Here is a 57,671-nt window from a genome sequence, read left to right on the forward strand (position 1 = left end):
GACCTGCGCCTTGACGACGACCTTCCGGCCGATCCGGCCCGCCGCCAGGCGGACCTGCTCCGGGGTGTTGGCGACCTCGCCCTCGACGAGGGGGACACCGTACTCACCGAAGATCTGTTTGGCCTCGTACTCGTAGAGATCCACCACTCCTCCTCATCCTGCTTCGCTCGCCCCTTTCCAGTGATACGCCATACTGTATGCAGTATGCAATACCCGCTCCTTCGGTCGCTTGTGCCCGCACACCCCTTCACAAGGCGAGGCGCGCTTTGCATACTGCATACAAGGAGGTGTCGCCATGCCCCAGGAGCCAACACGACACCACACCCCCACAGACGTCCGTGACTGGCGGGGCCGGAGGTACACCGTCGGCCCCACCGCCCGGGAACTGACCGGGCTGCCCCGGTCCGTCCTCCTCATCCGCGCCCTCGTCGCCGTCGCGGCGGTCGGCGTGCTCCAGTTCGGCTACGGAGCCGCCGTACCCGCCCTGGTCGGGGCGCACGGCTGGTCTCCCGCCCAGGCGCTCGCGCCGTTCCTCGTCTGGGCCCTGGTCCAGGGCTCCCTCGCGCCCGCGCCGCGCTGGCTCCGGGCCCGGGGGCTGCTGGGGCCGGGCCCCGCGATCTGCGCGGGAGCCCTCCTGTGCGGCGCCGCCCTGTTCTCACTCGGCCACCTGGCGAGCCCGGTCGCCGCGGTACTGGGCTACGGCGTCCTCGGCGGCGCGGGGGCCGGGCTGGTCTACCACTCCTGCGCCGACCTGGTCGGCGGCTGGTTCCCGGACCGGCACACCGTACGCCTCGGCGTCGTGGGCGGCGCCTTCGCCCTGGGCGCGGTCCCCCTGCTGCCCGCCGCCGCGCTGGGGCTCTCCCCCGACGTGCTCCCGTCGGCCTCCACCGCCCTCGCCGCGGTGGTGGCCGCCCTGGGCGTGGCGGGCGGCGCGGGCCAGCGCGGAGCCCCGGAGCGGTGGTGGCCGCCGGGCAGCGACCCGTGCGCGAGCGCGCTGCGCAGGCGCGCCGATCCTCCGGCCGCAGGGGACTTCAGCATGGGCCAGGCCTGGGCGAGCGGACGCTCGCTGCCCGCCCTGCACGCGGTGGTGGCGCTGTCCGGCACAAGTGCCCTGTTCACGCTCGCCGCCCTGCCGACGGTCCTGCTCGGCCTCGGCCGATCCCCCTCGGAGGTCGCCGCCGCGGTCACGGCCCTCGCCCTGGCCAGCGGCCTGGGGAGACTGGCCGCGAGCGCCGCCGCCGAGCGGACGGGGAGGCGGCGGACCCTCGCGCTGCTGATGGCCGCGACCGCCCTCGGGCTGGCCGCGCTGGCCGCCGCGGCCCCCGCCGGCCCGGTGCAGCTGCTCGTCCTCCTGTCCCTGGTGGTCGGCGCGGGCACCGGCTCCTGCTATCCGCTCACCCGGGCGATCACCGAGGGGCACTTCGGGTCGCAGAGCGCCCCGGGCCTCCAGAGCCTCGTCCACGGGTCCAAGGCGGTCGGCGGGCTGCTGGGGGTGGGCGGGGCCGCGGCGGTCCTGTCCCTGGCCCCCGTCGGCACCCATGCCGCCTTCCTGGCCGCGGCGGGCGTCCTGCCCGCGGTGGCGTCCGTCCTGGCGGCCCGGCTGCGCCGCCCCCTGCCGGTCCGGACCCTTCCCCGGCGAACGAGGGTCTGGACAGCGGCACCGCGCCGTGCTCCAATGTGACGTACACGGTATACAGTATCCCACCAACAAAGACCCACCGTATCCCGGAACCCGCACGAAAGGGGTCGTCGCACCGATGGCCGAGAAGGCAAGCACCGAACCCAGCAGCGACACGACCACGATCTCCGGCGGCCACCTGGTGGCCAAGGCGCTCAAGGCCGAAGGCGTCGACACCATCTTCACGCTCTGCGGCGGACACATCATCGACATCTACGACGGCTGCGCGGACGAGGGCATCGACGTGATCGACGTCCGCCACGAGCAGGTCGCCGCACACGCCGCGGACGGCTACGCCCGGATCACCGGCAAACCCGGATGCGCCGTGGTGACCGCGGGCCCCGGGACCACGGACGCGGTCACCGGCATCGCCAACGCCTACCGCGCGGAGAGCCCGATGCTGGTCATCGGGGGCCAGGGCGCCCTCAGCCAGCACAAGATGGGCTCCCTCCAGGACCTGCCGCACGTCGACATGATCAACCCGATCTCCAAGTTCGCGGCCACCGTGCCGCACACCGAGCGGGTGGCCGACCTGGTCTCGATGGCCTTCCGCGAGGCCAACAGCGGCGCGCCCGGCCCGTCCTTCCTGGAGATCCCGCGCGACGTGCTGGACGCCTCGGTACCGCTGGAGAAGGCGCGCATCCCGGCCGCGGGCCGCTACCGCGCCAGCACCCGCCAGGCGGGCGACCCCGCCGACATCGAGCGGCTGGCCGAGCTGATCGTGCGCTCGGAGCGGCCCAGCATCCTGCTCGGCAACCAGGTGTGGACGACCCGGGCCACCGAGTCGGCCACGGACCTGGTCCGCTCCCTCACCATCCCCGCCTACATGAACGGCGCGGGCCGGGGCACCCTGCCTCCGGGCGACCCCCACCACTTCCAGCTCTCCCGGCGCTACGCCTTCACCAACTCCGACCTGATCATCATCGTCGGCACGCCCTTCGACTTCCGGATGGGCTACGGCAAGCGCCTCTCCCCCACGGCCACCGTGGTGCAGATCGACCTCAACTACGCCACCGTCGGCAAGAACCGGGACATCGACCTGGGGATCGTCGGCGACGCCGACGTGGTCCTGTCCTCGGTCCTGCAGGCCGTCTCGGGCTACGGCGACACAGGGGCGCAGGGCCGCAAGGCCTGGCTGGAGGAGCTGCGCAACCAGGAGCAGGCGGCGCTCGACAAGCGCGCCCACCTGCTCACCTCCGACTCCACGCCGATCCACCCCTACCGCCTGGTCAACGAGATCAACCAGTTCCTCACCGAGGACTCCATCTACGTCGGCGACGGCGGCGACGTCGTCACCTTCTCCGGCCAGGTGGTCCAGCCCAAGGCGCCGGGCCACTGGATGGACCCGGGGCCGCTCGGCACGCTCGGCGTCGGCGTCCCGTTCGTGATGGCCGCCAAGCACGCACGGCCCGACAAGGAGGTCGTCGCCCTGTTCGGCGACGGCGCGTTCAGCCTGACCGGCTGGGACTTCGAGACCCTCGTCCGGTTCGACCTGCCCTTCGTCGGGATCATCGGCAACAACTCCTCGATGAACCAGATCCGCTACGGCCAGATCGCCAAGTACGGCGCCGACCGCGGAGAGATCGGCAACACCCTCGGGGACGTGCGCTACTCGGAGTTCGCCCGGATGCTCGGCGGCTACGGGGAGGAGGTCCGGGACCCGGCCGGGATCGCCCCGGCCCTGCGCCGCGCCCGCGAGTCCGGAAAGCCCTCACTGATCAACGTCTGGATCGACCCCGAGGTGTACGCCCCGGGGACCATGAACCAGACGATGTACAAGTAGCCCGGAAGGAGAGTCATGGGCAAGGCACTCGACGGAATCCGCGTCCTGGACATGACCCACGTCCAGTCCGGACCGTCCGCGACACAGATCCTCGCGTGGATGGGCGCGGACGTCGTCAAGCTGGAGGCTCCCTCCGGGGACATCACCCGGCGCCAGCTCCGGGACAAGCCGGACGTGGACAGCCTCTACTTCACGATGCTCAACTCCAACAAGCGCAGCATCACCCTGAACACCAAGAGCCCCGAGGGCAAGCGGATCTTCCTGGACCTGGTGCGCCGCAGCGACGTGCTGGTGGAGAACTTCGCACCCGGGGCGCTGGACCGGATGGGCTTCACCTGGGAGGTGCTGTCCGAGACCAACCCCCGCCTCGTCTACGCCTCGATCAAGGGCTTCGGGCCGGGCGCCTACGCCGACTTCAAGGCCTACGAGGTGATCGCCCAGGCCATGGGCGGCTCGATGAGCACCACCGGGTTCGAGGACGGCCCCCCGCTGGCCACGGGGGCGCAGATCGGCGACTCGGGCACCGGGATACACACGGTGGCCGGCATCCTCGCCGCCCTGTACCAGCGCGTCGGCACCGGCCGCGGCCAGCGGGTCCAGGTCGCCATGCAGGACTCGGTGCTCAACCTGTGCCGCGTCAAGCTGCGCGACCAGCAGCGGCTGGCGCACGGCCCCCTCTCGGAGTACCCCAACGACGAGTTCGGCGACGAGGTCCCCCGCTCGGGCAACGCCTCCGGCGGCGGCCAGCCCGGCTGGGCCGTGCGCACGGCCCCCGGTGGCCCGAACGACTACGTCTACGTCATCATCCAGCCCGCCGGCTGGGCCCCCATCGCCCGGCTGATCGGCCATCCCGAACTGGCCGACGACCCCGAGTGGGCGACCCCCGAGGCCCGGCTGGACAAGCTCGACAAGGCCTTCTCCCTGATCGAGGAGTGGTCACAGGAACTGCCCAAGTGGGACGTCCTGGCCGCGCTGAACGAGCACAACATCCCCTGCGGGCCGATCATGTCCACCCGGGAGATCATCGAGGACTCCACCCTGCGCGAGAACGGGGTCGTCACCGCGGTCGAGCACCCCGAGCGCGGCACCTACCACACCGTGGCCTCCCCCATCCGGCTCTCGGACTCGGCGGTGGAGGTCGTGCGCTCCCCGCTGCTCGGTGAGCACAACGCCGACGTCTACGGCTCCGAGCTGGGCCTGTCCCCCGAGGAACTGGCCGAACTCGCATCGAACGGAGTGATCTGAAGGTATGGCCGTCTACACCCCCGAACGTTCCGACCGCGACCGTGCCTCGGTCCGCGAGGTACTCGACCGCGCCAGGGCCGAGGGCCGGACCGCGCTCACCGCCCCCGAGGGCCGCGTCCTCGCCGAGGCCTACGGCATCCCCGTGCCCGGCGAGGCGCTGGCCCACAGCGCCGAGGAGGCCGCCGCCCTCGCGGCGGAGCTGGGCCTGCCCGTGGCGGCCAAGATCGTCTCCCCCGACATCCTGCACAAGACCGACGCCGGAGGCGTGGAGATCGGCCTGGACAGCGCCGACGCGGTCGCCGCCGCCTTCGAGCGCATCACCGCCAACGCCCGCGCCCACGACCCGGACGCCCGGATCGACGGCGTCCAGATCCAGCAGATGGTCGGCGGCGGAGTGGAGGTGCTCGTCGGTGCCACGACCGATCCCACGTTCGGCAAGGTGGTGGTGTTCGGTCTCGGCGGGATCCTCGTGGAGGTCCTCAAGGACGTCGCCTTCCGGCTCGCGCCGCTCACCCGCGAGGAGGCCCTCGCCCAGGTCGACGACATCCGGGCGGCCGAGGTGCTGTCCGGGGTGCGCGGGAGCGAGGCCGTGGACAAGGGCGCCCTGGCCGACCTCCTGGTCCGCCTGTCCGACCTGGTCTCGGACTTCCCCGAGATCGCCGAGGCGGACCTGAACCCGGTGTTCGCCTCCGCCTCCGGGGCGATCGCCGCGGACCTGCGCTTCGTCCTCGACTTCTCGCCGGCCGAGGGGCCCCGCACGTTCTCCCGGGAGGAGATCCTGGCCTCCATGGAGCGCATCTTCAAGCCGCGCTCCATCGCGATCATCGGCGCCTCCAACGAGGCGGGCAAGATCGGCAACTCCGTCATCAAGAACATCGTGGACGGCGGGTACGAGGGCGAGGTCCACCCGGTCAACCCCAAGGCCGCGGAGGTCTACGGGCGCGCCTCCCACGCCTCGATCACCGACGTGCCCGGCGACGTGGACGTCGCGGTCTTCGCCATCCCCGCCAAGTTCGTGGCGGGCGCGCTGGAGGAGGCCGGGCGCAAGGGCGTGGCGGGCGCGATCCTCATCCCCTCCGGCTTCGCCGAGACCGGCGAGCAGGAGCTCCAGGACGAGGTGCTCGCCGTGGCCCGGCGGCACGGCGTCCGCCTGCTCGGCCCCAACATCTACGGCTACTACTACACGCCGCGGAAACTGTCGGCGACCTTCTGCACGCCCTACGACGTGGCGGGCGGGACCGCCCTCACGTCCCAGTCCGGCGGTATCGGCATGGCGATCCTGGGATACAGCCGCAGCACCCGCACGGGTGTGTCGGCGATCGTGGGAGTGGGCAACAAGGCCGACATCGACGAGGACGACCTGCTCACCTTCTTCGGGCAGGACGAGAACACCAACGCGATCGCGATGCACCTGGAGGACCTCAAGGACGGCCGCGCGTTCGTCGCCGCCGCCCGCGAGGTCGTTCCCAAGAAGCCCGTGGTGGTGCTCAAGGCCGGGCGTACCTCGGCCGGGGCGCGTGCGGCCGGGTCGCACACCGGCGCGCTCGCGGGCGACGACAAGGTCTACGACGACGTCCTGCGCCAGGCGGGCGTGGTCCGCGCGCCCGGCCTGACCGAACTGCTGGAGTACGGCCGCGCCCTGCCGGTCCTGCCCGCACCGACCGGTGAGAACGTCGTCATCATCACCGGCGCCGGCGGGTCCGGAGTGCTGCTGTCGGACGCCGTGGTGGACAACGGCATGTCGCTGTACGAGATCCCGCCGGACCTCGACGAGGCCTTCCGCGCCTTCATCCCGCCCTTCGGCGCCGCCGGGAACCCGGTGGACATCACCGGGGGCGAGCCGCCCTCCACCTACGAGAAGACCATCCGGCTGGGTCTGGAGGACCCCCGGGTCCACTCCCTGGTCCTGGGCTACTGGCACACGATCGTCACCCCGCCGCTGGTCTTCGCCGACGTGGTGATCGACGTGGTGAGCAAGGCCAGGGCCGCCGGGATCGACAAGCCGGTCGTCGCCTCGCTCTCGGGCGACACCGAGGTCGAGGCCGCCAGCCAGAGGCTCTTCGACCACGGGATCGTCGCCTATCCCTACACCACCGAGATGCCCGTGAAGGTCCTGGGCGCCAAGTACCGCTGGGCCCGCTCCGCCGGAGTACTCTGACCGGGCGCCTGGTCGGAGCACGGGCTCCGGCCAGGCCGTTCCCCTTTTCCCGCACACCACGAACCCGACGGCCCGGAGCCGCCGCCACAGGGCCGTCGGGGGCAGCCACCGCGACGGCAGCCACGCGCCGCGCCGCAGTGACCCCTCGTCCGCGCCGAGCAGAGAGGAAGGTGCCAGCACCACCCGGGGGCGCCATGCGAACAACCGATCTCGCATCCGCACATCCCACACAGGGAGTTCCACCCATGGATTCCTCGCACCCCGAAAGCGGTGACACCGCGGCCTCGACCGGCTCCGGCACCCGACGTCCCCACATCCCCGCACAACGGCAGGCGCCTCCCCCCGAGGCGGACACGAATCCCCCGAACCCCCCGACCTCCGCGGCGGACACCGCCGGGAGCGCGCCCCATGAGGAGGAGCGCTTCTGGAAGGCGGGCCGGCTGGAGCCGATGCCCATCCGGCGCCTGCCCAAGGCGCCCCCCTCGATCCACATCCTCGGCCCCACCGTGTTCCTCGTCGCCCTCGGAGTGGGCATGGGCGAGTCCTACATGTGGCCGAGGCTGGTGCTGGTGTTCGGCCCCGAGATCCGGTGGCTCTTCCTGGTCGGCGTCACCCTGCAGGCCGTGGTCATGCTGGAGATGTCCCGCTACGCGATGGCCACCGGGGAGAGCATCTTCTACGGGGCGGCCCGCGTCTTCAAGCCGCTCATGTGGTTCTTCTTCGTCACGGCGATGCTGGTCTACATCTGGCCGGGCCACCTGTCGGCGGGCGCCTCGGCGTTCGAGAGGGTGACCGGGATCCCCTGGCAGTTGACGGCGGTGACGGGGATGCTCCTCGTCGGCGTGGTCTTCACGTTCGCGAAGGTCATCTACAACCTGCTCGAGAACGTGCTGTCGATCTGTATCGGCCTGCTGGTGGTCGGCAGCGCGGTGATCGCGGCGATCGTGGGCAACCTGTCCGACCTGACCTCCACCCTCACCGGGATGTTCGCGTTCGGCTACCTCCCGGCCGAGGCCACGACGGCGCTCTGGTTCCCCGTGATCGTCGGGTCCATCGCCTTCGCCGGACCATCCGGCATGCAGCAGATGTGGTACACCCTGCACCTGCGCGACAAGGGCGCGGGCATGGGCTCGCACATCCCCAAGATCCGCGGTCTGAGGCACGCCGACGAGCAGGAGACCATGCCCTCGCGCGGCTTCATGTTCGACACCTCCGACGCCGAGGAGATGGAGAAGTGGAGGGGCTGGCGGCGCTGGGTCTCCTTCGACGCCCTGGTCCTGTTCTGGGGCATCACGATGCTGGTGACGATCTCCTTCACCGTGCTGGCCCAGTCCGCGGCACGCTTCGACCCGAACGTGACCCAGCTGCTCCGCGAGGGCGACCGCAACGCCGCCCTGGACGCCATGGCGGCCTCCTTCTCGGCGGCCGGCAGCCCGGTCCTGGGCACGGTGTTCTTCTGCTTCATCGCGCTCATCGGGCTCAACGCCACGCTGGGGCTGTTCGACTCCTTCTCACGCGGCCAGGCCGACATGACCTTCAACTTCGTGCCGGGCGCCAAGAAGGTCGGCATGTCGAAGCTGTACGCCATGTTCCTCTGGGGCCTGATCATCTTCGGCATCTGCATCCTGCTCTTCGGCCCGGCCGACGGACCGGCGGCGATCCTGGACGTGCTGGCCTTCCTGTCGGCGTTCGCGATGGGCGCCTACTGCGTGGTGCTGCTGCTGGTCAACAACATCACGCTGCCCAAGCCGATCCGGCCGGGGATCCTCTCCAACCTCATCATCGGCTTCGCCGCGGTGTTCTACCTCGGCGCCCTGTTCTACTCGCTGTTCGCCTTCGGGGTCGTGATCGACTGATGGGAGCCCCGGACACCCTCCCCGCGGGGAGGCCCCTCCTCGACCACGTGGAGGTCGCCGTACCAGGCGCGGCGATCGGTCCGGTGGCGGGACTGTTCGCCGCGGGCGTCGGCGTGCTGGCGGGGCTCCCCCTGGGGGTCACCCTCACCCTCGCGGTCGCGCTGGGAGGACCCGTCGCACTCCTGGGCGGCGGATACTGTGTGCTGCTGGCACGCGGCGTCTTCTCCATCGGCGCGGTGGCCCCCCTGGCCCTGTACTGGCTCGTGGGGTTCCCCCTCGTCCGCCTCCTCGACTCCTACGCCGTGGCGCAGGCGGTCGGAAGCGACACCGTGCTGGGTGAGCCGCTACTGTCCTTTCTTGCGCTGCAAGCCATGCTGAGCTTCGGGTTCACCATCGGGTTCCTGTGGTTGCACGAGCGGATCGCACCGCGCTGGCTGCTGCGCATCCGCGGTCACAACCCCGTGGCCGCGGCACTCGTCGAGCGCTACATGGAACACGCGGACCACCTCAACCGGCGGCGCGGGCCCCAGCATCCCCGCCGCAAGTCCCCCCACACCTCCCCCTGACCACCGCGGTGACGCCTGCGGAGCGGCCCGACCGCCGCTCCGCGGGCACCACCGTGCCCGAACGAGCACCTGGAGCAAGAGAACGTGGACATTCACCCCTGGGTCTGGGCCGTCACCATCACGACCCTGCTGGCCGTGATCGCGGTCGACTTCGTCATCATCGCTCGAAGACCCCATGAGCCGTCGATGCGGGAGGCCGCGGCCTGGATCGGCGTCTACGTCTCCCTCGCCGTCGTCTTCGGTGTCGGGCTCGGCTTCCTCAGCACCCCGGCCCAGAGCCTGGACTTCTTCACCGGCTGGATCGTCGAGTACTCGATGAGCGTCGACAACCTGTTCGTCTTCATCCTGATCCTGGGGTCGTTCGCGGTCCCGCCCAAGCACCGCCAGAGGGTCCTCCTGGTGGGGATCGCGCTCGCGCTGCTGTTCCGCGGCCTCTTCATCGCCCTGGGCGCCGCGGTGGTGAACGCCTTCGCCGGCGTCTTCTTCCTGTTCGGTGCGTTCCTGCTGTTCACGGCGTGGAAGCTGATCGCCGACTCGGGCGACGACGACGAGGAGTACAAGGAGAACGCGGCGGTGCGGCTGGTGCGGCGCCTGCTGCCGACCACCGACAAGTACCACGAGGCGAAGCTGACCGTGCGGCTGGACGGCAGGCGCGTGGTCACGCCGATGCTGCTGGTGATGATCGCCGTCGGGCTCACCGACATCCTGTTCGCCCTCGACTCCATCCCCGCCATCTTCGGCATCACGCAGGAGCCCTACCTGGTCTTCACGGCCAACGCCTTCGCCCTGATGGGCCTGCGCCAGCTCTACTTCCTCATCGGCGGCCTGCTGACGAAGCTCGTCCACCTCAACAAGGGCCTGGCCGTGATCCTGGGCTTCATCGGCCTGAAGCTGGTCCTGCACGCCCTGCACGAGACCACCGACTGGCACGTGCCGGAGATCGGCACCCTGACCTCGCTGCTCGTCATCATCGCCACGCTCGCCATCACGACGGTGACCAGCCTGGTCAGCAGCCGCAGGACCGCGGCCGTCAAGGCCGCCGAGGCCGCCGGGGTCGCCGGGGTCGCCGCCGAGCCCTCCGGCGGGGCCGAGGACGCCGCCGGGGCGCAGCCCGATGACGACGACGAGCTGAGGACACGAGTACACAGATGACCTCGGGCTCCGGCGGAGCACCCCCGCGCCGAGGCGGAGGGAATCCGCGTCGCGGCCCCGGCGGAACCCCCTCCGCCGGGGCCGCCCGCCGTCGGCTCCCGGTCCGGGGCCCGGGGCCGTCCCCGGCCCGGCCGCGGGGTCAGTGCAGGAGCTTGAGCCCGACGACGCCCGCGACGATGAGCAGCAGGCACAGCGCCTTGGGCACGCTGAACCCCTCACCGAGGAAGAACATGCCCACCAGGGCGGTGCCGACGGCGCCGATCGCCACCCAGACCGCGTAGCCGGTCCCGACGGGGATGGTGCGCAGCGCGTAGGCCAAGCCGGCCATGCTCATCACCAGGGTGGCCCCGAAGGCCACCGACGGCCACAGGCGTGTGAAGCCCTGGGACGCGCTGAGCGCGGTCGCCCACGCGGTCTCCAGGAACCCCGAGATCACCAGGACGATCCAGGCCATGATCCGTACCTCCACATGACGTGTGTGCGACAACGCGCCGTCTTGTCGTCACCGGGTACGGCGCACCTCGTCCGGGGTCTCACGGATCGCGCCCGCGCGGCCCGGCCGCGCGGGCGGTGATGCTGCGCAAGGTACAACGGCCCGCGGCGGCCGTGCCTTCCGGGGTGGCGTGAGGCCCTCCCCACCGGCCGTCGGCGGTACGGACCTGTGCCCCGGCGGCGGGCCCGGGCACCAGCGGGGGAACCGCTCGGCGACCGTTCACCGCTCCGTCCGACCGCTCACCGAGCGCTGGGCGACCGTTTGACGCTCCTCCTCCGCGTTCGGCGCGCGTGGACACGCACCCCCTCCTGTGACGGAGTGCCCCTCCTTACAGTGCCGAGTAACGCACGTCACACCGGCGAAACATCGTCTTCACCGGCTGCCCGCCGATCCCCCCGGAGGTTTCCATGTCACCAGACAGACCCACGAAGGACCCGACACCACCCCCCGGTGGCAACGGAGGAGATGAGACGCCCATCGCGCGTGAGGACTACGTCGCGATGCACAGCGACCCGCGCTTCGTCGAGCTCAAGAAGCGCCTCTACGCCTTCGTCTTCCCCATGAGCATCGCCTTCATGGCGTGGTACCTGCTCTACGTGCTGATGTCCGCGTTCGGCCGCGACCTCATGGGCGTCGTGCTCTTCGGCAGCGTCAACGTCGCGCTGCTCTTCGGCATCCTGCAGTTCGTCTCCACCTTCGGGATCGCCGTCGTGTACACGAACTACGCCCGCCGCAAGCTCGACTCGCAGGCGGTCGAGCTGCGCGACGAGCTCCACCACGGAGCGACGGACAAGGAGGGCGGCCGATGATGCTCGCACAGGAAGCGGTCGGGACGGTCAGCGACAGCAGCCGTATCGTCACCATCGTCCTCTTCGTCCTCATGATCGCGGCCACGCTCGGCGTCACCGTCTGGGCCAGCCGCAACACCCGCTCCGCGACCGACTTCCACTCGGGCGGCCGCGGCTTCTCCCCGCTCCAGAACGGCCTGGCCATCGGCAGCGACTACATGTCGGCCGCGTCCTTCCTGGGCATCGCCGGCATGATCTCCCTGTTCGGCTACGACGGCTTCCTGTACTCCATCGGGTTCCTCGTCGCCTGGTTGGTCGCCCTCCTGCTCGTCGCGGAGCTGCTGCGCAACTCCGGCCGCTACACCATGGGCGACGTGCTGTCCTACCGGATGCAGCAGCGCCCGGTCCGGACCGCGGCCTCGGTCTCCACGCTCGTGGTGTCGATCTTCTACCTGCTGGCGCAGATGGTCGGCGCGGGCGCGCTCATCGCCCTGCTGCTGGGCATCCAGCCCGGCCAGACCTTCCTCGGCATGGACGCCCCCACCGCCAAGATCGTCGGTATCGTGGTCATCGGCCTGCTGATGACGGTCTACGTGACCTTCGGCGGCATGAAGGGCACCACCTGGGTGCAGATCATCAAGGCCGTCATCCTCATGGCCGGCGCCGCGCTGCTCACGCTGCTGACCCTGTCGCTGTACGGGTTCAACCTCGGCGCCCTGATGAGCGACGCCGCCAGCGCCAGCGGCCAGGAGGGCTTCCTGGAGCCCGGCCTGCGCTACGGCGTGGAGGTCGCGGGCGACCCGGTGCAGACCATGTGGAACAAGCTGGACCTCATCAGCTTGGGCATGGCCCTGGTGCTGGGCACGGCCGGCCTGCCCCACATCCTCATCCGCTTCTACACCGTCCCCGACTCCCAGAGCGCCCGTAAGTCGGTCAACTGGGGCATCGGCCTCATCGGCACCTTCTACCTGATGACCCTGGTGCTGGGCTTCGGCGCGGCGGCCATCGTCGGCCACGAGGCCATCACGGCCCAGAACGCGGCGGGCAACACGGCCGCCCCGCAGCTGGCCCAGGCCGTCGGCGAGACCATCGGCGGCGAACTGGCGGGCTCGGTCCTGCTCGCGCTCATCGCCTCCGCGGCCTTCGCGGCCATCCTGTCCACCGTGGCGGGCCTGGTCATCGCCTCCTCGTCCTCCATCGCGCACGACTTCTACAACTCGGTCCTGCGCAAGGGCAGGGCCACGGGCGCCGAGGAGGTCAAGGTCGCACGGCTCGCCGCCCTGGGCGTGGGCGTGGTCGCGATCGTCCTGGCCGTGTTCGCCCAGAACCTCAACGTGGCCTTCCTGGTCGCGCTGGCGTTCGCGATCGCCGCCTCGGCCAACCTGCCGACCCTGCTGCTCAGCCTGTTCTGGAAGAGGTTCAACACCGCCGGCGCCCTCGCCGGCATCTACGGCGGCCTGATCAGCGCCGTGGGCCTGGTGTTCTTCTCGCCGGTGGTCTCCGGCAGGGAGACCGCGCTCATCCCGAACGCGGACTTCGCCTGGTTCCCGCTGCCCAACCCGGCCCTGGTGTCGGTGCCGATCAGCCTCCTGTGCGCGGTCGTCGGCACGCTGATGTCCAAGGAGCGCGACTTCGACAAGTTCGCGATGCTCCAGGTCCGCGCCCTGACCGGTGCCGGCGCAGAGAAGGCGGCCAAGCACTAGGCGGTGTTCTTCAGGACCTCCGCTTCGCTTCGGTCCGTGTTCGGGCGCCCGAAGAGCGGGAACCCTCGGTGCCCACGGCAGCCCCGCGGGCGCCCGAACACCCCTCATGGGCTGAGATCCGGTTCGAAGAACAGGCCCCAGGCACCATGAGCTCGGGGCGGCCATCGGTGGCCCACTCACCCGGGAGGGCACTTCCGCTCCCGGCGCGGCCACCGCCCCGAGCCCCTCACCGGGCCCGTCATCCCTCCCGGCTGACGGGCCCGGCCCCTTTGCGCCCCGGCCGGGGAGCGGACACTCCCCCGCATCACGACTGGAAAGGTGACCCACACCACGTGAGCGTCGACACAGGCTGCTGGGATAGGGTCGTTCCGTGTCATATCGGTGGCTGTCGCGGATGTCCCCCTCCCGGCGCCGCCCAGCGTCGTCGGCGCAGCGGGCGAGCGTCGAGTTGATGCGCCAGGTCCACTCCCTGGGCATCGACCTCCAGGACGGGCTGCACGGCAGGAAGGTGCCCTCGGCCGCCCGGCGGCTGCGCCGGCTCCTGGCCGTGGACGGCGTCGTGCTCGCCGATCTGGACGGTCCGGTCGCCGTGGACGGCAGGCAGCCCGACCCGCAGGAGTCCGAGGGGCTGCTCGCCCAGGTCTTCGAGTACGGCAGCAACGCCCGCGCCCGCCTGGCCGACGGGACCTCGGTGTGCGCGGTCCCCCTGACCGTGGACGACGAGCTGGCCGGCGCGCTGGTGGCGTCGGGCGACCCCGTGGAGGCCGACGTGGAGGCGGCCGCCGCGCTGGTGTCGGACTGCCTGGACCACGCGGCGCTGCGCCGGGCACGCGCGCGCATCGCCGCCGCCGACCTGCGCACGCTCCGGGCGCAGATCTCCCCGCACTTCATGCACAACGCCCTGGCGGTGATCGCCGCGCTGGTGCGCACCGACCCCGACCGCGCCCGCCACCTGCTGTCGGACTTCGCCGACTACCTGCGCTACGGCTTCTCGGAGAAGGGCGACTACGCGACGCTCTCCGAGGAGCTGGAGGCCACGCAGACCTACCTCGAACTGCAAAGGGCCCGCTTCCACGACCGCCTGGACATCACCGTGCGGATGGCGCCGGAGGTACTGCCGGTGGCCATCCCCTTCCTGGTGGTGCAGCCGATCGTGGAGAACGCGATCCGGCACGGCCTGGAGCGCAAGGAGGGCCGCGGCCACATCAGCGTCTCGGGCTTCGGCGAGGGGCCGCTGTGCGTGATCGAGATCGAGGACGACGGGGTCGGCATGCACCCCGACCTGGCCCGCTCCCTGTTGGCCGGCACGGGGCCGGAGTCGCGCAGCGTCGGCCTGGCCAACGTGGACCAGAGGCTGCGCGCGGTCTACGGACCCGAGTACGGTCTGGTGATCGAGACCGCGCTCGGCGAGGGAACGAAGGTGACCGTGCGCGTACCCAGATTCACCAGGGGGGTGGTGGCGCAGTGAAACCCGAACTGCGGGTGCTGGTGGTCGAGGACGAGGCGTCCACCCGCCAGGAGATGGCGTCCCTGCTCGGAGACATGCCCGAGGTGGCGGAGGTCCTCGTGGCCGACAACGGCGCCACGGCGGTGCGGCTGCTGGGGACCACCACGATCGACGCGGCGTTCCTGGACATCCTCATGCCCGGCCTGGACGGCATGGACGTGGCCAGGGTGCTGAGCGTGCTGTCGGAGCCGCCGTCCATCGTGTTCGTGACCGCCTCCGAGACCCACGCCGTGGAGGCGTTCGGCATCGGCGCCGTGGACTACCTGCTCAAGCCCATCCGCCCCGAGCGCCTGGCCGAGGCCGTGGGCCGCATCGCCCAGCTGCGCCGCCCCAGCGGCGACGCCCCGCCCGCCGAGGACCTGCACGTGGTGCAGATCGACACGGGCAGGCGCACGGTGTTCGTCAAGCGCGACGACGTGCAGTTCGTGGAGGCCCAGGGCGACTACGTGCGGCTGCACACCGCCGACGGCAGCCACCTGATCCGCCTGTCGCTGTCGTACCTGGAGGAGGTGTGGGCCTCGGCGGGGTTCGTCCGGGTCCACCGGGGATACCTCATCGCGATCCCGTGGGTGCGGGACCTGCGGGTGACCTCCTCCTCCGGCCTGGTGGCGGGCACCCCGGCCGGGGACGTGCCGGTGAGCCGCCGCCACGGCCGCCACCTGCGCGCGCAGCTGCTGGAGGCGGCCCGCCGCGACCAGCTCGGCCGGTCCGCGAACGCGCAGGGTCCCCCCGCGTCCCGGCCCCGTGACGGTGAGGGAGAGCAGTCCTCCCGGCAGGCGCCATGAGTCCGCGCCGGGAGAAGCTGACCAGCCCGCAGACCCGGATCGCGCTGGCCCGGGGCAACCGGCCCGCGCAGCACCTGCTGCCGATACCGGAGCCGGTGGACACCGAGGCGGCGCGCAGGCTCTTCCGCGCCCAGCGACGGACGGCCGCGCGCACGGTGGCACTGCTGTCGGTGCTGCTGTTCGGGATGAGCGGCGCGTTCGCGGCCTTTCCCGTGCTCGGGCAGATCCGGGCGGGCGGGGTCCCCCTGTCGTGGCTGCTGCTGATGGTGGCGGCCTACCCCCTGCTGTTCGCGCTGGCCCTGTGGCACGTGCGCTCGGCCGAGCGCATCGAGGAGCGGGCCGAGCGGGAGCGCCCGGGCTCCGGGAGCGGGGAGCAGAAGCGGTGATCTCGGTCCTGGCGATCGGGCTGGTCGTGGTCACCAGCCTGGTCATCGGTGTCTACGGGGTACGCGCGGCCCGCTCGACCTCGGACTTCCTCGTGGCCTCGCGGCGGGTGTCCCCCACCTGGAACGCGATGGCGATCGCGGGGGAGTACCTGTCGGCCGCCTCCGTGCTGGGCCTGGCCGGGCTGGTGCTCAAGAACGGCCTGGGCACCATGTGGTACGCGGTGGGTTTCGCCGCGGGCTACGTGGCGGTGGTGGCGCTGGTGGCCGGGCCGATGCGCCGGTCGGGCGCTTTCACCGTGCCCGACTTCGCCGAGTACCGGCTGGGCGCGCCGCGCCTGCGCAAGCTGTGCGGATGCGTGGTGCTGGTGATCATGCTGCTGTACCTGGTGCCCCAGTTCAAGGGCGCCGGTGTGGTGCTGGCTCTGGTCAGCGGCACGCCGTACTGGGTGGGGGTGCTGCTCGCCGGGCTGGTGGTGAGCGGGTCGATCGCCGCGGGCGGCATGAGGTCGGCGACCTACGTGCAGGCCTTCCACTACGTCGTCAAGCTGGTCTTCCTCGCCGTCCCCGCGATCTACCTGGTGGTGCACTCCAGCCCGCACACCCGCTCGGAGGCGCTGACCCCGGAGCGGGGCACCCACTTTCCCGAGGCGACCCCGGTGGAGTTCACCGTGGGAACCCGGTTCAGCCTGGACGAGCCGGTGACGGTGACCGTCCCGGACGGCGGGGAGGTGGAACTCGCCGCCGGTGAGCACATCGCGGACGCGGGCACCGAGTACGTCTTCCCCGAGGGGGCGACCATCCCGCGGCCGGAGGGGCTGCCGGAGCTGGGCGGTGAGCGGTGGAGCACGCCGCTGCTGGACGTGGGCGGCTACCCGTTGTTCGAGACGTGGTCCGCCCTGCTGGCGATCACGCTCGGCTGCATGGGCCTGCCGCACGTCATCATGCGCTTCCACACGAGCCCCACGGCGCGGACCGCGCGCAGGGTGGCGGTGGGGGTGATCGCCCTGCTGGGGATGTTCTACCTCTTCCCGGCGGTGTACGGCCTGCTGGGCCGGGTGCTCACACCGCACCTGGTGCTGCTGCAGGGCACCGACACGGTGGCGGTGGTGCTGCCCGAGCAGGCGGTACCGGGAACGGTGGGCGCGGTGCTGGCGGCGCTGGTGGCGGCGGGCGCGTTCGGCGCGTTCCTGTCCACCTCCTCCGGACTGCTGCTGGCCCTGGCGGGCGGACTGTCGCACGACCTGTTCCAGGGAAGCGTGCCGCGGCTGCGCCTGGCGGTGGCCGTGGGGGCGTGCGTGGCCGTGCTGCTGGCGCTGCCCGCGCAGATGACCGACATCAACGTGCTGGTGGTGTGGGCGTTCACGGTGGCGGCCTCCACGTTCAGCCCGCTGCTGGTCCTGGGGATCTGGTGGCGGAGGCTGACGCTGCCCGGAGCGGCCTCGGGGCTGGTCGTGGGCACGGTGACCGCGACCGGCGCGGTGGGATGGTCGATGCTGCTCCCCACCGCGGGGGGATGGACGTCGGTACTGCTGGCCCAGCCCGCCGCCTGGACCATCCCGCTGGCCTTCGCGACGATGATGCTGGTCTCCCGGCTGACGCGTCCGCCGGACTGGGCCGAGCACGCGGTCCTGCGGCTGCACTCGCCCTGAGGACGTGGTCCCGGGGACGAGGGGCCCGCCCGGGGCCTTTCCGCACACGGCTCCGCGACCACACGGAATCACTCCGCGTACCGGCGTGGATACGATGGGCGACATGCTCCCCTCGCGTCGTGTCCCGCCCGTCCTGCTGGCCCTGAGCGCGCTCCTGCTCACCTCCGGCGCCCCGTCCGCGCTCGCCCTGGAGGGCGGTCCGCCGACCGCCCCGCCGGAGGTGGGCGCGGTTCCGTCCCCGGACGTACGCGGGGAGGGTGCGGGCCCGGACGTGGCCGTGGGCGGTACGGGACCGGGTGTCGGCGTGGACGGCGCGGCCCCGGACGTACGCGTGGACGGTACGGGTCCGGGCGTGGCCGTGGACGACGGGACCTCCAGTGTGGAGGTGGGCCCCGCCGGGGTCCGGGTGAGGATGTCCGGCGCGCTGGTCGAGGTCGTCCCGGAGTCCTACGTCCTGGTGTGCGCGAACGGTGTGCGGGTGGTGGTCCGCAGGGGCCAGGCGCCGCCGTGCGAGCCGCGGCCCGGGGCACCGGAGCAGCCCGCTCCCCCGTCGCCCGAGGTGCCCGCTCCCGCGGAACCGGTTCCGGAGGCCCCCGAGGAGCCCGGGGAGGCGCCGCCCGGGTCGGCGGCCCCGGGCCAGGAGCCCCCGGCCGTCCCGGCGGACCCCGGCCGGGAGCGCGCGACCGACCCCGTGGAACCCTCCCCGTCCCCGTCCGCCCCGCCCGTCGTGGAGGAGGCGGCCGGGGAGCAGGTGCTGGCGGACATGTCGTCGTCCTCGGCTCCGCGGGCGGCCGGATCCTTCACGCCGATGCGCACCATGGTGGTGCTCATGGTCGTCATCGCCGTGGCCGCCTCGGGCGCGGGCCGCGCCGCCGCGCGCTCCGCGAACTGACCGGCGCGGGGCCGGCCGTTCGCGAGCACGGGAAACGGCTTCTCCGGCCCGTCACCGGGAACCGAGCGCGGCGTCGGTCCGGTCGAACCCGGCCAGCACCTCCTGGATCGCGCCCGCGTCGTGGGCCAGGGCGCCGTTGAACGGGTTGCCCAGGTAGAACAGCAGCAGGATGGTGGCGAAGACGAACGCCAGGTTGGCCGAGGCCCAGAAGTAGGCCACGGACGAGCCCCGCCGGATCATGGCGAACGGCAGCACCGCCACGGCGATGGCGGACAGGGCCGCGATGGCGTTCAGGACGGAGGGGATCCCGTCCCCCGCGGCGTCGGCGCGCTCGATGCGCGCGTCGCTGAGCTCGGCGAGCTCCTGGCGCGCGGTCAGGCGGTCCAGGCCGTCACCGGTGTCGGACACCGACAGCTCCCGCACGGACGCGGCCAGGTCGGCGAGCTCCTCCTCGCCCTCGGAGCTCAGCTCGCCGCCGTCGCGCATCAGCGGCCAGTCCTCCTCCACGACGGTGGTCATGTACGTGCGCAGCTGCTCGCGCACGGCCTCCGCCTCGTCCTCGGGGAAGGCGGCGGTGCTCCAGTACAGCGACTCGGCCGCGCCCACCTCGGCGGTCAACCCGTCGCCGGCCCCGGTGAAGTCCTCCCAGCCGATGACCACCCCCATCGCCGCCGACGCGAGGTAGAGCGCGAGCACGCAGGGAGCGACGACGACGCTGACGGCTCCCCCCGAGGACTCGTCGTCGACGCGGAACCTGCCCACTGCCAGCAGAGCGCCGCCGACCATGGCGATCAGGACGGTGAGAACGAGGAGCAACGTCAGCATGTGGCTTCCAGGAGGAGAGGGCCGGTGGGGAACGGATCCATCCGTAACACGGCCCCGGCCGCCCTTCCGGCCGAAGGTCGGAACGCCCGCAAATGTTCCCTGAGGCCGTGACCAGCACCGGCCCGCGCGAACGGGGCTTCGGCCCGGGCCGGGGTCGCATCCCCCGGCCCGGGCCCGCGTCAGTCCTCCACGAACACCGCGACGGTGCGCGGCGGCACGGTCAGGGTGCCGGTGCCCGGGTCGAAGGAGGATCCGCGCACGGTCTCGTCGGTGGACTCCGCCTGCACCGGGTGCAGGGACACGTCACCGCCCGCCAGAGCCTCCACCCTCTGCCCGACGGTCTCGGGGGTCGCGTTGAACACCGCTGTCACCGACGACCACTCACCCTCCAGGCCGGTGGTGTCCACACGCATCGTGATGACGCCGGGCAGCTCGTCGGCGCCGCTGGTCGGGAAGGACACCCGGCCTTGGACCTCCTCGGCGGTGCCCAGCGAGAACGCCGGGGTGGACTCGCGGATGAGCATCATCTCGCCGAAGCGCTCCCGGGCCGCCTCGACGGCCGCGCAGTCCGCGACGAGCGCGGGATCGGCCAGGAGCGGCCGGGCGTAGTCCCACTTGTCCTGGTTGTCCCAGGCCGGGGGCAGGCCCGCGCCGAAGTTGTTGCCGGCGGCGCAGTCCCAGTCGAGCCGGTTGAACCAGTCCCCCGAGTCGTAGGAGTTGCGGTCCAGCGACTTCGAGCGCAGTCGCTCGCTGCCCGCGTGCACGAACACAGTGCCCTGGCCGAACACCGCCGTGCCCAGGGACAGCGCCTGCATCCGCACACGGTCGCCCATCGGCGTGCCCGGTGGCAGCTTGTAGGCGAGCGCGTCGTACAGGGTCTCGTTGTCGTGCGCGTCCACGTAGGTGACCGCCTCGCCCGGGTGGAGGTTGTAGCCGGCCGGGGCGCCGTTGTAGTCCACCTCCCACCCGGTCGTCTCCTCACCGGAGGAGTCCGTGAACCGGTAGTCGCGCAGGTTGCCGGTCAGGCCCACCTTGATCAGGTCCTGGTAGCCGAGCAGCCGCGCCCGCTGCTCCTCGGCGGTGCCGTTGGCGGGCGAGCCGTTCGGGTCGGTGTAGAGCCCGGACCCGAATCCCTGTACGCGGGGGTCCGCGTCGAAGGGTCCGCCGCCGCGCACGGCGTCGCGGAGCCGGTCGTTGAACGTGCCGATGCCCGTCCCGGCCATGTTGGCCTGGGTGGCCTGCACGAACCGGGCGTCGTCGGCGACCTCGCCGAAGTTCCAGCCCTCGCCGTAGAGCAGGACCGACGAGCCGTCGACCCCGTCCTCCTCCAGGGTGAGCTCGTCCAGGGCGGCCCGGATGTCGAGCATGTTCTGCTTGGGGTGGTGCCCCATCAGGTCGAAGCGGAAGCCGTCGACCTTGTGGTCGCGGGCCCAGGTGGTCACCGAGTCCACGACGAGCTTGCCCATCATGAGGTGCTCGGGCGCCGTGTTCGGGCAGCAGGTGGACGTGGCCACGCCGCCGTCGGCCCCCAGGCGGTGGTAGTAGCCGGGGACGACGCGGTCGAGCACCGACTGCTCGTCCTGTCCGGCCTGGTGGGTGTGGTTGTAGACCACGTCCATGACCACGCGCAGCCCGGCGTCGTTGAGGCCGCCGACCATCCGGCGGAACTCGGTGACGCGCGCCGCGCCGTCCGGGTCGGTGGAGTAGGAGCCCTCGGGCACCGTGTAGTGGTACGGGTCGTAGCCCCAGTTGAAGGCGTCCTCTCCGCGGACCTGCGCGACACAGGCCTGCTGCTCCTCGGATGCGGGGCCGAAGGACTCCAGGTCGCAGGAGGGCTCGGCCCGGTCGGCGGGGTCCTCGGGCACCGAACCGATGTCGAAGGCGGGCAGCAGGTGGACGTAGTCCATGCCGTCCTCGGCCAGGGACGCGAGTTCGCGCATCCCGGCGGAGCCGGGACGGGTGAAGGCCGCGAAGGTGCCGCGCAGCTCGGCGGGGACGGTGTCGTCGGAGACCGAGTGGTCGCGCACGTGCAGCTCGTAGACCGAGGCGGCCTCCGGGGGCACCGCGGCGGGCTTGTCCTGGTGCGCCCACCCCTCGGGGGCCAGGTCCGGGTCGTCCAGGTCCACCAGGTGGGAGCGGACGGAGTCGGTGGACAGCGAGACGCTGTAGGGGTCGGTGACCCGGTTGTCCACGACGGCGCCCCGGCCCCCGTCGGCGTAGGGGGAGAACACCCGCACGTCGAAGGTGTAGAAGCGCCCGGCCCAGTCGGCCCCGCCCCGCACCGACCAGACGCCGGTCCTGTGGTCGCGCCGCATCCTCACCACGCGCGGGGTGTCGGAGGCGGAGTCGTCGTAGAGCTCCAGGCTCACGGACCGGGCGGTCGGCGCCCACAGGGAGACCGTGGGGCGGCCCTTCGCGTCCCAGACGGCTCCCAGGTCGGCGTCGGCCGCGTCGGCGTACACGTCGTCGAGGACGCCGGGGATCTGGACGCCCGTCGCGGCGGTGACCGTGCCGTCGCCGTCCCGTTCGACGACGGCGAGCTGCCCGGTGAGCGCCGTGCGCAGACGCGGCCCGTTGACCCGCTCCACGTCCAGGGCGGACAGGTCGGCCAGGTGGGGCCGGGCGGCGCGCTGGTCCTCGGTCGGGCCGTCGGGGTCCGGGGTCAGTTCCAGGGTCTCGTAGGTGCCGCCGAGCTCGCCGCCGGAGACGTCGAGGTCGGCGTCAGCGGAGGTCACGAGGGTGTAGGTGTGCCCCGGAGCGAGGTCCGCGGGCCAGAGCACGGTGCCCCGGTCGATCCAGTGGGCGCGCTGTTCGGTGAGGTCCGCTCCCACCGCCTGCCCGGTGGGCTCGGCGGGTACCGGGAGCGCGGCGGCGCTCGCGCCGAACAGGGGGAGCGCGAGGGCCGTGGCGGCCAGTCCGGCGGTGACGGCTCGGACGAGGCCGGGTCCGGGCCCGTGTGAGGGGCGGTCAGGCCGTGGGCGCGGGGGACTCATAGGGGGTGCCGGTCCTCTCGGGGGTCAGGGGTGTTGACCGGCACGTTAATGAGACCGCGCTCATTTCTGCAAGAGTTTCCACGTCTTTTCTGAAATCTTGCACTGACATGACCTCTCCGGAGCAAGGGGGCGACACGGCCCGCACCCGGTCGGCAAGCCCCTGTGCCCGGGCACACGAGAAGGGGCGCGGGCACCGTCGTGCCCGCGCCCCGAGGTGCCGGGCCCCGCGCGGAAGGGGCCGGCGGGAGGGGTCGTTACCGGCCCAGGCGGTCCAGGAGGGCGTGGTACTCGTCCCAGAGCTCGCCGGGCAGGTGGTCACCGAAGGTCTTGAAGAACTCGGGGACCAGGGCGGCCTCCTGCTTCCAGACGTCGGTGTCCACGTCCAGGACGAACTCCATGTCCTCGTCGGAGACGTCCAGGCCCTCGGTGTCGATGGCGTCGGCGGTCGGCACGCGGCCGATCGGGGTGTCGACCGCGGGGGCCTCCCCCTCCAGGCGCTCGACGATCCACTTGATGACGCGGCTGTTCTCACCGAAGCCGGGCCACACGATGCGGCCGTCGGCGTCCTTCTTGAACCAGTTGACGTAGAAGATCCGGGGCAGCTTGGACTCGTCGGCCCCCTGGCCCAGCTTCACCCAGTGCGCGAAGTAGTCGCCCATGTTGTAGCCGCAGAACGGCAGCATGGCGAAGGGGTCGCGGCGCAGCTCGCCGACGGAGCCCTCGGCGGCGGCGGTCTTCTCCGAGGAGACGTTGGCGCCCAGGTAGACACCGTGCTGCCAGCTGAAGGACTCGGTGACCAGCGGCACGGCGGAGGCGCGTCGGCCGCCGAACAGGATGGCCGAGATGGGCACGCCCGCCGGGTCCTCCCACTCGTCGGCGATGGTCGGGGCCTGGCCCGCCGGCGTGGTGAAGCGGGAGTTCGGGTGGGCCGCGGGCTCGCCTGAGTCCGGCGTCCAGGGGCGGCCCTTCCAGTCGGTGAGGCCCGCGGGCGGCTCCTCGGTCAGGCCCTCCCACCACACGTCGCCGTCGTCGGTCAGGGCGACGTTGGTGAAGATGCTGTTGCCCCACAGGGTCTTCACGGCGTTGGCGTTGGTCTTCTCGCCGGTGCCGGGGGCGACGCCGAAGAACCCGGCCTCGGGGTTGATGGCGCGCAGCCGCCCCTGCTCGTCGAAGCGCATCCAGGCGATGTCGTCGCCGACGGTCTCGACCTTCCAGCCGGGGACGGTCGGCTGGAGCATGGCGAGGTTGGTCTTGCCGCAGGCGCTCGGGAAGGCGGCGGCGACGTAGTGCGGCCGCCCCTTGGGCGGGGTGACCTTGAGGATGAGCATGTGCTCGGCCAGCCAGCCCTCGTCGCGGGCCATCACCGAGGCGATGCGCAGCGCGTAGCACTTCTTGCCGAGCAGGGCGTTGCCGCCGTAGCCGGAACCGTAGGACCAGATCTCACGGGTCTCGGGGAAGTGCGAGATGTACTTGGTGGAGTTGCACGGCCAGGGGACGTCCTGCTGGCCGGGCTCCAGCGGGGCGCCCACGGAGTGGACGGCCCTGACGAAGTCGCCGCGCTCCTCGATCAGGCGCAGGGCCGCGGTACCCATGCGGGCCATGATGCGCATGGACACCACGACGTACGGGGAGTCGGTGATCTCGACACCGAGCTGGGAGATGTCGCCGCCCAGCGGGCCCATGCAGAAGGGCACGACGTACATGGTGCGGCCGCGCATGGCGCCCCGGAAGATCTCGCCGAAGGTAGCGCGCATCTCGTCCGGCGCGATCCAGTTGTTGGTCGGGCCCGCGTCCTGCTCGCGCTCGGAGCAGATGAAGGTGCGGTCCTCGACCCGGGCGACGTCGCTCGGGTCGGACTTGCAGTAGAAGCTGTTCGGGCGTTTGTCCGGGTTCAGGCGGACGAAGGTCCCCTGCTCGACCAGCTGGTCGGTCAGTCGGGTCCACTCCTCCTCCGAACCGTCGCACCACACGATCTCGTCCGGCTGGGTGAGCTCCGCGACCTCGCGCACCCAGGAGATGAGTCCCTCGTGCTCGGTCGGTACGGCGCCCACTTCGATACCCACGGCAGTCACAGCGGCTCCTTCTCAAGGTCGAGATCTCTCGCATCATGAACGACAACCCCCCACAGTGACCAATTGGTATAGGCCAGTGGTCTACAGGTGTGACGCAGAAGGAGCGGATTCCGCCGCACAGCAGGGGATCCGAGTGGTCTACCACCGGGTAGGGGAACGCGCGTCCGGGACGTGCTCCGGTACTGTTCGGAGCCGCTTTCCCCGGTCACGGGGAGAACGGCCCACAGCGCCCGACACACCGTGCTGTTCGTCACACAAGGGGGTTCGGGCCGCGGGAGGGGGGCTAGACCTGTGCTCCGCGCCCCGGGGGCGCGGCGGGCGGACACGCCCACGTGGCCGGGCCCGGGGCCGCCCGGAAGGGCGCGGGACCGGGCCCGGTCAGCGCAGTATCGCGACGGGGCCCTCGGCGCCGTGCAGGACGGAGTGGCTCACCGAGCCGAGCAGCAGCCCGCGGAATCCCCCGCGGCCGCGGGAGCCGACCACGATGAGGTCGGCGGGCGTGGCCTCCTCCAGCAGGGCGACCACCGGATGGGCGCGCACCACCCGGGTGCGCACGGTGACCCCGGGATGGCGCAGGCGCGGCTCGGCCAGCTCGTCCTCCACCGCCTGCCGGGCGGCCTCGGCCGCGGTCTCGTCGTCGAACAGCTCCGGGGGGATGGGGCCGGTCGCGGCGGCGAAGGCCACCAGGGGCTGCCAGGCGCTCACGGCGACCAGCTCGGTGTCGGCGAAGTCGGCCTGCGCGAAGGCGAAGTCCAGGGCCCGCCTGCTGGGGTCGGACCCGTCGATGCCCACGATCACACGGCCCCGGACACCGTGCGCCGACGCGTGCTCGTGGGGCAGCACGACCACCGGGACCGGCGCGCGGGCGGCCAGTTCGATGCCGACGGAGCCGACGAAGGCGGCCGCGATCCCGCTCAGTCCGCGCGAGCCCACCACCACGGCGACGGCGCCCTCCGCCGCGGCCTCGGCGAGCAGCGCCTCCACCGGGCGGGCGTAGGACAGGCGTGTGTCCACCCGCAGTTCGGGGAAGAGCCGGGACACCCAGTCCCCCGCGTACTCCAGCAGGCGTTCGGCTCCCCGGGTGTCGGCCTCGTCCGGGGGCACGTCCCCCTCGAGGTGCGTGTGTCCGGCGAACACGCCGACGGAGGCCAGTGGCCCGGCGGCCGCGACGATCCGCACCCCGAGCCCCCGCAGCATCGCCTGGTGCGCCGACCACTCCAGCGCGTGGCGGCTGGAATCGGTTCCGTCGACCCCCACGATCACCCATCGCGTCGTGGATGCGCCGTCCATGCGTGCGCCCTTCTCGTCGATCGTTCCCTACCCGTACCCGCGTCGTCGCCGGTGTCCCCCCGATGATGCCGCGTGAACACGCACCCGTGGATAACAGTGCCGCCGCGAGTTGGGTGACGTCGGGGCAAGGAAGGCGTAGGGTCCCGAGACAACGGTGAGTTCGACAGCGCCACCGCTGGACCGTCCCATCTCTGGGGACATCCGTGGAAGAAGGGGCACTATGCCGCACTCCGCACAGTTGCACTGGGACTACAGGGACGGGAAGGTCGCGGCGGTGGCGGCCGCGATCGTGTACAGCCTCTGGGCCGTGGACGTCATCCTGCCGGGAGGCGCCGCCGTCAGCGGCGCCCTGGCCGACCAGGACGCGGGCTTCAGCAGGTTCCTGGAGAGCGCGCACCGCACCGGGGCCGTCCTGGTGATGCTCGCCGCCGGCCTGGGACTGTCACTGGGCGCGAAGGAGACCAGCGCCTGGCTGTCGGTGTCGTGGTGGTCCATGGCCGTGTTCGGCGCGGCCTCCCTGGCCGCCACGCTGTTCCCGGGGCCGTGCGTGGTCTCCACGGACGTGGTGTGCACCGCGGAGTCGCTGGCGGAGGGGATCCCCGGGGCCACCACGGCCCAGGCGCTGGTCGCGGCGGCCGCGGTCCTGGCCGCGCTGGTGGCCGTGTCCACCCTGACGGTGAACCGCTACCGGCACCACGACCGCATGTGGATGCTGTTGGCGGTCCTGGCCGTGCTCCAGCTGGTGTCGGCCGTCGCCATGCTGGTCATGGCGGTGCGGACCTACGCGACCGGGGGCGACGGCGAGGCGGGGGTCGTGTTCGGCACCCTGCAGCGCGCACACCTGGGGACCGTGGCCCTGTGGCTGCTCGCCGCGGGCCTGCTGCCCGGACCGTGGAAGCGGGTCCGGGCCACACCCCGCACCGAGATCAGCCACTGACGCGAAGGGCCTCCGGCAGGGGGCGCGCGTGCACCACGTGCAGGGTGCTGACGGCGCGGGTGAGCACCACGTAGAGCCGGTTGGCGCCGCGCTCCTCGGCCTCGACGATGGAGGCCGGCTCGGCGACCACGACCGCGTCGAACTCCAGGCCCTTGGCCAGACTGGCGGGCACCGCGACCAGGCGGCCCGCGTCCGGACCGGTGTCCGCCTCCCCCAGCAGCGGCGTGGGCAGGCCCTCGGCCTCCAGTGCCCCGCGCAGGGTCGGCAGGTCGGCGTCGGCGGCGACGAGCCCGACCGATCCCTCTCCCCCGAGCGCGGCGCGGCAGGCGTCGACCACGGACGCGGCGAGCCCGTCGGCGGCGTGTGTGAGGCGGAGCGACCCGGCCGCACGGCGCACGGAGACCGGTGCGAAGGGGTGGCTGGAGCCGGAGGCCCCCTCCTGGGGGCGGCGGGTGACGGGGGCGATGGTGGGCAGGAGCCGTGCGGCGAAGTCGATGATCTGGGCGGGGACCCGGTACCCGCGGTTCAGGACGCTCAGGTGGCCGGTGGGCTTGCCGAGGTGTTCCAGGAGCGTGGACCAGTCGGCGGTGGCCGACGGGCTGGTGCCCTGGGCGATGTCGCCGAGCACGGTGAGCGAACCGGACACGCAGCGCCGGCCGATGGCCCGGCACTGCATGGGGCTCAGGTCCTGGGCCTCGTCCACCACGATGTGGCCGAGCCCGGCGGGTCGCTCGATCAGCGCGGCGGCCTCGTCGACGAGCGCGAGGTCCTCCTCCGACCAGCGGGCCGACTTCGGGCCGCGGGGCCTGCCGGGCAGCAGGACGGCGGCCTGCTCCTCGGGGGACAGCAGCCCCTCGGCGGCGCGCGCGAGGCGCTCGGGGTCGGTGAGCAGGCCGAGGACGAGCTTGAGCGGGTCGGCCCTGGGCCACATGGCGGTGACCGCCGACCGCACGGCCGGGTCGCGGCGCACCTGTTCGTGGGTGCGGTCGTCGCACACCTCCCCCCGGCCCTCCATGAGGGACAGGACGGCGTGGGCGATGCGGTGGGAGAGGAGCTCGCGGCCGGAGCCGTAGGTGACGCCGCGCCCGGCCAGCTCGTCGAGGAGGGTGCGCAGGTCCTCGGGGTACAGGCGCCAGCGGCGTGATCCGCGGCGGACCACGAGCGCCTCCTCGGGGGTGCGCAGGTGCGACCACAGGTCGCGGCGCAGCACCTCGGCCATGCGGGCCTGGCCCTTGATCCGCGCGGCGGCGGGCTCCTCGGTGCGGCGCACCCACCCGGCGGCGGGGCGGGCGCGCTCGGGCAGCCCCTTGGTGAGCATCTCGGTGACGGTGGTCTGCCGGACGTCGACCTCGCCGAGGGCGGGCAGGACGTCGCGGATGTAGGAGAGGAAGGAGCGGTTGGGGCCCACGATCGCCACGCCGGAGCGGGAGAGGCGTTCACGCTCGGTGTAGAGGAGGAAGGCGATGCGGTGCAGGCCGACGGCGGTCTTGCCGGTGCCGGGCGCGCCCTGCACGCACAGGGTGGTGCCGAGCGGGGCGCGGACGAGGTCGTCCTGTTCGGGCTGGATGGTGGCGACGATGTCGCGCATGGGCCCGGTGCGGGGGCGCTCGATCTCGGCGCTGAGGAGTTCGCCGGCGCGCCGGTCGGCCTCGGCCGGTGTGACGGTGAGCGGCTCGTCCTCGAAGGCGGTGAGCACCGCCTCGGGGTCGGCGCGCGGTCCGCGGTCGAGGGTGGTGAAGCCGTAGCGGCGGCGCGTGCGCACGCCCATCCGGTCACTGGGCGAGGCCCGGTAGTAGGCGACGCAGACGGGCGCGCGCCAGTCCAGGACCATGGGGCGCCCGTCGGGGTCGTGGACGTGGCGGCGGCCGATGTGCACCCGGTCCGGCTCGGTTCCCGGCTCGGAGGCGGGCGCGGTGCCGTCGGAGCCGGGTGCGGGGGCCTCGGGGACGTCGTCCAGGAAGACGGTCCCGGGTTCGAAGTCGAGGCGGCCGAAGAACAGCGGGGCGCCGGGGACGTCGGCCAGGGCGGCGAGGCGGCGTTCGCGGCCGCGGCGCAGGGCGGCGTTGGTGACCTTGTCGTTGACGACGTCGCCCAGGACGAGCTCGCTGCCCTCGACGTCCTCGCGCATCCTGCGCAGGGCGTCGCGGGCGGCGGCGAGGTGGTCGCGTTCGGCCTGGAGCTCGGGGCTCACGGGCACGGCGGCGGGAACGGTCGTGGACATACGGCGACCTCGGAAAGGGGCTCGGCGGGACGGTGGCATGTGTGCGCGGGTCCCGCCCCGGCCGCCCTGGGGGCCCGGTTCGTTCCGATCCTTGGAGCGCACAGCACCCGTGGAGGGGTGCGTCCGGAAAAGAGCTACCACCCTACCCCCCGGCCGTTTCTCCGCCAAACCGGTTTCGGAGTCGTGCGGGGCCGTCCGCACGCTCCGTCCGCCGTGCCGCCGTCGGCGCGGGACCGCGCGCAGCGTCTCGGGAGGAGGGAACCGGCGCCGGCGCGGAACCGTCCGACCGTCCGAGGAGCCAGGAAGGACGGTACTCACGTGCACCAGGGTCAGGATGATCTCGTACTGCGCCCCGACCTCCGAGCGGGGTGGAGCAGGCTGGCCCTCGGGATGGTGAGCGGCGTGATCGTGACCGCCGGTGTCGCGTTCCGGGGCGGCCCGGAGGCGGCCCTGGTCGTGGGCGCCGCGTGGGTCGTGCTGTTCTCGCTGGTGGCCGCGCACGTCCACCGCGCCGGGATCATCCTGACCGCGCACGAGATCGTCCTCAAGGGCGCGTTCTTCCGGCGGCGCCGGTCACGGGCGCGTGCCGTGTGGACGGTCCGCGCGTCCGTCGTCCAGCCGCGCCAGGGTCCCTGCGACACCCTGTTCGTCCTCGACGCGCACGGCGGCGTGCTCGTCAGGGTGTACGGCGCCCACTACACGGCCGAGGACATGGACCGGCTGGTGCACGCGCTCGGGCTGCCGTGCAGCGGCCCGGAGGAACCCGTCACCCCCCCCGGCAGCTCCAGGGATACCGGCCGGGCCTCGTGACGTGGTTCGAACGGCATGCCTATCTGCTTGGCATGGCGTTCGCCGTCCTCCTGACCCTGGCCATCGCGGTGGGCGTGCTGATCGGCGTGGCCGCGACGGCGGGATGACCGCGACGGGTCCGGGAACCCCCGTTCACCGCCCGGAGTCGTCCACAGGCGTGGAAGGGCCCTGGTGCGGTGCCCGGCAGCTGTCTAGGGTCTGTTGTGGCAGTGGGCCGTGGCGGGTGCGTCTCGCTGCCGCCCGGAAGGGCTCAGGCACACCCTGCCCCCCCTACTGACAGGAGCCGTTGATGTCCGTCCGCCGAGTCGTGCCCGACGTCGGGACAGAGGCCATGGAGGAGAGCCGCGACTTCTACGGCCTTCTGGGGTTTGAGGAGGCCATGAACCTGGGCTGGGTCATGAACCTCGCCTCTCCCTCCAACCCCACGGCACAGATCATCCTCATGAGTCGCGACCGGACCGCGCCCGTCCGGCCCGGCATGAGCATCGAGGTGGACGACGTGGACGCGGTGTACGCGGCCGTGCTCGACAGCGGCGCGGAGATCGTGCACCCCCTGCAGGACGAGGAGTGGGGCGTGCGCCGGTTCTTCGCCCTCGACCCGAACGGCCGGGTGGTCAACGTCCCGGGCCACCGCTGATCCGACGAACGTTCCCGGTCGGGATCCGCTCCCACGACGGCCCCGGGCATGGTCCGGGGACGCCGCCGGGCCCCTCCAGCACGCCATGCGCCCTCGGAGCCCGCTGTGAACAGCGCCTTCGCTCCGAGCCCCGACGCAAGCCCATGAGCACGCGAGGGGCGTACCGGGTTCCACAGGAGGAGCCAAGCCGTGAGCGAGGAACGAGCGGCAGGCGTGGGCGACGACGAAGAACCCCGATTCTTGGCGCCCGGTCCCGACGCGAGCACGCGAGGGGCGTACCGGGTTCCACAGGAGGAGCCAAGCCGTGAGCGAGGAACGAGCGGCAGGCGTGGGCGACGACGAAGAACCCCGGTTCTTGGCGCCCCGAGCCCCGTCGCGAGCTTGCGAGCGCGCAGAAAACACAGTCAGGTCTTGCGCAGCCGCACCCGGCGCACGCGGTGGTCGTCGCCCTTGTACAGGACCAGCGTGGCGCGCCCCCGGGTGGGGCGGATGTTCTCCACGAGGTTGACCTCGTTGATGGTGCGCCAGGTGTTGGCGGCGAACTCCAGGGCCTCCTCCTCGCCGATGCTGGTGGCCATGTGGTGGAAGTAGGAGCGCGGGTCGGAGAAGGCGGTGCGGCGCAGCTCGCGGAAGCGGTCGAGGTACCAGGAGCGGATGTTCTCGACTTTGGCGTCCACGTAGATGGAGAAGTCGAAGAAGTCGGCCACCGCCAGGCGCCCGGCGGTGGCGGGCTGGAGGACGTTGATGCCCTCCACGATGAGGATGTCGGGGCGGCGCACGGTCTGCCGCTCGCCCGGCACGATGTCGTAGCTCAGGTGGGAGTAGACGGGGATGTCGATGCGTTCGGCGCCGGCCTTCATCTCCGACACGAAGCGCACCAGGGCCCGGCGGTCGTAGCTCTCCGGGAAGCCCTTCCGCCGCATCAGCCCCCGCGACTCCAGGACCGCGTTGGGGTGGAGGAAGTTGTCGGTACTGACCAGTTCCACGTCGGGGTGGTTGGGCCACTGGGCGAGCAGGGAGCGCAGCAGGCGCGCCGTGGTGGACTTGCCCACCGCGACACTGCCCGCGACGCCGATGATGAACGGCGAGGGGCGGTCGGACTCGCCGAGGAAGGCGCGTACCGCGGCGTGCCGCTGCTGGGTGGCGCCCACGTACAGGTTGAGCAGACGCGACATCGGCAGGTAGACGTCCCGCACGTCCTCCAGGGAGGTGGGGTCGGTGGTGCCGCGGAGCTCGGCGAGGTCCGCCTCGGTCAGGGAAAGGGGCGTGGAGGCCCTGAGCGCCGCCCAGGCCGCCCGGTCCATTTCCACATACGGCGTGGAGAAGCCGTTCTTCGTCGCGTGAGACACGAATGACCACCCTAGAGGAGGGTGTCGACCGCACCGGGCAGCCGGTCCCCCCAAGTTTCGGACCGGGTTGTCGGATGTGCCCCGAAACACACGTTCACGACATGCCCGGACAGATTTTTTACCTCCGGGTCCGCACGCGTGGAACGGTTCCACTCTGCGCCCCGCCACTCCCCCCACCTGCGCGGTCTACACCCATACACCAAATGGTCTATACCGTTACCAGCGAAAACGGCCAGTGGTATGGAGCACTGGTTGGTCGATTCAGCGCACTCCTTCGCTTACGCTGGCGCCCATGTGTGGAATCGTTGGCTACGTCGGGCCGCAACCGGCGCTTCAGGTCGTCGTGGACGGCCTCGCAAGGTTGGAGTACCGCGGATACGACTCCGCGGGTGTGGCTGTGCTGGACGGGGGCACCCTGCGCGCCGAGAAGCGCGCGGGCAAGCTCGCGAATCTGCGCCAGGCCCTGGAGGAGCGGCCGATCAGCGGGGACGGCGCCGGCATCGGCCACACGCGCTGGGCCACCCACGGTGCCCCGAACGACGTCAATGCCCACCCCCACGTGGACAACGACCGCCGCGTCGCCGTCGTCCACAACGGCATCATCGAGAACTTCGCCGCGCTGCGCGCGGAGCTGGAGGAGCAGGGCTGCAAGTTCCTCTCCGAGACCGACACCGAGGTGGCCGCGCACCTGCTCAGCACCGAGGTGGCCGCGCACGGCGACCTCGCCGCCGCCATGCGCGCGGTGTGCAAGCGCCTGGAAGGTGCGTTCACCCTCGTGGCGACCTCCGTGGACGACCCCGGGCTGGTCGTGGCCGCCCGCCGCAACTCGCCGCTGGTCGTCGGCCGCGGCCAGGGTGAGAACTTCCTGGCCAGCGACGTGGCCGCGTTCATCGCACACACCCGCGACGCGGTCGAGCTGGGCCAGGACCAGGTCGTGGAACTGCGCGCCGGCTCCGTGGCCGTCACCGACTACGACGGCAACCCCGTCGAGGTCAACGAGTACCACGTGGACTGGGACGCCTCCGCCGCCGAGAAGGGCGGCTACGACTACTTCATGCTCAAGGAGATCGTCGAGCAGCCGCGCGCGGTGGCCGACACCCTCCTCGGGCGCGTGACGGCCGACGGCCAGCTCACCCTGGACGAGATGCGCCTGACCCCCCACGAGCTGCGCTCCGTCGAGAAGATCGTCATCATCGCCTGCGGCACCTCCTACCACGCGGGCCTGATCGCCAAGTACGCGATCGAGCACTGGTGCCGTATCCCGTGCGAGGTCGAGGTGGCCAGCGAGTTCCGCTACCGGGACCCGATCCTGAACCAGCAGACCCTGGTCATCGCCATCTCCCAGTCCGGCGAGAGCATGGACACCCTGATGGCGGTCCGCTACGCCCGCGAGCAGCGCGCCAAGGTGCTGGCCATCTGCAACGTCAACGGGTCGACCATCCCGCGCGAGTCCGACGGCGTGCTGTACACGCACGCCGGCCCGGAGGTCGGCGTGGCCGCCACCAAGACCTTCCTCACCCAGCTGGCCGCCTGCTACCTGATCGGCCTGTACCTGGCCCAGGTGCGCGGGCTGAAGTTCGGCGACGAGATCAACGCCGTGATCGCCCAGCTGGCCACCATGCCCGAGCAGGTGGAGCGGGTCCTGGACACGGTGGAGCCGGTCCGCGAGCTGGCCCGGTCGCTGGCCGACGCCGACACGGTGCTGTTCCTGGGCCGCCACGTGGGCTACCCCGTGGCGATGGAGGGCGCGCTCAAGCTCAAGGAGCTGGCGTACATGCACGCCGAGGCGTTCGCCGCCGGCGAGCTCAAGCACGGCCCGATCGCGCTGATCGAGGACCAGCTGCCGGTCGTCGTCGTGGTGCCCTCCCCCAAGGGCCGCAGCGTGCTGCACGACAAGATCGTGTCCAACATCCAGGAGGTGCGCGCCCGCGGCGCCCGCACCATCGTGATCGCCGAGGAGGGCGACGAGTCGGTGCGCCCGTACTCGGACGACCTCATCGAGATCCCGGCGGTGCCGACCCTGCTTCAGCCGATCGTGTCCACGATCCCGATGCAGGTGTTCGCGTGCGAGCTGGCCCTGGCCAAGGGCAACGACGTGGACCAGCCGCGCAACCTGGCCAAGAGCGTCACGGTCGAGTAGTTCCGCGACGAGGGGGCGTGTCCGGCGGCGCCGGGCGCGCCCTCCCGTGTGTCCACGGCCGTGAGGCCGGCGCCTGCCGGTGCGCGATCGTCAGTGCGCGGCCCCGTGGCCGACACCGTCATGGCGGGTGACGGCCGCGGTGACGTCGGCATGGGTCGGCAGGACCTCCGTCAGCCCCAGGACGTCGAGGATCCGGGACAGCTGGCGGGGCGGGCAGGCCAGGAGGAGATGGTGCTGGGCCTGCGTGGCGGTATGCAGTGCGCGGACGAGGGCGTTGACGCCGGAGGCGTCGATGAAGCCCACCGCGGACAGGTCGACGACCACGCAGCCGTCGGCCGCCGCGGTCGTGATCCGGGTGAACGCCTTCTCGGCGGTGGCGATGTCGATCTCGCCGCCCAGCTCGACGACGGTGATCCCGTCACAGACGAACTGGTCCTGTTCCGTGTCCAGCACGGCCACGCCTCGCTCCCGGGATCGGGTGTAGGAAACTCTGCTCAGACGCGATCGGTCAAATGCCGATATGCGTTGACAGCCTACTCGGCCCGGGAGACGTATCGATGTCGCCCGGAGCTGCGAGGCGTTCGTTTTCGAGTACCTAAAGGGTGTGGATCAGCCTTCACCACCGCATATCGCCCAAACGATCTTGCCGCGGCCCTCGACCGGTTCCCAGCCCCATTCCCGGCTGAACGCGGAGACGAGCCCGAGGCCCCGGCCCGACTCGGCGAAATGGTGGGCGTCCACCCTGACCGGCGCCTTCTCGCTGGAATCGGCCACCATGCACACCACGGCCCCCTGCTCCCGCAGGTGGCGCAGCTGGACCACGACACGGTCGTGCCCGCGCCGGCCGCACCCGGACCGGGCGTGGCGGCAGGCGTTGCCCACGAGTTCGGAGATGATCAGGCGGACGTCCTCCGCCGCGTCCGCGACCCCCCACTCCCGGAGGGCCAGGGCGGCGAACTCACGCGCCTGGCGGACCGATTCCGGGATCGGCCCGAACGCCCTGGCGGCGGCGTCCCGTGTCCGCGCGCCCTCCCCGACGGCCACGCGGCCCAGCGGGTCGTCCCACCAGCCGCCCAGAAGGGCGTGGGACGCCTCGGCGAGGGAGGGGCGGCTCCATGATGTCTCGGATTCCAGCTCCGAAGACACGAGCTCTGCGTTCATCACGGTCCTCACGAGTGTGATGTCGGGTGACCCTGTCCGCGGGGCCATCGTGGCTTACATCTGTAAGACACAGATGCACGTGCAGATCAACGTCCGGCCTAGACTATAGGACGAAGTGGCCCTATTGGTAGATCCCTTGCCAAGAATTCACAGACGGGCACCCGCGTTTACACCAAGCACGAAGACCTCCCATAGGGCATGACCCAATCTACAAACACCCCTGTCCGTAACAAGACCCGCTGGGTATACTGAGCGGTCGCTCGCGCCAAAGCCGCTACACAGGAGGCGATGTGGTCGCCGATCACGCCAAGAATCTCCAGGCCACCCAGGATTTCCTGGCCAATTCCAGCGGCGGCCCCACCGTCCTGCGGATTCTCCTGGGAACACAGCTCCGGCGTCTGCGGCAGGAGAAGAACATCTCCCGGCACGACGCCGGATACGCCATCCGCGCCTCCCACGCCAAGATCAGCCGCATGGAGCTGGGCCAGGTCAGCTTCAAGCGCCGCGACGTGGAGGACCTGCTCAAGCTCTACGGCGTGCACGACGCGGAGCAGCGCGAGGCCCTCCTCGGCCTGATCTCCAGCGCCAACGCCCAGGGCTGGTGGCACGAGTACGGCGACGTGCTGCCGCAGTGGTTCGGTGTGTACGTGGGCCTGGAGGAGGCCGCGTCGGTCATCCGCACCTTCGAGGTCCAGTTCGTCCCCGGACTGCTCCAGAGCGAGGACTACGCGCGCTCGGTCATCCGCCTGTCCCGGACGGCCACCTCCGAGGAGGACATCGACAGCCGGGTGCAGATGCGCATGCACCGCCAGCGCAGATTCGTCGAACCGGAGGCTCCGCGCCTGTGGGCGGTCATCGACGAGGCCGTGCTGCACCGGCCCTACGGCGGCGCCGAGGTGATGCGCGGGCAGATCGAGCACCTCCTGGAGGTGGCCCGCCGCCCCAACATCACCATCCAGATCGCCACCTTCGCGATGGGAGGGCACCCCGCCGCGGGCGGCCCGTTCAGCATCCTGCGCTTCCCCACCACCGACCTGCCCGACGTGGTCTACCTGGAGCAGCTGAACAGCGCCCTGTACTTCGACAAGTACGACGACACCCACCGCTACGCGCAGACGATGGACCACCTCGCCACCCAGGCGCCGCCGCCCGGTGCCACGGAGGGCATCCTCCGCGGTTTCCTGGAGCGCTACTCCTGACCCCTCGCCGGTCCCGCCTCCCCCACCCCCTCCACCCCCGCCGCCGGTTCCCGAGCCCCTGAACGGAGTCCCCGCCTCGGGACCCGCCGGACGCTCCCCCGCCGCTTCCTCCCCCCACGCCTGGTCGCTCTCAGCGCCCGGGCGTTCGCTGTGCGCCCACCATGGGGGTTCCCATGTGGCCGCCTCCGGCCACGACCGGGAAACGATCCCCGCGGGCCGAACCTCCCCGCACCCCGCCGCGTTAGGCCTGACATGCGGTTCCGGGTTCCCATCACCCGCCGTTCTTGCATAGGTACTTACCTCGGTAAGTACGAATGCACGTGCATGGGCTACGCTTTGGCTCGCACCGGGTACGAAACAGCCCACCGGGGGACAGGCCTCCCATGCCCGAAGGTCGACGTCCACCGGCGGCCCCGGTGGTTCGACACGACGGGCGCGGCGGTCTGGACGGCCGCGTGTGGACACCCCGCTCACGAGTCCCCCGAGTTCCAGGAGGTTGAGATGTATCCGATCTACAACGGTGTTCCCGCGAGCCGTCTGCCGAAGGTCGTCTGGACCAAGAGCAGCTGGAGCAACCCGGACGGAAACTGTGTCGAGGTCGCCGCCCTTCCGGACGGGGACATCGCCGTGCGAAACTCACGGGACCCGCAGGGACCGGCACTCGTCTACACCCCGGCCGAGATCGACGCCTTCGTGCGCGGCGCCAAGACCGGCGACTTCGACGCGCTCCTGCGCTAGGCGGGATCCGGCGAGCACGCGGAGATCCGACCCCAGGCGCCTGCCCCGGGCCTGGCACCCCCACCCCTGAACCACCCCCGGAGCCGTCCCGTCGATGGCCGCCCGATCCGCCTGGCGGCCTCTCCGTCCACGACGCGGACGCGAGCGGAGCCCGGCACCGTCCCGGTGCCGGGCTCCGTTGTGTGGACCCGTGGAGTCCGGGCCCCCGGCGCGGCGCGCGCGGGGGCCCTGACTCCACCACCGATCGCCCCGGGACCGCGTTCGGGCGCCTCCCGCCCCAGGGACGCTCCAATTCCCCTGGGACGGCGAGAACGCGGCGGCGGTCCGAGAAGGAGGCGGCCGGCGGTCCGGAGGACGCGCTACAGGCGCGTGGGGTCGACCAGTCCTCCGCCGTCGGTCGGCGGCACCTCCCACGGGAGGTGGGTCGCGCCCAGGGCGGGCTTGAGGTCGAACAGCCACGCGGCCTTCTCGTCGTACTGGGCGAAGAAGGGCCTGCCGACCAGCTCCGGGTCGCGCGCCTGGATGAAGTGCAGGACGAACACCTTCTCGCCCGCCACCTCCGTGACGCCGTCGATGCACACCTTGCCCGGCGTCGCCGACATCGACGGCCCGCGCACCGTGCGGGCCAGACCGGAGACCTTCTTGTAGGCGTCGCGGAAGATGTCGTAGGCCTCGGCGAGCGGCACCGCGAAGTAGTCCTGCGGGCCGGTGTCGCGCTCGACGAACATGTAGTACGGGACCATGCCGTGGCGCAGGTGGGTACGCCACATCTCCTCCCACACGGCCGGGTCGTCGTTGATCGTGCGGATCAGCGGCGCCTGCGTGCGGATGACGGCACCGGTCGCGCGGACGCGGCGCACCGCCTCCTGCACGAGTTCGGGCTTCATCTCGTTCGGGTGGGAGAAGTGGGCCATGAACGCGAGGTTCTTGCCCGAGGCGACGACCTTCTCGAACAGGCGGAGGGTGTCGTCGGCGTCCGGGTCGGTGACGAAGCGCTGCGGCCAGTAGGCCAGCGCCTTCGTGCCGATGCGGATGGCCTCCAGGTGCTCGATCTCCAGCAGCGGCTCGATGTACTTGGAGATCACCCCCTCGCCCATGATCATCGGGTCGCCACCGGTGAACAGGACGCTGGTGACCTCGGGGTGCGAGCGGACGTACTCGACGAGCTGGTCGATCTCGCTGGAGGCGAACTTCAGGTCCGCGTCGCCCACGAACTGGGCCCAGCGGAAGCAGTACGTGCAGTACGCGTGACAGGTCTGCCCCTGCTTGGGGAAGAAGAGCACGGTCTCCTTGTACTTGTGCTGGACGCCGGGGATGGGCTCCTCGTTACCCGTCTTGGGCACGTTGAGGTCCATCTGGCCCGCGGGGTGCGGGTTCAGTCGGGCACGCACCTGGTTGGCGGCCTCGTTCAGCTCCTTGCGCGAGGCACCAGAACGCAACAGGTCGGCGATCCTGGACACGTCGTCCTGGGGCAGCATGTCGGCCTGGGGGAAGACCAGCCGGTAGATCGGATCGTCAGGAGCGGCATCCCAGTCGATCAGCTCGTCGACGACGTAGCTGTTGACCCGGAACGGCAGCACCGTGGCCACCGCCTGCACCGCGAGCCGCTCATCGGCCGCGAGACCGGCTCGCGCGGTGAGATCGTCAAGGTGTTTCGTCGTGTAGGCACGGAACCGACGTCCGGCGGACGGAGACTGTGTCGCGTCTGGCGTAACGCTCACGCCTCTCCTCTCTGCATGTGTGCAGGGCCACCCGGGGAGGTCGAACAGGGCAGCCCTGATCCGGCGGTTCCGGTGTACGGGTGCACTGGTGGGACCGCCAGAAGGGAATCGATGTGGTTGTCGCCTGCACCCGGAGCGTGATGAGACCCCAGGCCAGCGAGCGGTTATACCCCGTTTGAGGGCTTTTATCCATCATGCAGGAAGTCCAGGACTGACCTGGACATACGGGAAGCATCCTCACATGCGTGCACGAACGTGTCTGACGGCGCCGCCTCCGCGCGACCCGGTACCGTGTCACCACACCTCCCGTACGGCTCAGGCGTGCCCCCGCCGCGCCGCGGCGGCGCCCGCCCGTACGGAAACCGCGGAACGCGCGCACGCATCCACCCACCACACCCGTGAGGGAACAGTTGACTGGTACACCCGAGGTGGAGGCACCCGTCGCGGAGGCACCCGCCGCGCGCCGGACGTCCCCTCCGGTCATCGCCGTTGACGCGATGGGCGGGGACAACGCCCCCGTCGAGATCGTGCGCGGCGCCGTGCTCGCCGTCCGCGAGCTCGGTCTGCGCGTGCTGCTCGTGGGCCGGCGGGCCGAGATCGCCGCGCTGCTCGCCGAGGAGGGCGCGCTGCGCGACATCCCCGTGGTGCACGCCGAGGACGACCTGGCCATGCACGAGGGCGCCCTGGCGAGCTGGCGGCGGCCCCGCTCCAGCGCGGCCGTCTCCTGCCGCCTGATCCGCCGGGGAGACGCCGACGCCCTGGTCTCGGCCGGGTCCACCGGCGGGATCGTGGCCACCTCCACGGTGCGGCTGCGCACACAGCCGGGGGTGCTGCGCCCGGCGCTGGCGGTGACCCTGCCGACCGGTGAGACTCCGACGATCATGGTGGACGCCGGGGCCAACGCCGACGCCAAGCCGGAGATGCTGGTGCAGTTCGCGCACCTGGGCTGCGCCTACGCGCAGACGGCGTTCGGGGTGCGGCGCCCGCGTGTGGGGGTGCTGACCATCGGATCGGAGCCGGGCAAGGGCAACAAGCTCGTGCGCAGGGCGACGGAGCTGATGGCGGCCACCGCCGAGAGTTCCCCGGGGATGGACTTCCGGGGCAACATCGAGGGCCACGACCTGCTGGCGCGCAAGGTGGACGTGGTGGTGACCGACGGCCACACCGGGAACGTGGCGCTGAAGTCGGTGGAGGGCACGGCGACGTTCGCGATGGAGGCGGTCCGCCAGGCGCTCACCTCCACGACACTCGCCAAGGCGGGCGCGCTCTTGCAACGGGGAGCCCTGACGAGGCTGCGCGAGCGGCTGGACAGCGAGACCTACGGCGGCGCCGCCCTGCTGGGCCTGAACGGGACCGTGGTGATCGCGCACGGGGACAGCCGGGCCAAGGGCGTGGCACGCGCCTGCCAGCTGGCGCACGACCTGGCGGGGGGCCGGATCGGCGAGCAGATCAGGCGCCGGGTGCACACCCGCCCGCCCAACTGGCTGCACCGCCTGGCCCAGTCCGACGCACCCGCGCAGAGGAGCGGCGACCAGACCGGGGAGGGGTGAGGGCCGGGGCCGGGCGGACCAGGCCAGAGCCCGGTCATGGTGCCTCCCCCTGGCGCCGGCCGGCAGGCGCCGCGTCTGTCCGTGGCCGGGCCGGCCGTGACCGTGGTCCCCGCACCTCAGGAGTCAGAACCCGCGGCCACGGTGGCCACGTCACAGCGGAGGAGGCCGACACCTGTGGAGGTGCCGGCCTCCTGAGAGGAACGCCGGGATCCGGCGCCACGGGAGAGGGCCCCTCAGGCGGCGCTGCCGTCGCCGGACCGCATCCAGACGGTGCGCTGGGGGAACGGGATCTCGATGCCCGAGGAGTCGAGCGCCGCCTTGACGCGGCGGCGCAGCTCACGGGTCACCGCCCACTGCTCCAGCGGAACGGTCTTGACGGCCAGGCGCACGACGACACCGTCCGCGTCCAGGGACTGCACACCCCAGACGGAGGGGTCCTCCAGGAGCAGCGCCTGGAACTCCGGGTCCTCGCGCATGTCACGGCCGACCTTCTCCAGGACGCCGTAGACGGTCTCCAGGTTGGACTCGTAGGCCACGGACACGTCGAGGACGGCACGGGCCCAGTCCTGGCTGTCATTGCGCACCCGCTGGATCTCGCCGTTGCGGATGTACCACAGGCCGCCGTTGATGTCGCGGACCCGGGTGAGGCGCAGGTCCACGCTCTCGACCTCGCCGACCGCCTCGCCGAGGTCGACGAAGTCCCCCACGCCGTACTGGTCCTCGACCATGATGAGCAGGCCGGACAGGTAGTCGGCGACGAGGCTCTGGGCACCGAAGCCGATCGCCAGGCCGACCACGCCCGCGCTGGCCAGCAGCGGGCCGAGGGCGATGCCGACCTCGGCGAGCACCATCGCCAGCGCCGTCGCCACGATGACGATCGTGGCGAAACTGCTGAGCACCGAGCCGATGGTGCGGGCGCGTTGCCGACGCCGCTCATCGGACCGGGACGGGTCGCGGCGGAGGACCGCGGGGCCCCGGGCGGGACGGCCCCGCCCGTCGCGCCCCTCGCCCGGCCGCAGTACGCGTTCCACGAGCCGGGAGATCGCGCGCCTGGCCAGAGCCCGGACGATCAGCGCACCGACGACGATCAGAAGGATCCGCACGGGCACCCCGACCAGCAGGTCGACGTTGCCCTGCAACCACGCGGGCAGGGCTACCACCTGGCCTACGGCTGCGCTGTTGACTGTGTCGAGCTCGGCGGGTGCCATGGAAGATGCTCCACTGTGTTGGACGGACATGCGCGGCGACCGCCGTAGAACGTACTTGCGTTCCTTCGCACAGATCAAAGCCCGTGGGACGGATCCCCACTCCACCGCGGGCGCGCGGAACGGCCGGACGGCACCGACCCGGAACCTGGCGGGGAGGGCGCCGCCGGTCGGTACGCTGGAGTGCATGGCCGACCCGCAGGAAGTACTCTCGCGACGGGTCCAGTCCGCTCTCGGCGCCGCATTCGGCCCCGAGTTCGCCGACACCGACCCCGTCATCCGCCCGTCCCAGTTCGCCGACTACCAGGCGAACGCCGCGCTCGCGCTCGCCAAGCGACTGGGCCGAAAGCCGCGCGAGGTGTCCGCGGCGATCATGGAGCACCTGGACGTGGCCGACGTCTGCCGCGGCGTCGAGGTCAGCGGGCCGGGCTTCATCAACCTGACCCTGCGCGAGGACTGGATCGCCGACCAGGCCCGCCGGCTCCTCGACGACCCGCGCCTGGGCGTCCCGGAGCAGGAGCGCCAGAACATCCCGCTGGACTACTCCGCGCCCAACGTGGCCAAGGAGATGCACGTCGGGCACCTGCGCACCACCGTGGTCGGCGACGCGCTCGCGCGCACCCTGGAGTTCCTGGGGCACAACGTCATCCGGCAGAACCACATCGGCGACTGGGGCACCCCCTTCGGCATGCTCATCGAGCACCTGCTGGAGGTGGGCGAGGACTCCCCCGAGGCGGACCTGCTCACCACCGACCCCAACAGCTTCTACCAGGCGGCGCGCACCGAGTTCGACGCCTCAGGCCCCGGCCCGGACGAGTTCGCCGCGCGCGCCCGGCGCCGCGTGGTCTCCCTCCAGAGCGGCGACGAGGAGACGCTGCGCCTGTGGCGCAAGCTCGTCGGCCTGTCCAAGGTCTACTTCAACAAGGTCTACACCAAGCTCGGCGTGACCCTCACCGACGACGACCTCGCCGGGGAGAGCACCTACAACGACATGCTCGCCGACGTGTGCGACGAGCTGGAGTCCAAGGGCATCGCCGAGGTCAGCGACGGCGCCCTGTGCGTCTTCCTGGAGGGCTTCACCGGCCGCGAGGACAAGCCCGTCCCGCTGATCGTGCGCAAGAGCGACGGCGGCTACGGCTACGCCACCACGGACCTGGCCACCGTCCGCCACCGCGTGGACGACCTCAAGGCCGACCGCATCCTGTACGTGGTCGGCGCGCCGCAGGCCATGCACTTCAAGATGGTGTGGGCCACCGCCCGTGAGGCCGGATGGCTTCCCGAGGGCGTAGAGACCGTCCACGTGCAGATCGGCAACGTGCTCGGCAGCGACGGCAAGATCCTGCGCACCCGCAGCGGCGCCCCGGTACGCCTGGTGGCGCTGCTGGACGAGGCGGTCGAGCGGGCCGCGGCGGTCGTCGCGCAGAACCGCCCCGACCTGGACGCCGAGAGCCAGGCGGGGATCGCCCGCCAGGTGGGCATCGGCGCGGTGAAGTACGCCGACCTGTCGGTGGCGCACGACACCGAGTACACGTTCGACTTCGACCGGATGCTGGCCCTGACCGGCAACACCGGCCCCTACCTCCAGTACGCGCAGGCCCGGATCCGCTCCATCTTCCGCAAGGGCGGCCTGGACATGTCCGAGGCCAGGGGCGAGATCAGTGTCTCCGAGGACGCCGAGCGCGCCCTGGCGCTCAAGCTGCTGGAGTTCGGCGCCGTGGTGGCGCAGGTCGGCGACCTGCTCCAGCCGCACCGGCTGTCCACGTACCTGTTCGAGCTGGCGCAGTCCCTGACGGCGTTCTACGAGCACTGCCCGGTGCTGACCGCCGAGACGCGGGCCGACCGGGAGTCGCGCCTGGCGCTGGTCTCGGTGGCCTTCCGGGTCCTGGTCCGGGGCCTGGACCTGCTGGGCGTGGAGGCTCCCGAGCACATGTAGCAGCCGGGAGGGGACACGTACGCGTTCCGAGAAGGCCGGGGCCACGCCGCCCCGGCCTTCTTCGTGTGCCGGGCGGCCTTCCCGGTATGGCCGGCTCCGTCCGCCAAAAGAGCGCCGGACGGATCTCACACGGGGTGTTCTCCCCCTGGCGGAGGGGATCCCGGCGCCCTCCCGGGGACCGAGTCGAAGATCTCGTACCAGACCGCCCCAGAACCCCGGTCTCCGGGGGAGCGCCAGACCTAAGGTGTGGACGAAAGCCGCAAAAAAGACAAAAGGGAGAAACCGGCTATGACATCCACCCCCGCGGAGGGCGGCCCCGGACCGGGCACCTGGTATCTGGACCCGCTGCACTCCAGCCTGATCTTCGTCGCCCGCTACCTGCGCTTCGGCCGGGTCCAGGGCACGTTCGGACGGGCCTGGGGCCGTGTCCTCGTCGGTGGGGACCCGGCGGAGTCCAAGGTCGAGGTGGTCCTCGACGCGGCCAGCGTCAACACCGGTGTGGAGGCGCGCGACGCCCACCTGCGCTCCGCCGACTTCCTGGACGTGGACCGCCATCCCGAGATCCGCTTCGTGTCCACCGGCACGGAACCGGGCGGACGCGGCCGGAACGCCTTCCGCCTGCACGGCGACCTGACCATCCACGGGACGACCGCGCCCGCCGTCCTCGACTCCCACTGGGTGGGCGAGGCCCCCGACTACGTGTCCCCTGAGGACACCTACGGCCACTTCTTCTCCGCCACCACCCGGATCAGCCTCGCGGACTTCGGCGTGGGCGACGGCGGGCCGCTGCCCTGGGGCGGCCGCATGGTCGGCGACACGGTCGACATCGTGCTGGAGGTCCGCGTCCAGGACCAGGACCCCGCCCCGTTCCTCAGGCAGATCGGGCACACGTCCTGAGGAACGTGTGCCCGAACGGCCCGGTGCCGCGCAACCGTGGGAAGGGCCCCGGCTCCGCAAGGGGACGGGGACGCGGGACGGCGGTCCTCAGCCGCCGAGCAGCGCCTCCACCTCGTCCCGGGTGGCCATCGAGGAACTCGCCCCGTGCCGCTGGACCGAGAGCGCGGCCGCCGCCGCGGCGAACCGCATCGCCTCCTCGGGACCGCGGCCCTCCGCCCGGGCGACCGCGAACGAACCGCAGAAGGTGTCGCCCGCCGCCGTGGTGTCCACCGCCTCCACGCGGCGCGCGGGAACGTGCACCGCCTCGGCGCCGCGACGGCCGTGGAGCGAACCGTCCCCGCCCAGGGTCAGCAGCACCTCCGGAACCCGCTCCAGCAGCGCCGACAGCGCCCCGCGCGGGTCGGTGCGGCCGGTGATCGCGGCCGCCTCGTGCTGGTTGGGCACCAGGACGTCCACCGACTCCAGGAGCTCGTCGGGCAGCTCACGCGCGGGGGCCGGGGTCAGGTAGACCGGGACGCCCAGTTCGCGTCCGGCACGCGCGGCGGAGACCACCGCCTCCATGGGCAGTTCGAGCTGGAGCAGCAGGGCGGCGCTGCCCTCGATGATCCGCGCGTCGCCCCCGGCCACGCCGGCGACCTCGCCGTTGGCCCCCGGGACGACGATGATCGAGTTGCCGCCACCGCCGTCCACGACGATGTGCGCCACACCCGACGCCCCGGGCACCGTGCGCAGCCCGGACACGTCGATACCGCAGTCCACGAGGTTGGCGCGCAGCTCCTCGCCGAAGGCGTCCCCGCCCACCGCGCCGAGGAAGGCCACGTCGGCCCCCGCACGGGCGGCGGCGACGGCCTGGTTGGCGCCCTTGCCGCCGGGAACCTGCCGGAAGGCCGTTCCGGTGACCGTCTCACCGCTGGCGGGCACCCGGTCGACGTAGGCGACCAGGTCCATGTTCACGCTGCCGAAGACCGCGACGCGCGGCGCCGCGCTCACGAGTCCGCCCTCTTCGGCGCGGACCCGCCGTCGTCGCCGTCCAGCCCCACGATGACCGGGGCGTGGTCGGAGGCGCCCTTGCCCTTGCGCTCCTCGCGGTCGATGCTCGCGCCGCTCACGCGGTCCCTGAGCGCCGGGGAGGCGAGGACGAAGTCGATGCGCATGCCCTTGCGCTTGGGGAAGGCCAGGCCCTTGTAGTCCCAGTAGGTGTACACGCCGGGGCCCGGGGCATGGGAGCGCACGACGTCCTCGAACCCCGCGCCGACCAGCTTGTCGAAGGCCGCGCGCTCGGGCTCGGTGACGTGGGTGCTGCCCTCGAACTCGGCCATGTCCCACACGTCGTCGTCCTTGGGGGCGATGTTGAAGTCGCCGACGTAGGCGATCTGCGCATGGGGGTCGGCGGCCAGGGCCGCGGTGCCCGCCTCGCGCAGTGCCTCCAGCCAGCGCAGCTTGTAGTGGTAGTGGGGGTGGTCGACCTCGCGCCCGTTGGGTACGTACAGGCTCCACACCCGCACGCCCGCGCAGACGGCGCCGATGGCGCGGGCCTCGGCCTCCTCGGGGTCGCCGTAGCCGGGCTGGCCGGGGAAGCCGATCCGCACGTCCTCCAGGCCGACGCGGGAGGCGATCGCGACCCCGTTCCACTGGGACAGGCCGTGGTGGGCCACCTCGTAGCCGCGGTCGGTGAAGACCGACTCGGGGAACTGGTGGTCCCGGGCCTTGGTCTCCTGGATGGCGAGGACGTCGACGTCGCTCCGGTCCAGCCAGGCGCCGATCCGCTCGGCCCTGGCCCGGGCACTGTTCACATTCCATGTCGCGATACGCACAGCAAAAGGCTAGGCCATGGCGGTGACGGGACCGGCCTCGCCAGGGGCCGACCCCGCGTGTCCGTCAGGGGTGAGAGGTCAGCACCCCGCCCATCGCCTTCGCGAAGTCCATCGCCTCAAGGTCGTGGCGGTACATGATCCAGAACGCGGTCCCGGTCCAGCCCGGGAACCGAATATCTCGTAGTTCGCCTGGGCCAGCAGCACGTACTCCCCTCCGTCCCGGCCGTGGTCCGACGGGGTCCGGACGAAGGGAGGGTCCTGCGGCGAGTAGGCGTACCCGCCCAGGAGCAGGTCGGCCCGGCCCACGTGCTCCGCCCGGTCGTGGTCCTGCAACCGGTGATCCCGGTAGACCCGCTCCGTCTCCCCGTCCGCGACGACGGCGCCGTCGCTGCTCATCGGCATGCTCCAGGCCAACCGGGCGTAGAGGGGGTGCGGGTCCGTGCGGGGGGGGTGCCCTCCTCGGGGATCCGTTCGGCCGTCGCCGTCCCGGCGGGAACGTGGACCACGACGACACCGCCCGCGGCCCCCTCGGGGTCGCGTCTGGCGGAGAAGAACAGCAGCTGCCCGTCCCGCGGCAGCGGGATGTCGAGCGCGCCCCCCGGGAGTGCCGCGCAGTCGACGGAGGCGACGAAGTCCGGGGCACCGTCCCATGCGACGTCCGGGGGAAGGGACGGAAGGCCCCCGTAGCGCCCGACGAGGACCCCGGCCCCCTCGTCCGTCGGACTCAGCGCGATCTGGGGGCGGGCCAGGCGCAGTGCCGTGTCGATGGCGTGCTTCGGTACGCCGCTCCGGCGGGCCGAGTCACGGTACTCCTCGAAACTGTCCATGGCCGACATCCTGGCGCGGCGGGAGGACACTCCGCCACGCGGGTGGGCACGGAACGAGGGAAGCGGGGAAACGGGCCTGTGGACAACGGGAACGCGGACCTTCCCGGAGGGGAGAATACGAGGAAGGGACCATTCGTGCCCCGATCCTCGGGGGCGCGGAGCGGGCGGGGCCCCGGTGCGGCCGTCCTCCGCACCGGGGCGTCGCGACTCCCGGCACATGCTCGGTGGTTTCCGTCGCGCCCTGTTGGACGGCCACACCCCTCCGGAGGTTCGCATTGGGCCAAAGGTTTTTTGCCCGCCCTCGGTACGCGAGGAGCGCATCGCCCACGCGTAGAGGCGGTACCAACGGGTAGCCCTGTGATGCAGACCACACACAACTCCCCCCCTCGGCGAGGTGAGAGCGCGCATGTCAACCGCCGGACCCGACACCAACACCACTCCCGAGGTCGACGAACGACGGGCCCGCGCCGTGGCGGAGCAGGCCCGGGAGAGCGAGTGGCACCGGCCCAGCTTCGCCAAGGAGCTGTACCTGGGGCGGCTGCGCCTGGACCTGATCCATCCCCTGACCAGGCCCGGGGAGGACGCACGGCGCCGGGGCGAGGACTTCCTGGAGTCCCTGCGCACCTTCTGCGAGGGCATCGACTCCCAGCGCATCGAGCGTGAGGAGCGCATCCCCGACGAGGTCGTCAACGGCCTGCGCGAGCTGGGCGCCTTCGGCATGAAGATCCCCGTCGAGTACGGCGGGCTCGGACTCGGCCAGGTCCACTACAACCGCGCCCTGACCCTGGTCGGCTCGGCCTCCCCCGCGATCGGCGCGCTGCTCTCCGCCCACCAGTCCATCGGCGTCCCGCAGCCCGTCTCCATGTTCGGCACCGAGGAGCAAAAGCGCAGGTTCCTGCCCCGCTGCGCGCGCGGGGACATCAGCGCGTTCCTGCTCACCGAGCCCGACGTGGGCAGCGACCCGGCGCGCCTGCACGCCACCGCCACGCCCGACGGGGACGGGTACGTGCTGGACGGCGTGAAGCTGTGGACCACCAACGGGGTGGTGGCGGACCTGCTCGTGGTCATGGCCAGGGTGCCCGAGGTCCCCGGTCACCGGGGCGGCGTCACCGCGTTCGTCGTCGAGGGCGACTCCCCCGGCATCACCGTGGAGCGGCGCAACCGGTTCATGGGCCTGCGCGGTCTGGAGAACGGCCTCACCCGACTGCACCGGGTGCGGGTCCCCGCCGGGAACCGGATCGGCGAGGAGGGGCACGGGCTGCGTATCGCGTTGTCCACCCTCAACACCGGCCGGCTCTCCCTGCCCGCCATGTGCGTGGGCGCGGGCAAGTGGGCGACCAAGGTGGCCCGCGAGTGGTCCCGCGAGCGCGTCCAGTGGGGCCGCCCCGTGGGCAGGCACGAGGAGGTCGCCAAGAAGATCTCCTACATCGCCGCCACCACCTACGCCATGGAGGCCATGCTGGACCTGGCCGGCCAGATGGCCGACGACAAGAGCCACGACATCCGCATCGAGGCGGCCATCGCCAAACTGTGGGCGTCCGAGCACGCGTACACCATCGCCGACGAACTCGTGCAGATCCGCGGCGGGCGCGGCTTCGAGACCGCCGGCTCCCTGGCCGAGCGCGGCGAGCGCGGCGTCCCCGCCGAGCAGCTGCTGCGCGACCTGCGCATCAACCGGATCTTCGAGGGGTCCACCGAGATCATGCACCTGCTCATCGCCCGGGAGGCGGTGGACGCGCACCTGTCGGTGGCCGGGGACATCATCGACCCCGAGGCCGACCGCGCCGACAGGGCCAGGGCCCTCGTCAGGGCCGGCGGGTTCTACGCCAGGTGGCTGCCCGCCCTGGCCGTGGGCCAGGGGCAGGTGCCGTCGGCGTTCACCGAGTTCGGACCGCTCGCCGCGCACCTGCGGTACGTGGAACGCACCTGCCGCAGGCTCGCCAGGTCCACGTTCTACGGGATGTCGCGCTGGCAGGGGCGCCTGGAGGTCAAGCAGGGCTTCCTCGCCCGGATCGTGGACATCGGCGCGGAGCTGTTCGCGATGAGCGCGGTCGTCGTGCGCGCCCACGACGACGCCGGGACCCGCCCCGAGCGCGGCAGCGGCCCCCTCGAACTGGCCGACGTGTTCTGCCGCCAGTCGCGGCTGAGGATCGACACCCTCTTCGAGGGACTGTGGTCCAACACCGACACCGTGGACGGCAGGCTGTCCCGGCGCCTGATGGACGACGCCTACACGTGGCTGGAGGAGGGGGTCGTCGACCCCTCCCTGCCCGGGCCGCTGATCTCCCCGACCGTTCCCGGACCGTCGAAGGAGGAGGACCAGCACCGGCGCATGGGCTGACCGCGGAGGGCCCCGGACTGTCGTGGGCGGGGGCTACCGTGTCGGCATGGCCGAACCGCACCCCCGCCGCGACGCGGACCTCTCCCTCTCCCAGGCGCGCCGGATCGCGCTCGCCGCCCAGGGCTTCGCCGACCCCGAGCCCGCCGGGAAGCCCACACTCACCCACCTGGCACGGGTGGTGCGCCGGGTGGGCATCCTCCAGATCGACAGCGTGAACGTGCTGGCCCGCAGCCAGTACCTGCCGGTCTTCGCCCGCATGGGCGCCTACGACCCCGCCCTGCTGGACCGGGCCGCCACCACCGCCGCCGGTTCCGGTGCGGCCCGGCTGGTGGAGTGCTGGGCGCACGAGGCCAGCCTGGTGCCGCCCGCCACCCGGCAGCTGATGCGCTACCGGATGGAGCGCAACCGCGAACAGACGCGGGTGGGATGGATGAACGGCATCCGGGAGGAGCGGCCCGAGCTGGTCAAGGCCGTGTTCGAGGAGGTGGTCCGGGTCGGCCCGGCCAGCGCCCGCGAGGTGGAGTCGGCGCTGGCGCACGACGCTCCGCGTGCCAAGGACCACTGGGGCTGGAACTGGTCCGAGGTCAAGAAGTGCCTGGAGTACCTGTTCTGGATCGGCGACCTGACCTCCAACGGACGCAACACCCAGTTCGAGAGGCTCTACGACCTGCCCGAACGGGTGTTGCCCCCGGAGGTGTACGACGCACCGTCGGTCACTCCGCGGGAGGCGCACCGGGAGCTGGTGTCGATCGCCGCCCGCGCCCACGGGGTGGCCACCGAGGCGTGCCTGCGCGACTACTTCCGCCTGAGGCCCGCCGAGTCCCGGGCGGCCGTCGCCGACCTGGTGGACTCCGGCGAGCTGGTGCCGGTGCGGGTCCGGGGCTGGGAGCGCACCGCCTACCTGCACCGGGACGCCCGGATCCCGCGGAGGATGCGTGCGCGTGCGCTGCTGAGCCCGTTCGACTCACTGGTGTGGACACGCGGCCGCGCGGAGGAGCTGTTCGGGTTCCGCTACCGGTTGGAGATCTACGTGCCCGCGGCCAAGCGGGTGCACGGCTACTACGTGCTGCCGTTCCTGCTGGGCGAGGACCTGGTGGCGCGGGTGGACCTCAAGGCGGACCGCAGGTCGCAGACCCTGCTGGCGCAGCAGATCACCCTGGAGGAGGGCGCGCCCGCCGACACCGTGCCCGAGCTGGTCGAGCAGCTGGCCGAGATGGCCTCCTGGCTGGGCCTGTCGAACGGCGTCGGCGGCCCGGCGCTGGCCCCGTCCGCCTCCTGACCCCCGCCGGCTCCGGGCCCCGCTTCTCCCATCCGAGGACCAGGGACCGGCCAAGTCCGGCCCGGGCGGTATCCGCCCTCCTCCGGGGGACACGCGCCACACGTACAGATCCGGAACAGTTTCCGGCAACGTTCCCTCAAAGGAGGGTTATCCGCGCGGGGGACACCGTCCTACCCCGCTCACAGGGGCGTTCGCGGCACGTCCCGCCTGCGACGGCCGCGCGGCGTCCGAGACCGACCGGCCCCGGAGCACGCCCCACGGCGTTGGGGGAAGCCATGGCTCAGCTCAAGGTGGGTCCCGTGTCCGACACGGCGCTGGACCGTCTGAGGTCGGGGTTCTCCGGCCGGGTGCTCATCCCCACGGACGACGGCTTCGAGGACGCGCACACCGTCTTCAACGCGATGGTCGACGTGCGGCCCGGTGTGATCGCGCAGTGCGCGACCGTGGACGACGTGCGCCCGCGCCCTCGCGTGCGCGCGCGAGGAGGACCTGGAGATCGCCGTGCGCGGCGGCGGGCACAGCGTCGCCGGCATGGCGCTCACCCACGGCGGCATGGTGGTCGACCTGCGCCGGATGAACACGGTGGACGTCGACCGGCGGGAGATGCTGGCCCGGGTCGGCGGCGGCGCCCTCATGCGCGACCTGGACGCGGCGACCGCGCCGTTCGGCCTGGCCACCACCGGCGGCCGGGTCTCGACCACCGGAGTCGGCGGTTTCACGCTCGGCGGCGGCTCCGGGTGGTTGGAGCGCAAGTTCGGCCTGGCCTGCGACAACCTGCTCGCCGCCGACATGGTGACCGCTGAGGGCGACCTGGTGCGGGCGTCCGCCGACGAGAACCCGGAGCTGTTCTGGGCGCTGCACGGCGGCGGCGGCAACTTCGGCGTGGTCACCCGACTGGACCTGCGGCTGCGCCCGCTGCCGGAGTTCTCCCTGGGGCTGCTGATCTTCCGTCCCGAGGCGGGACCCGAGGTCGTCCGCGTCTGGCGCGACCTCATGGCGGCGGCTCCCGGCGAGGTCGGCGGCGGCTTCATCTACCTGGTCGCCCAGCCCGAGCCGTTCATGCCCGAGGAGCTCGTCGGCACATTCGTGTGCGCCGTCGTACTGACCTGCGCGGGCGGGGAGTCGGTGCTGCGCGACCTGGCCGCACCGGTCATCGGTATGCGCCCCGAGGCCGTACTGGTCACCGACATGCCCTGTCCCGAAGCGCAGAAGGCTCTGGACGACCCGCCCGGCTACCGCAACTACTGGTCGGTGGAGCACCTGGGCTCCCTGCCGGACGAGGCCGTCGACGCCTTCTGCCGCCGGGCGGACGAGATCGTCGTCCCCTCGCCGACGGGTCACATCCTCTTCCCGTTCGGCGGCGCCATGGACCGGCCCGGGACCGACTACCCGGTGCCGTGGCGCCACGCGCGGTGGGGCGTCCACCCCCTGGCGATGTGGGGGGACCCCGAGGACGACGCCCGCGCCATCCGGTGGGTGAAGGACGTCCGTTCGGACATACGTCCCTGGGCGACGGGGGACGTGTACCTGAACTTCACCGCCGACGAGGGCGAGGACCGCGTCCTGGCCGGGTTCGGCGAGCGCAACCACGCGCGGCTGAGCGCGGTCAAGACCGAGTTCGACCCGGACAACGCCTTCCACCGCAACCACAACATCCGTCCGGCGCGGGCGATGCCCGCGACCCCGCTTCCCCGGAGGGGGTGAGGACGGTGCCCGCCGTGCGCATCCGCGCACGGCGGGCGCGCGTCAGACGCGCTCGATGATGGTGGTGTTGGCCTGGCCGCCGCCCTCGCACATGGTCTGGAGACCGTAGCGGCCGCCGGTGCGGTGCAGCTCGTTGACCAGCTTGGTCATGAGCACGGTGCCGGTGGCGCCCAGCGGGTGGCCGAGGGCGATGGCGCCGCCGTTGGGGTTGACCTTGGCGGGGTCGGCGCCCAGCTCCTGGATCCAGGACATCGGCACCGGGGCGAAGGCCTCGTTGATCTCGGTGACGTCGATGTCGTCGATGCCCAGTCCGGCCTTCTCCAGCGCGATCCTCGTCGCGGGGATGGGGGCGGTGAGCATGTACACCGGGTCGTCGCCGACCAGCGACAGCTGGACGATCCGGGCCAGCGGGGTCAGGTTGTGCTGCTTGACGGCGCGCTCGGAGGCAAGGAGCACCGCGCTCGCGCCGACCGAGATCTGGCTGGCCACGGCCGCGGTGAGCTCCCAGTCCTCGCGCAGCGGCTTCAGGCCCGCCATCTTCTCCAGGGTGGTGTCGGGGCGCACGCCCTCGTCACGCTCGACCCCGGCCAGGGGGGCGACCTGGTCGTCGAAGTAACCCGCCTCCAGGGCCTTCGCGGCGCGCTGGTGGCTCTCCAGCGCGAACTCCTCCAGCTGTTCGCGCTTGAAGCCCCACTTCTCGCACATGAGCTGGGCGCCGCGGAACTGTGAGACCTCCTGGAGCCCGTAGCGCTCGACCCACCCGTCGCCGTACAGGCCGAGGCCGTTGTCGATGGCGTACTGGACGTTGGCGCCCATGGGGACCATGCCCATGTTCTCCACGCCGGAGGCCACGACCAGGTCCTGGGTGCCGGACATGACGCCCTGGGCGGCGAAGTGCACGGCCTGCTGGGAGGACCCGCACTGGCGGTCGATGGTGACGCCGGGGACGGACTCGGGGAAGCCCGCGGAGAGCCAGGCGGTGCGGGCGAGGTCGAGCGCCTGCGGCCCGACCTGGCTGACGCAGCCCATGATGACGTCCTCGACCGCGGCCGGGTCGACATCGGTGCGGGTGACGAGCTCCTTGAGAACGTGCGCCCCCAGGTCCGCCGGGTGCACGGCGGCCAGGGCGCCCTTCTTGGTGCCGACAGGGGTGCGTACTGCGCCGACGATGTATGCCTCGGCCACGGGATCCTCCAAGGTCCTGGGTGACGGTTACAAACCGAACTGTATTCGGTTTATCTGATCCGGCAAGCCCCCGGCCCCTGGGAACCCGGGTCCGTGCTGGTCGTCCACAGGTTCGCGGCCCCGTGGCGGTGGATCGCCCGGAGTGCGAACCTGGTCGAAAAAGCGAAAAAGCCGGGACGGGGGGCTTCGCGCCCCTCCCCTCGGGCTGCCCTCACGCCCGGTGGGACCCTCCGTCCAGGCGCGCGGCGTCCCCCTCGTCGCCCAGGGTGTCGGCGGTGATCCGTTCCAGGGCGGCCACCACCTCGGGGTGCTCGTCGGGCCCGTAGTCGGCCAGCAGCGAGCGCAGCGCGGTCCGCTGGGCCTCGAACATCGCCCGGGCGGCCTCCGCGCCGCGCCGGTTCAGCGTCCAGGGCTCCCCCTCCCCGGCCAGGTAGCCCGCTTCGAGGAGCTCCTGGTGCACCGGCCTCCAGTACTCCTCGGGCAACCCCGACATCTCCACCAGCTCCGCGCACGGCAGCGGCCCGGTCACGCCCAGGTGGCTGAGCACCCAGCACGCTCGGGGCGAGACCTCCAGGCCCGCCGCCTCGCGCAGGCGCCCGTACATCTCGTCGGCGCCCTCCTGGCCACAGGCCCGGAACACCTCCTTCTCCACGTGCGCGATGGCACTGCGGCTCCCGGCGGCCACGGGCGGGATGGACTCGTCCAGGTCCGGGGAGTCGATGGTGGTGCGCAGCGGGACCTGCCGCAGGAACAGCGCCAGCACGAACCCGGCCAGGGCGACCGGCACCGCCCCCAGGAACACGGTGTCCACGGCGTCCGCGTAGGCCTGCAGGAACGAGGCCTGCGCCTCCGGGGGCAGCCGGTCCAGGCTGCGCGTGTCGCTCTCCAGCGCGGACGGGTCCACCCCGGGCGGCGGCTGGATCCGGTCGGCCCTCGCCGCCAGGTTGGCGGACAGCTGCCCGGAGAAGATCGCGCCGAACACCGCCGTGCCGAACGACCCGCCGATGGACCGGAAGAACGTCGCCGACGACGTGGCCACCCCCAGATCGGAGTAGTCGGCGGCGTTCTGCACCACCACGACCACCACCTGCATCACCAGGCCCAGGCCCACGCCGAGGACGAAGAAGTACAGCCCCATCTCCGTCTGCGAGCTCTGCGGCCCCATACGGGAGAGCAGCAACAGGCCGAGGGAGGTCACCAGCATCCCCACCACCGGATAGACCTTGTAGCGGCCGGTGCGGGTGACCAGGCGCCCGCTGGTGATCGAGGTCAGGAAGAGGCCCAGCACCATCGGCAGCAGGTGCAGCCCCGAGGCCGTGGGCGACATACCGTGCACGACCTGGAGGAACAGCGGCAGGAACGCCATCGACCCCATCATCGCGAAGCCCACGCAGAGTCCGATCGCCATGGCCACCACGATGGTCGGGTCCCGGAACAGGCTCAGCGGCATGACGGGCTCGGGGGCCCGCCGTGCGGACAGCCACCAGCCCGTGCCGAGCACCGCGGCCCCGACCACCAGACCGATGGTCTGCGGCGACGTCCACGGGTGGACGCTGCCGCCCCACGAGGCGACCAGGGTCAGGCAGACCGCGGTGGCGGCCAGCAGCACGATCCCGAGGTAGTCGATGCTCTGCCTGCCGGTGGGACGGCGGTTCGGCAGCACCGCGAGCACCGTCGCGAAGGCCGCGACCCCCAGTGGCAGGTTGACGTAGAACACCCACCGCCAGGACAGGTGGTCGACGAACAGTCCGCCGAGCAGCGGCCCGGCCACGCTGGAGATCCCGAACACCGCGCCGAACAGCCCCTGGTACCTGCCGCGCTCCCGGGGGGAGACCACGTCGCCGATGATGGCGGAGGCGAGCACCATGAGCCCTCCGCCGCCGATGCCCTGGACCCCGCGGAAGAGGATGAGCTGGAGCATGTCCTGGGCGGTTCCGCACAGGGCCGAGCCGGCCAGGAAGACGGTGATGCAGGTGAGGAAGAGCGGTTTGCGGCCGAACTGGTCGCCGAGCTTGCCCCACAAAGGTGTGACGGCGGTGACCGCGAGCAGGTAGGCGGTGATCACCCACGACAGGTGGTTGAGTCCGCCGAGGTCGGACACGATCGTCGGCAGCGCGGTGGACACGATCGTCTGGTCCAGGGCCGCCAGCAGCACGGTGAGCATCAGCGCGGCCATGATGACCGCGATCCTGCTGCCCCGGTGCTCCCGGCGCTCCCGACGCTCGGACCCGTGCTGGACCATCGCCCTCCTTCCCGAGCGGACCGCTCCACGAACCCCCGCCCGTGGACCCCGGCGTCCTCCGGTTCCGGCCCCGTCGCCGCCACCCTAGGAAGGTCCGGCGGCCGCGCCCTCCGGGAACCGCCGGACGGGCGCCCCCGGGCACGGGAACTTTGCCCGGGCTTGGACCGTCCCCTTCAAAACCGAATTCGATTCGGTTACTGTGGCCGCACCCAGTGATCACCGAACCCCGGAGCAGAGCATGAAGCGGGAACTCTTCGACGCCGACCACGACCTCTTCCGCGAATCGGTGGCCGAGTTCCTCAAGCGCGAGGTCGTGCCCTTCCACGACCAGTGGGAGAAGGACGGGGTGGTCCCCCGCGAGGTGTGGGCCAAGGCGGGCGAAGTGGGCCTGCTCGGCCACGGCGTACCCGAGGAGTACGGCGGCACCGGGCTGAACGACTACCGCTACAACACCGTCGTCAACGAGGAGATCTGCCGCGCCCACGCCAGCGGCCTCGGCATCACCCTCCAGAACGACATCATGGCCCCGTACATGGTCGGCCTGACCGACGACGAGCAGAAGAAGCGCTGGCTCCGGGGCTTCGCCGGCGGCGAGCTGATCACGGCCATCGCCATGACCGAGCCCGGGGCGGGCAGCGACCTCCAGGGCATCACCACCTCGGCGGTGCGCGACGGCGACGAGTACGTCGTCAACGGCTCCAAGACCTTCATCACCAACGGCATCAACGCCGACCTGGTGATCGTGGTCGCCCAGACCGACCCCGACGCGGGCGCGCAGGGCTTCTCGCTGATCGCGGTCGAGCGCGGCACCCCCGGGTTCGAGCGGGGCCGCAACCTCGACAAGGTCGGGATGAAGGCGCAGGACACCGCCGAGCTGTTCTTCGACGACGTGCGCGTCCCGGCGGCCAACCTCATCGGCCGGGAGGGCGGCGGGTTCGTCCACCTGATGGAGAACCTGCCGCAGGAGCGGCTGTCCATCGCCACCTGCGCGGTGGCCTCCGCCGACGCCATGCTCCAGCACACCATCGCGTACTGCCGCGAGCGCACCGCCTTCGGCCGTCCGATTGGGCGCTTCCAGAACACCCGTTTCGTCCTGGCCGAGTTGGCCACCGAGGTGGACATCGCCCGCACCTACGTGGACCGCGGCATCGACCTGCTCAACCGGGGTGAGCTCACCGTCGAGGACGCCGCCATGGCCAAGTGGTGGACCACCGAGCTGTGCAACAAGGTGATGGACCGTTGCCTCCAGCTTCACGGGGGGTACGGGTACATGATGGAATACCCCGTGGCACGGGCCTGGCAGGACTCCCGCATCCAGACGATCTACGGCGGCACCACCGAGATCATGAAGGAGATCGTGGGGCGCGGCCTGGGACTGTGACCGCACGAGCCCCCGTCGGAAGGGTCGGAGCTGTCATGAGCGGTGCGTGGGACGGCCTCATCGTCATGGGCCTGCTGGTCGTGCTGCTCGTGATCGGCGTGCGCAAGCTCCGGCCCAGAGTCCACATCCCGTGGACGACCGGCGGGATCGTGGTCTTCTTCGTCTTCGTGTGCCTGCTGCTGTGGGCCTGGTCCTGGCGCTAGGTCGTGTTTTTTGCATCATTTTCGGGCTCGCGTCCACCAGGCTGCCCCTCGCTGCGCCTCTGCGCTCGTGAGGCACGACCAGGCCGAACTTCGCACCTCGTCTTGCGAGAGACTGCCCGGACGGCCGCCCGCTGACCCGGAAGCCTTCTAGAAAACACTCCCTAGACGGCGACCGGAAGGGGTTCCGGCCCCGCCGCCCCCGTGCGCCGCGGCCTCGTCATCGCGCCGGAACCAGGCAGGACCCTCCGGCGCAGACCCCGTGCGCCGCACCGGCGGAGTGTCCGTGCGGGCCTTCGCCCGGCGGGCTCGCGGACCCCACCCGGCGGGCTCCGGGGAGCCCGCCCGGGCTCACTCCCCGTCGTCCTTCTCGGCTTCC

46 protein-coding genes and 1 riboswitch (1 of these 47 running past the window's edge) are annotated in these 57,671 nt (G+C 71.8%); of the genes, 28 read left to right on the forward strand and 18 right to left on the reverse strand.

Annotated features, from left to right (window positions below):
- A partial coding sequence (locus A6A08_RS07290) for an ATP-grasp domain-containing protein (RefSeq protein ID WP_338013118.1) occupies positions 1-147 on the reverse strand: 147 nt, incomplete at its 3' end.
- 148 nt (positions 148-295) lie between these two features.
- Here A6A08_RS07290 and A6A08_RS07295 point away from each other — a divergent pair.
- The 7 genes from A6A08_RS07295 (at position 296) to A6A08_RS07325 (ending at position 10,438) form a co-directional block, all read left to right on the forward strand.
- Positions 296-1,681, forward strand: coding sequence for an MFS transporter (locus tag A6A08_RS07295; protein WP_073701777.1), 1,386 nt, complete (start codon positions 296-298; stop codon positions 1,679-1,681).
- Positions 1,682-1,757: 76 nt separating this feature from the next.
- Positions 1,758-3,461, forward strand: a complete 1,704-nt coding sequence (locus tag A6A08_RS07300) for a thiamine pyrophosphate-binding protein (RefSeq protein WP_073701778.1) — start codon at positions 1,758-1,760, stop codon at positions 3,459-3,461.
- A 15-nt stretch (positions 3,462-3,476) separates the two neighbouring features.
- Positions 3,477-4,706: a formyl-CoA transferase gene (gene frc / locus A6A08_RS07305; RefSeq protein WP_073701779.1), complete on the forward strand. Its 1,230-nt coding sequence runs from the start codon at positions 3,477-3,479 to the stop codon at positions 4,704-4,706.
- A gap of 4 nt (positions 4,707-4,710) precedes the next feature.
- Positions 4,711-6,864: an acetate--CoA ligase family protein gene (locus tag A6A08_RS07310; protein WP_073701780.1), complete on the forward strand. Its 2,154-nt coding sequence runs from the start codon at positions 4,711-4,713 to the stop codon at positions 6,862-6,864.
- Positions 6,865-7,109: 245 nt separating this feature from the next.
- On the forward strand, positions 7,110-8,720 hold the full coding sequence (locus A6A08_RS07315) for an Nramp family divalent metal transporter (protein ID WP_073701781.1): 1,611 nt from the start codon (positions 7,110-7,112) through the stop codon (positions 8,718-8,720).
- Positions 8,720-9,286 (forward strand): hypothetical protein, encoded by a 567-nt coding sequence (locus A6A08_RS07320; RefSeq protein ID WP_073701782.1) that lies wholly within the window; start codon positions 8,720-8,722, stop codon positions 9,284-9,286. Before A6A08_RS07315 ends, A6A08_RS07320 begins: the two co-directional genes overlap by 1 nt.
- A gap of 84 nt (positions 9,287-9,370) precedes the next feature.
- Entirely contained in the window at positions 9,371-10,438 is a 1,068-nt protein-coding gene (locus tag A6A08_RS07325; RefSeq protein WP_073701783.1) for a TerC family protein, read from the forward strand.
- Between the two features lie 139 nt (positions 10,439-10,577).
- On the opposite strand, the gene A6A08_RS07330 is transcribed toward A6A08_RS07325, so the two are convergent.
- Entirely contained in the window at positions 10,578-10,892 is a 315-nt protein-coding gene (locus A6A08_RS07330; RefSeq protein ID WP_073701784.1) for a multidrug efflux SMR transporter, read from the reverse strand.
- A 31-nt stretch (positions 10,893-10,923) separates the two neighbouring features.
- Positions 10,924-10,988: riboswitch (guanidine-III (ykkC-III) riboswitch) on the reverse strand.
- A gap of 350 nt (positions 10,989-11,338) precedes the next feature.
- On the opposite strand from A6A08_RS07330, the gene A6A08_RS07335 reads away from it, so the two are divergent.
- From A6A08_RS07335 to A6A08_RS07365, 7 genes are all read left to right on the forward strand, one after another.
- On the forward strand, positions 11,339-11,740 hold the full coding sequence (locus A6A08_RS07335; RefSeq protein WP_073701785.1) for a DUF485 domain-containing protein: 402 nt from the start codon (positions 11,339-11,341) through the stop codon (positions 11,738-11,740).
- A complete protein-coding gene (locus A6A08_RS07340; protein WP_073701786.1) occupies positions 11,737-13,422 on the forward strand; it encodes a cation acetate symporter in 1,686 nt (561 codons plus the stop codon). The genes A6A08_RS07335 and A6A08_RS07340 overlap by 4 nt, the downstream gene beginning before the upstream one ends.
- 451 nt (positions 13,423-13,873) lie before the next feature.
- Positions 13,874-14,890: a sensor histidine kinase gene (locus A6A08_RS07345; RefSeq protein WP_073701787.1), complete on the forward strand. Its 1,017-nt coding sequence runs from the start codon at positions 13,874-13,876 to the stop codon at positions 14,888-14,890.
- Positions 14,887-15,714: a LytTR family DNA-binding domain-containing protein gene (locus A6A08_RS07350; protein WP_073701788.1), complete on the forward strand. Its 828-nt coding sequence runs from the start codon at positions 14,887-14,889 to the stop codon at positions 15,712-15,714. Before A6A08_RS07345 ends, A6A08_RS07350 begins: the two co-directional genes overlap by 4 nt.
- Positions 15,711-16,100: a hypothetical protein gene (locus tag A6A08_RS07355; RefSeq protein ID WP_073701789.1), complete on the forward strand. Its 390-nt coding sequence runs from the start codon at positions 15,711-15,713 to the stop codon at positions 16,098-16,100. The genes A6A08_RS07350 and A6A08_RS07355 overlap by 4 nt, the downstream gene beginning before the upstream one ends.
- Entirely contained in the window at positions 16,097-17,749 is a 1,653-nt protein-coding gene (locus tag A6A08_RS07360; protein ID WP_073701790.1) for a cation acetate symporter, read from the forward strand. Before A6A08_RS07355 ends, A6A08_RS07360 begins: the two co-directional genes overlap by 4 nt.
- Before the next feature lie 103 nt (positions 17,750-17,852).
- Complete coding sequence (locus A6A08_RS07365) at positions 17,853-18,641, forward strand: hypothetical protein (RefSeq protein ID WP_143181707.1); 789 nt, start codon at positions 17,853-17,855, stop codon at positions 18,639-18,641.
- Positions 18,642-18,692: 51 nt separating this feature from the next.
- Here A6A08_RS07365 and A6A08_RS07370 read toward each other — a convergent pair whose 3' ends face one another.
- The 4 genes from A6A08_RS07370 to A6A08_RS07385 form a co-directional block, all read right to left on the reverse strand.
- Positions 18,693-19,466: a DUF4239 domain-containing protein gene (locus tag A6A08_RS07370; RefSeq protein ID WP_073701792.1), complete on the reverse strand. Its 774-nt coding sequence runs from the start codon at positions 19,464-19,466 to the stop codon at positions 18,693-18,695.
- 179 nt (positions 19,467-19,645) lie between these two features.
- Positions 19,646-22,459 carry a pullulanase-type alpha-1,6-glucosidase gene (pulA, locus tag A6A08_RS07375; RefSeq protein ID WP_073701793.1) on the reverse strand — a complete coding sequence of 938 codons (2,814 nt, stop codon included), beginning with the start codon at positions 22,457-22,459 and terminating at the stop codon, positions 19,646-19,648.
- Positions 22,460-22,713: 254 nt separating this feature from the next.
- On the reverse strand, positions 22,714-24,531 hold the full coding sequence (locus A6A08_RS07380) for a phosphoenolpyruvate carboxykinase (GTP) (protein ID WP_378698825.1): 1,818 nt from the start codon (positions 24,529-24,531) through the stop codon (positions 22,714-22,716).
- Positions 24,532-24,909: 378 nt separating this feature from the next.
- Entirely contained in the window at positions 24,910-25,821 is a 912-nt protein-coding gene (locus A6A08_RS07385; RefSeq protein WP_073701795.1) for a universal stress protein, read from the reverse strand.
- A 220-nt stretch (positions 25,822-26,041) separates the two neighbouring features.
- Here A6A08_RS07385 and A6A08_RS07390 point away from each other — a divergent pair, with 220 nt between their 5' ends.
- Positions 26,042-26,758: a DUF998 domain-containing protein gene (locus A6A08_RS07390; RefSeq protein WP_073701796.1), complete on the forward strand. Its 717-nt coding sequence runs from the start codon at positions 26,042-26,044 to the stop codon at positions 26,756-26,758.
- Here A6A08_RS07390 and A6A08_RS07395 read toward each other — a convergent pair.
- Positions 26,748-28,979: an AAA family ATPase gene (locus tag A6A08_RS07395; protein ID WP_073701797.1), complete on the reverse strand. Its 2,232-nt coding sequence runs from the start codon at positions 28,977-28,979 to the stop codon at positions 26,748-26,750. The genes A6A08_RS07390 and A6A08_RS07395 overlap by 11 nt on opposite strands.
- Positions 28,980-29,297: 318 nt before the next feature.
- Here A6A08_RS07395 and A6A08_RS07400 point away from each other — a divergent pair, with 318 nt between their 5' ends.
- Together A6A08_RS07400 and A6A08_RS07405 are read left to right on the forward strand one after the other, a co-directional pair.
- A complete protein-coding gene (locus A6A08_RS07400) occupies positions 29,298-29,789 on the forward strand; it encodes a hypothetical protein (protein ID WP_242422166.1) in 492 nt (163 codons plus the stop codon).
- A gap of 289 nt (positions 29,790-30,078) precedes the next feature.
- On the forward strand, positions 30,079-30,426 hold the full coding sequence (locus A6A08_RS07405; protein WP_073701798.1) for a VOC family protein: 348 nt from the start codon (positions 30,079-30,081) through the stop codon (positions 30,424-30,426).
- Positions 30,427-30,830: 404 nt separating this feature from the next.
- Here the strand turns inward: A6A08_RS07405 and coaA are convergent, their stop codons facing one another.
- Entirely contained in the window at positions 30,831-31,736 is a 906-nt protein-coding gene (gene coaA, locus A6A08_RS07410; RefSeq protein ID WP_242422175.1) for a type I pantothenate kinase, read from the reverse strand.
- Between the two features lie 331 nt (positions 31,737-32,067).
- Here coaA and glmS point away from each other — a divergent pair, with 331 nt between their 5' ends.
- Positions 32,068-33,915 carry a glutamine--fructose-6-phosphate transaminase (isomerizing) gene (gene glmS, locus A6A08_RS07415; protein ID WP_073701800.1) on the forward strand — a complete coding sequence of 616 codons (1,848 nt, stop codon included), beginning with the start codon at positions 32,068-32,070 and terminating at the stop codon, positions 33,913-33,915.
- Between the two features lie 90 nt (positions 33,916-34,005).
- Here glmS and A6A08_RS07420 read toward each other — a convergent pair whose 3' ends face one another.
- Both A6A08_RS07420 and A6A08_RS07425 read right to left on the reverse strand, forming a co-directional pair.
- A complete protein-coding gene (locus tag A6A08_RS07420) occupies positions 34,006-34,374 on the reverse strand; it encodes an STAS domain-containing protein (RefSeq protein WP_073701801.1) in 369 nt (122 codons plus the stop codon).
- A 150-nt stretch (positions 34,375-34,524) separates the two neighbouring features.
- Positions 34,525-35,076, reverse strand: a complete 552-nt coding sequence (locus tag A6A08_RS07425; RefSeq protein WP_073701895.1) for an ATP-binding protein — start codon at positions 35,074-35,076, stop codon at positions 34,525-34,527.
- 290 nt (positions 35,077-35,366) lie between these two features.
- Here A6A08_RS07425 and A6A08_RS07430 point away from each other — a divergent pair, with 290 nt between their 5' ends.
- Positions 35,367-36,275: a helix-turn-helix transcriptional regulator gene (locus tag A6A08_RS07430; protein ID WP_199866869.1), complete on the forward strand. Its 909-nt coding sequence runs from the start codon at positions 35,367-35,369 to the stop codon at positions 36,273-36,275.
- A gap of 501 nt (positions 36,276-36,776) precedes the next feature.
- The gene (locus A6A08_RS07435) at positions 36,777-37,013 is read left to right on the forward strand and encodes a DUF397 domain-containing protein (RefSeq protein ID WP_073701802.1); all 237 of its coding nucleotides are present in this window, start codon (positions 36,777-36,779) and stop codon (positions 37,011-37,013) included.
- A gap of 359 nt (positions 37,014-37,372) precedes the next feature.
- Here A6A08_RS07435 and A6A08_RS07440 read toward each other — a convergent pair whose 3' ends face one another.
- A complete protein-coding gene (locus tag A6A08_RS07440) occupies positions 37,373-38,611 on the reverse strand; it encodes a KamA family radical SAM protein (protein ID WP_242422167.1) in 1,239 nt (412 codons plus the stop codon).
- Between the two features lie 533 nt (positions 38,612-39,144).
- Between A6A08_RS07440 and plsX the strand changes: the two genes are divergently transcribed.
- The gene (plsX, locus tag A6A08_RS07445; protein ID WP_073701804.1) at positions 39,145-40,284 is read left to right on the forward strand and encodes a phosphate acyltransferase PlsX; all 1,140 of its coding nucleotides are present in this window, start codon (positions 39,145-39,147) and stop codon (positions 40,282-40,284) included.
- Between the two features lie 233 nt (positions 40,285-40,517).
- Here plsX and A6A08_RS07450 read toward each other — a convergent pair whose 3' ends face one another.
- Positions 40,518-41,492, reverse strand: coding sequence for a mechanosensitive ion channel family protein (locus A6A08_RS07450; protein ID WP_083608963.1), 975 nt, complete (start codon positions 41,490-41,492; stop codon positions 40,518-40,520).
- Positions 41,493-41,676: 184 nt separating this feature from the next.
- Here A6A08_RS07450 and argS point away from each other — a divergent pair, with 184 nt between their 5' ends.
- Both argS and A6A08_RS07460 read left to right on the forward strand, forming a co-directional pair.
- Positions 41,677-43,422, forward strand: coding sequence for an arginine--tRNA ligase (gene argS, locus A6A08_RS07455; protein ID WP_073701805.1), 1,746 nt, complete (start codon positions 41,677-41,679; stop codon positions 43,420-43,422).
- 288 nt (positions 43,423-43,710) lie between these two features.
- Positions 43,711-44,319, forward strand: a complete 609-nt coding sequence (locus tag A6A08_RS07460; RefSeq protein WP_073701806.1) for a YceI family protein — start codon at positions 43,711-43,713, stop codon at positions 44,317-44,319.
- A gap of 87 nt (positions 44,320-44,406) precedes the next feature.
- Here the strand turns inward: A6A08_RS07460 and A6A08_RS07465 are convergent, their stop codons facing one another.
- From A6A08_RS07465 to A6A08_RS29220, 3 genes are all read right to left on the reverse strand, one after another.
- A complete protein-coding gene (locus A6A08_RS07465; protein ID WP_073701807.1) occupies positions 44,407-45,309 on the reverse strand; it encodes a ribokinase in 903 nt (300 codons plus the stop codon).
- Complete coding sequence (locus A6A08_RS07470) at positions 45,306-46,133, reverse strand: exodeoxyribonuclease III (RefSeq protein ID WP_199866870.1); 828 nt, start codon at positions 46,131-46,133, stop codon at positions 45,306-45,308. The genes A6A08_RS07465 and A6A08_RS07470 overlap by 4 nt, the downstream gene beginning before the upstream one ends.
- Before the next feature lie 392 nt (positions 46,134-46,525).
- Positions 46,526-46,960: a hypothetical protein gene (locus A6A08_RS29220; RefSeq protein WP_338013117.1), complete on the reverse strand. Its 435-nt coding sequence runs from the start codon at positions 46,958-46,960 to the stop codon at positions 46,526-46,528.
- A gap of 406 nt (positions 46,961-47,366) precedes the next feature.
- On the opposite strand from A6A08_RS29220, the gene A6A08_RS07480 reads away from it, so the two are divergent.
- The 3 genes from A6A08_RS07480 (at position 47,367) to A6A08_RS07490 (ending at position 52,284) form a co-directional block, all read left to right on the forward strand.
- Positions 47,367-49,301, forward strand: a complete 1,935-nt coding sequence (locus tag A6A08_RS07480) for an acyl-CoA dehydrogenase family protein (protein ID WP_073701808.1) — start codon at positions 47,367-47,369, stop codon at positions 49,299-49,301.
- Between the two features lie 46 nt (positions 49,302-49,347).
- Positions 49,348-50,580, forward strand: a complete 1,233-nt coding sequence (locus A6A08_RS07485) for a winged helix-turn-helix domain-containing protein (protein ID WP_073701899.1) — start codon at positions 49,348-49,350, stop codon at positions 50,578-50,580.
- 501 nt (positions 50,581-51,081) lie between these two features.
- Entirely contained in the window at positions 51,082-52,284 is a 1,203-nt protein-coding gene (locus A6A08_RS07490) for an FAD-binding oxidoreductase (protein WP_242422168.1), read from the forward strand.
- A gap of 42 nt (positions 52,285-52,326) precedes the next feature.
- On the opposite strand, the gene A6A08_RS07495 is transcribed toward A6A08_RS07490, so the two are convergent.
- Both A6A08_RS07495 and A6A08_RS07500 read right to left on the reverse strand, forming a co-directional pair.
- Positions 52,327-53,469, reverse strand: coding sequence for an acetyl-CoA C-acetyltransferase (locus A6A08_RS07495; RefSeq protein ID WP_073701809.1), 1,143 nt, complete (start codon positions 53,467-53,469; stop codon positions 52,327-52,329).
- A 211-nt stretch (positions 53,470-53,680) separates the two neighbouring features.
- On the reverse strand, positions 53,681-55,711 hold the full coding sequence (locus tag A6A08_RS07500) for an MDR family MFS transporter (RefSeq protein WP_073701810.1): 2,031 nt from the start codon (positions 55,709-55,711) through the stop codon (positions 53,681-53,683).
- 238 nt (positions 55,712-55,949) lie between these two features.
- On the opposite strand from A6A08_RS07500, the gene A6A08_RS07505 reads away from it, so the two are divergent.
- Complete coding sequence (locus A6A08_RS07505; RefSeq protein WP_073701811.1) at positions 55,950-57,092, forward strand: acyl-CoA dehydrogenase family protein; 1,143 nt, start codon at positions 55,950-55,952, stop codon at positions 57,090-57,092.
- 35 nt (positions 57,093-57,127) lie between these two features.
- Entirely contained in the window at positions 57,128-57,295 is a 168-nt protein-coding gene (locus A6A08_RS28160) for a hypothetical protein (protein ID WP_017572489.1), read from the forward strand.
- Positions 57,296-57,643: 348 nt separating this feature from the next.
- On the opposite strand, the gene A6A08_RS07510 is transcribed toward A6A08_RS28160, so the two are convergent.
- Positions 57,644-57,671 carry the end of a SpoIIE family protein phosphatase gene (locus A6A08_RS07510; protein WP_073701812.1) on the reverse strand. Its footprint extends 2,255 nt past the window's final position, so the window shows 28 of its 2,283 coding nt (coding positions 2,256-2,283); its start codon lies beyond the right edge, outside the window — the gene reads right to left on this strand; the stop codon is at positions 57,644-57,646.

This window comes from Nocardiopsis sp. TSRI0078 (assembly GCF_001905145.1).
Lineage (GTDB): Bacteria > Actinomycetota > Actinomycetes > Streptosporangiales > Streptosporangiaceae > Nocardiopsis.

Bases quoted from the DNA above. Each gene is read 5' to 3' on its own strand.
- pulA (WP_073701793.1), bottom strand. From the start codon at position 22,459: ATGAGTCCCCCGCGCCCACGGCCTGACCGCCCCTCACACGGGCCCGGA.
- frc (WP_073701779.1), top strand. From the start codon at position 3,477: ATGGGCAAGGCACTCGACGGAATCCGCGTCCTGGACATGACCCACGTC.
- A6A08_RS07370 (WP_073701792.1), bottom strand. From the start codon at position 19,466: ATGCTGACGTTGCTCCTCGTTCTCACCGTCCTGATCGCCATGGTCGGC.
- A6A08_RS07365 (WP_143181707.1), top strand. From the start codon at position 17,853: ATGCTCCCCTCGCGTCGTGTCCCGCCCGTCCTGCTGGCCCTGAGCGCG.
- A6A08_RS07300 (WP_073701778.1), top strand. From the start codon at position 1,758: ATGGCCGAGAAGGCAAGCACCGAACCCAGCAGCGACACGACCACGATC.
- A6A08_RS07395 (WP_073701797.1), bottom strand. From the start codon at position 28,979: ATGTCCACGACCGTTCCCGCCGCCGTGCCCGTGAGCCCCGAGCTCCAG.
- A6A08_RS07315 (WP_073701781.1), top strand. From the start codon at position 7,110: ATGGATTCCTCGCACCCCGAAAGCGGTGACACCGCGGCCTCGACCGGC.
- A6A08_RS07405 (WP_073701798.1), top strand. From the start codon at position 30,079: ATGTCCGTCCGCCGAGTCGTGCCCGACGTCGGGACAGAGGCCATGGAG.
- A6A08_RS07385 (WP_073701795.1), bottom strand. From the start codon at position 25,821: ATGGACGGCGCATCCACGACGCGATGGGTGATCGTGGGGGTCGACGGA.
- A6A08_RS07295 (WP_073701777.1), top strand. From the start codon at position 296: ATGCCCCAGGAGCCAACACGACACCACACCCCCACAGACGTCCGTGAC.
- A6A08_RS07450 (WP_083608963.1), bottom strand. From the start codon at position 41,492: ATGGCACCCGCCGAGCTCGACACAGTCAACAGCGCAGCCGTAGGCCAG.
- A6A08_RS07335 (WP_073701785.1), top strand. From the start codon at position 11,339: ATGTCACCAGACAGACCCACGAAGGACCCGACACCACCCCCCGGTGGC.
- glmS (WP_073701800.1), top strand. From the start codon at position 32,068: ATGTGTGGAATCGTTGGCTACGTCGGGCCGCAACCGGCGCTTCAGGTC.
- A6A08_RS07355 (WP_073701789.1), top strand. From the start codon at position 15,711: ATGAGTCCGCGCCGGGAGAAGCTGACCAGCCCGCAGACCCGGATCGCG.
- A6A08_RS28160 (WP_017572489.1), top strand. From the start codon at position 57,128: ATGAGCGGTGCGTGGGACGGCCTCATCGTCATGGGCCTGCTGGTCGTG.
- A6A08_RS07340 (WP_073701786.1), top strand. From the start codon at position 11,737: ATGATGCTCGCACAGGAAGCGGTCGGGACGGTCAGCGACAGCAGCCGT.
- A6A08_RS29220 (WP_338013117.1), bottom strand. From the start codon at position 46,960: ATGGACAGTTTCGAGGAGTACCGTGACTCGGCCCGCCGGAGCGGCGTA.
- A6A08_RS07500 (WP_073701810.1), bottom strand. From the start codon at position 55,711: ATGGTCCAGCACGGGTCCGAGCGTCGGGAGCGCCGGGAGCACCGGGGC.
- A6A08_RS07345 (WP_073701787.1), top strand. From the start codon at position 13,874: ATGCGCCAGGTCCACTCCCTGGGCATCGACCTCCAGGACGGGCTGCAC.
- argS (WP_073701805.1), top strand. From the start codon at position 41,677: ATGGCCGACCCGCAGGAAGTACTCTCGCGACGGGTCCAGTCCGCTCTC.
- A6A08_RS07505 (WP_073701811.1), top strand. From the start codon at position 55,950: ATGAAGCGGGAACTCTTCGACGCCGACCACGACCTCTTCCGCGAATCG.
- A6A08_RS07320 (WP_073701782.1), top strand. From the start codon at position 8,720: ATGGGAGCCCCGGACACCCTCCCCGCGGGGAGGCCCCTCCTCGACCAC.
- A6A08_RS07460 (WP_073701806.1), top strand. From the start codon at position 43,711: ATGACATCCACCCCCGCGGAGGGCGGCCCCGGACCGGGCACCTGGTAT.
- A6A08_RS07425 (WP_073701895.1), bottom strand. From the start codon at position 35,076: ATGAACGCAGAGCTCGTGTCTTCGGAGCTGGAATCCGAGACATCATGG.
- A6A08_RS07435 (WP_073701802.1), top strand. From the start codon at position 36,777: ATGTATCCGATCTACAACGGTGTTCCCGCGAGCCGTCTGCCGAAGGTC.
- A6A08_RS07390 (WP_073701796.1), top strand. From the start codon at position 26,042: ATGCCGCACTCCGCACAGTTGCACTGGGACTACAGGGACGGGAAGGTC.
- A6A08_RS07310 (WP_073701780.1), top strand. From the start codon at position 4,711: ATGGCCGTCTACACCCCCGAACGTTCCGACCGCGACCGTGCCTCGGTC.
- A6A08_RS07485 (WP_073701899.1), top strand. From the start codon at position 49,348: ATGGCCGAACCGCACCCCCGCCGCGACGCGGACCTCTCCCTCTCCCAG.
- A6A08_RS07480 (WP_073701808.1), top strand. From the start codon at position 47,367: ATGTCAACCGCCGGACCCGACACCAACACCACTCCCGAGGTCGACGAA.
- A6A08_RS07330 (WP_073701784.1), bottom strand. From the start codon at position 10,892: ATGGCCTGGATCGTCCTGGTGATCTCGGGGTTCCTGGAGACCGCGTGG.